This window comes from Cupriavidus sp. C1SS-2L (assembly GCF_057073735.1).
In genome coordinates this window covers 172,294-229,594 of sequence record NZ_CP172710.1, presented here as the reverse complement: position 1 = coordinate 229,594, position 57,301 = coordinate 172,294, and the positions used below count along the sequence as shown (strand labels likewise).

Below are 57,301 nucleotides of genomic sequence, written 5' to 3'. Positions count from 1 at the left end.
ATTGCTCATCAGGAAAGACGCGTCATCCGCCGAACCCGACTTGACGTTGCGCTGCTCGGCGCTGCCGCTGGCCGCGGCCGTCTCCGCACCGCCGAAGCCGCCCAAGATCACGTTGAAGAACGAGCGATTCATCGCCTTGCACATGATGTACGAGAGGATCGCGCCGCTTGAACCCACCAGCGAGCCGGCGATGATCAGCATCGGGTTGTTCAGCGAGAAGCCGATGCCCGCCGCCGCCCAGCCTGAGTACGAGTTCAGCATCGACACCACCACCGGCATGTCGGCGCCGCCGATAGGGATGATGATCAGCACGCCGAGCACGAAGGCGATAGCCAGCATCACCAGGAATGACAGCCATTCCTGCGTCATGAAGAACGCGATGCCGAAGCCGATCATGGCGACGGCCAGCGCCAGGTTTAGCATGTGCTGGCCGGCGAACACCACCGGCGCGCCCTGGAACAGGCGAAACTTGTAGCGCCCGGCCAGCTTGCCGAAGGCGATCACGGAGCCCGAGAACGTGATTGCGCCGACGAAGCAGCCGATAAAGAGCTCGATGCGGTTGCCCAGCGGGATCAGGTGAGAGCCGGCCGGGCTGATGCCGAATGCCGCCGGCTCCGCGACCGCCGCCACCGCGATGAACACCGCCGCCAGGCCTATCAGCGAGTGCATCGCCGCGACCAGTTCCGGCATCTTGGTCATCTGCACCTTCTTCGCCACGTAGGCGCCGATGCCGCCGCCTACCACCAGCGCGCCGAGAATCAGCGCCAGCCCCGTGCCGACCGATGACTGGCCAGCGCCGGCGGAAAGGAATTCCTGCTTGAGCTTGACGATCAGCGCCACGGTGGTCACTGCGGCGATCGCCATGCCGGCCATACCAAAAGCATTGCCCTTGCGGGCCGAGGCCGGGTGCGACAGGCCCTTGAGCGCTTGGATGAAACAGACTGAGGCGGACAGGTAAAACAGCGTTACCGCGTTCATGGACAGAAAGCTCATCGCGCCGCCTCCGCCACAAGGTCATCGGCCACGGACTTGGTACTGGCCTGCGGCGCGGCCTTGGATGCCTTCTTCCGGAACATCTCCAGCATTCGCTGAGTCACCATGAATCCGCCGAACACATTGACCGCAGCCAGTGCCACGGCCAGCGCGCCCATGATGCGGCCGGTGGGGCCATCGGTAAGGCCTGCGGCCAGCATCGCGCCGACGATGATGATGGCCGAGATTGCATTGGTCACGGCCATCAGAGGCGTATGCAGTGCGGGCGTGACCGTCCAGACCACGTGGTAACCCACGTAGATTGCGAGCACGAAGATGATCAGGTTGATCACCGTGTGGTTCACCATTTCCATCGATGTCTCCTTAACTGGCCAACGCCACGGTGTCGCGCCGGGTCATCAGGCACGCCTCGACAATGTCGTCTTCCAGATTGATGCCGGGCTTGCCTTCCTTGTCGATGATGAGCTTCAGGAAGTCGAGCACGTTGCGGGCGTACAGCGCCGAGGCGTCGGCGGCGACCATGCTGGCCAGGTTGGTATGGCCAACCAGCACCACGCCATGCCGCTCAACCACCTGGTCGGCCACCGTCAGCGGGCAGTTCCCGCCTTGCGCGGCGGCCAGGTCGACCACCACTGAGCCGGGTTTCATCGCCATCACGGTCTCTTCCTTTAGCAACACCGGCGCCGGGCGGCCCGGAATGAGCGCGGTCGTGATCACGATGTCGGCCTGGCTGGCACGCTGGTGCACCAGCTCCGCCTGGCGGCGCATCCAGTCGGCCGGCATCGGTCGGGCATAGCCGCCCACGCCCTGCGCGATTTCGCGCTCCTCTTCGGTCTCGAAAGGCACGTCGAGGAACTTGGCGCCGAGCGACTCGATCTGTTCCTTGACCGCCGGGCGCACGTCAGAGGCCTCGATCACCGCGCCAAGGCGCTTGGCCGTGGCGATCGCTTGCAGGCCGGCAACGCCGGCGCCGAGAATCAGCACGCGCGCGGCCTTCACTGTGCCGGCCGCGGTCATCAGCATCGGCATGAAGCGCTGGTAGTGGTGAGCTGCTACGAGCACTGCCTTGTAGCCTGCGATGTTGGCCTGCGACGACAGTACGTCCATGCTCTGCGCCCGCGTAGTGCGGGGTGCCGCTTCCAGCGCGAAGGCGGTGATGCTCGCGGCGGACATGCGCGCGTTGTTTTCGGCGTCGAAGGGACTGAGCATGCCGACCAGCGTGGCACCGGGCTTCATCTGGCCGAGCTCGGCCTCGTCCGGTGCGCGCACCTTCAGCACCAGTTCGGCGCCGAGTGCCTGCGCGGCGGTGCCAATGCAGGCGCCCGCGGCCTCATAGGCAGAGTCTGGCTGGCTTGCCCTAACTCCGGCGCCCGCTTGGACAATGACTTCGTGACCTTGCGCGACGTATTTCTTGACCGTCTCGGGCGTGGCGGCAACACGGGTCTCGCCGGCCCGCGTCTCCTGCGGGATACCGATTTGCATCTCGTCTCCTCATGATGTTTTTTTCCTGGAGTGGTACCCGGCGGGGCCAGCCTTCCATTCTAGATTTTGCTGCCCTGCTTGAGGGCCTTGGTTGTCGCTCAGCGTGCGTGCGCGCCGCCCCCAGCATCTTGAGGCGCCGTGGGCAACGGTTGGCTTACCTTAGTCGTGCTTTCGCGTTCTCAATCTCCTCCTCTAAATCCCGCAACTGATCCTTCCCAAAGAACATCTCGTCGCCGACAAAGAACGTCGGCGAGCCAAACGCACCGCGTTCGAATGAATTCTGGGTATTCGCCAGCAAGATCCGCTTGACTTCGGGATCCGCAATGCGGGCCTCGAAGCCTTCCCCGTCCAAACCGGCGACATCCAGGGCCGCCGAGATGATGGCGGGGTCATCCATCTTCAAACCTTGTTCCCACATGTTTGCGAACACGGAATTTACGTAAGGCATAAAGGTACCGTTCTTCTGGGCAGCCACAGCCCCGCGCATGATTTGCAATGTATTGACGGGCCAAAACGGATTGTCCCGATATGCGGTCAGTCCGTGCTTGGTGATGAAGCGCTGGATCTCCAAACGCCCAAACTCCGCCTTGTTCTTGATACCGGCAAATGCCTCCGCGGGAGAGCGATTCCCCGTTAGCCTGAACAGCCCGCCAAGAAGCACCGGAATATATTCGAACTGAACGTCCTGCCGTGCCTCAATACTCGGAATGACTTTGTGGCTAAGGTAGGAATTCGGGCTGCCGAAATCAAAGTGGAACTGAACTCGTAAGCCGTTCATGGTGTCTCCTAATATAGGACGTGGTGAAATTTGGGTGGAACGTTTAGCAAAGCCCGCTTAAGTGTTGCGGATCTGACGACGGATGCTGCACGATCTCTGTCGAAATCGGCCCACGCTCTGCTAGCACGGTCATACAGCCTGGTCAGGTACGGGACTCACTGACAACAAGTGCTGGTGAGCAGATCGGCCAGTTTCGAATTTTCTTCGCGCATCGTCTGCCGATTCCGCCGCTACCGTGATGACACCTGCCAGTTCGAGTTCAGCGTTTAATACAAAGAGGGAGAATATCTGTAGCGAAACGTCCCCATTTCCACACGCCGTGTCTTTCATTACTATCCCCGGTTGGATCCTCTGTATGGTGGCATCCAATCGCCGCGATACCAATTATTGATCTGAGGTGACCGAATACCGTGTCCCAATGGCGATTTACGCTACCTCGAACAGCCCCGCCGCCCCCATACCACCACCGACACACATCGTGACGACAACGTATTTCTCTCCACGGCGTTTGCCCTCAATCAGGGCGTGAGCCACAAGCCTTGCACCCGTCATGCCATACGGGTGCCCGATGGAAATCCCGCCACCGTTCACATTCAATCGGTCCGGATCGATTCCGAGGCGATCGCGACAGTAAAGAACCTGGCACGCGAAGGCTTCATTCAGTTCCCACAGACCGATATCGCTAACCTTCAACCCATGCCGCTCCAGGAGTTTCGGGACCGCAAAAACTGGGCCAATACCCATTTCCTCGGGCGCACAGCCCGCCACCGCGATGCCGCGGTAGATACCAAGAGGCTGCAATCCGCGCCGCTCGGCCAGGCGGCGATCCATCAGGACCGAGGCCGAGGCACCATCCGAAAGCTGACTTGCGTTTCCTCCGGTGACGACCCCGCGGTCGATGACTGTCCTGAGCTTTGCCAACCCCTCCACCGTTGTGTCGGGACGGTTGCCTTCGTCGCGGTCCAGTAGCACGTCACGGAAACTGATCTCTCCTGTCTCCCTATCCTGGATGGCCATGGAGGTTTGGAAGGGTACTATTTCGGCCGCAAAGCGGCCCATCTCCTGGGCAAGCGCCGTACGGCGCTGTGATTCCGCCGCGTAGACATCCTGCGCCTCTCGGGAAATGCCATACCGGCCTGCGACGAGTTCAGCGGTCTGCAGCATCGGCATATAGGCATGTGGAACCCGCTCAATCAATTCCGTGTCGGCCGCACTCGATATCCATTCGACAAAACGGTCCTGCACCAACGAGATGTTCTCTTGCCCCCCTGCCACCACCACGTCCATCTCGTCCACAATGATTTGCTTTGCTGCGGTGGCCATCGCCATCAAGCCAGAGGCGCATTGCCGGTCAATGCACTGACCCGCGACATTGACCGGAAGTCCGCCGGCTAGCGCGCTAAGACGGCCAATGTTCATGCCAGCCGTTCCTCCCGGCATCGAGGTACCGATCACTACATCCTCAATCTCTTCCGCCGCGATTCCGGCACGCTGAACCGCATGCGATATCACGTGCCCCATGAGGGTCGGCGATTTGGTGTTGTTTAGTGAACCCTTATAGGCGCGACCGATCCCGCTCCGTGCTGTCGAGACAATGACTGCTTCCCTCATGCTGCCCTCTTGGTGATGTGAATACTGGGTAGACGTCCCGCGATGACCGCGTCTCTCTGAGGTGTTCTGTCTAGAGCGGACACGTCTGGTTCATGCTGCAGCTAGTCGATTGAGGTAGCTTGCAGCGACTTCGCCTGGCGTTTGGTACCCCAACTTGGAATGCCGCCGTTGGCGATTGTAAAAAATTTCAATGTACTCACGAACAGAGGCCATGGCTTCCATCCGGGTGGCATACCGATGGTGGTACACCAGCTCTGCTTTCAGACTGCCCCAGAAGCTTTCCATGGGCGCATTGTCGTAGCAATTTCCCTTGCGTGACATCGATGCCTGCATGCCGAACTGCGCCAGCAACCTGCGATAGCCGTGAGCACAGTATTGGCTACCCCTGTCCGAATGATGTATCAGGCCGGGCCGCGGCCGCTTGCTACGCACCGCCCGGAACAGCGCCTCGCCTACCAGTTCCTGTGTCATTCTGGGCCCCATCGCGTAGCCCACGATCTCGCATGTGTACAGGTCCTTGATTCCTGCCAGGTACAACCACCCCTCGTCGGTTGCGATATACGTGATGTCAGTCACCCACGCGGCGTTTGGCCTGTCGGCTTCAAACTTCTGCTCCAGTAGGTTGGGCGCCACTGGCAGATTATGTGCCGAGCGCGTTGTCGCCACGAATCGACGCTTTTGCCGACACCGAATCCCCATCTCATTGCGCAGTCGGGCCAGCCGGTCACGACCGACCATGAATCCATCGCCAGCCAGTTCTCGCTGCAGGCGCCGCGTGCCATACGTCTGACGCGTGCGCTTGTGGGCCGCCCGGATCGCCAGATGCAACCGCTCCTGTTCCGGACTGAGCCCGTGAGGTCTGTGCGTCCAGTCGTAATAACCACTGCGCGAGACTCCCAATACCCGGCACATCATCTTCACCGGATACACTTCTCGCCATTGCCTCACGAACGCGTACCGGGCAGTGATTCCCTGGCGAAGTACGCTGCGGCTTTTTTTACAATATCGCGCTCCAGCTTCGCTTCTGCCAGCTCCTTGCGCAGCCTCGCATTCTCCGCCGCCAGCTCCGCCACTGTCACGCCTCCTGGTGCCGCTGTTGCTCCAGGCGCTTTGGCTCTCAACACCCAATTCGTCAACGTGCCCTTCGGAATCCCAAGACGCTGGGCGGCCGACTGCAGCGTCAGCCCCTGTTCCAGCACCAGTCTCACGGCCTCTGCCTGAAACTCTTCCGTGTACGTCTGTCTTGCCTTGCTCATCTTCGCGCGCTCCTGATCCACGATCTTAATCTAAGGACCAGGCGTGTCTGTCTCGATCAGGCTACCTCACTCTCTGACACATCGCAAAGCTGGGGCCAGCAACAGACAGAATCGGAGATTTCTTCGGTTGGTCACGCATTGCGATCGTGCGGAGCGGTCTCTATCTCATGTGGTTAGACGTTTGGTCTACCAGGTCTCTGACCAGGGACGAAGGTCAAGCTCAAAGGTCCAGGCGTCGCGTGGTTGCGAATGTAGATACCAGTAGTTCTGCGCGATATGCTCCGGATTCAGGATGCCATCCTGGTCTTTCAATGCATAACGATCCGGAAAATTGGTGCGGATAAAGTCAGTGTCGATCGCGCCATCCACCACAATATGAGCCACATGGATGTTCTTCGGGCCAAGTTCACGGGCCATGCTTTGCGCAAGCGCGCGAAGCGCATGCTTGGCACCCGCAAACGCGGCGTAGTTTTCCTTACCTCGAAGACCCGCGGTAGCGCCGGTAAAGAGAATCGTGCCGCGTTGACGCTGTACCATGCGCTTGGCGACTTCCCTTGCATTCAGAAATCCTGCAAAGCAGGCCATCTCCCAGATCTTGAAGTACTTTCGCGCTGTCTCTTCAAGGATGGAAGAAGGCACATTCGCTCCAATGTTAAACACGAGAACGTCAATTGGGCCAATCTCCGATTCGATCTTGTCGATGAGGGCGACCACCTCCTCCTCCTTACGCGCGTCCGTGCCAAACGCGTAGGCGATTCCTCCGGCATCGTGAATGGAGTCAACCAGCGGTTGGAGCTTGTCCGCTGTACGACGCGTCACACAAGCGACCATGCCTTCCGCGGCGAAACGCTTGGCGATTGCACTGCCCGTGGAGTCCCCCGCTCCGATCACGAGCGCGACCCTCTGCTCTTTGACATCCATCACCGTCTCCTTTATTGAAAAACGATCGTTTAGTAAAGAGAGAGTATTTCATCACGGTGCAGGAGTCAAGGGCGACTTACGCTAACGCACCTACAACGAGAAGGCTGAGGAATACGCACTGCGCGGCACGTGTAGTGGCGAGGCCGGTAAGGATGGAAGAAGAATAGGCGCGACGGCGCTTGGATGGATGGCTTCGCGCGCCGGGGCCCGAACCGGAAGCATCGACAGCACGTGCGGTGCGGTCGGGTTCCGCAGTCGAAGCCGTCGCAATGAAAGCGCGGTACCGCGGCATGCACGCACATACCTGCGCATCGAGAAGAATCGTAAGGGCGCAGAACTGCGCCCGGAGAAGGTGGGTGCTACATTGGCACCGCTTAGGTCTTGCTGAGGGGTTCGAGCCGTTCAATAGACCGCCCGAGAAAGCGACGGCTGGAAGCGAGAATCTGCTGCCTGGTCCGGTCGGTTTCAACCACCCGGGCCAGCAAAATGGCACCGACGCACTGCGCAATCAACGCCCAAGCCGCATCCGGATCGTCCAAACGCTGCTTCCAACTGCTCTGCAGCTTTTTCGCGCTTTCCTCCACTGAGGCGCGGACTGCTGGCCCAGACCTCGCGATTTCAGGTCCCAAGGTCGGCAGGACGCAACCTGATTCCGGGTGCAGCGCATGAGAACTGCTGAGATAGCTTCTGATGCGCTTCACGAAATGATCTTCGGCCGTCTCATCCTCGCCTGCGAGCATTTCAGCGCTGTTGGCCAACTCCCGCTGGATGACCTCCGCGAACAGTTCCGCTTTAGAGCCAAAATGACTATAGAAGGCGCCCCCCGTGAGACCGATGGCCCCCATCAGTGCGTCGACTCCCGTTGAATCGAACCCCCCCTTTTTTGCAATCGCTTGACTACTGTTGAGGAGTTTCTCCCGCGTCTCCTGCTTGTGCGTGCTTGAGTAGCGCATTTTCGGCTCACCTCGAACTCATGACATGGCAGGAATTATAGCATGACGATCGTTCAGGAAAGTTCTGCCTCGGTTTGGTGCTGCGGCGCACCGGACTGCCAATTCCCGAAGATTCTAGCCTGTGCTCGCCAGCGGTGGGGCCGCGGATGCCGTCCTGTGCATCGGCCGTCGAAGCCCGTCTAAGCGCTGTCTCTTCGTGTCCCGACTGAGATCCATCCTGCGCACACGAAGGCGCCCAACTCACGTCCCCACTCCTGTGGCGCGGGCGCCCAACGGCATGCGCAGGTCCAAATCACCGAGCGCGAATACTTGTTGACATCACTCAGTGCGTAACCTAGCATCGTTTGACAAACGATCGTTAACTAACGAATCACACGGAGTCTTTTGACCCCAATCCCCGGCACGGGACTTCGGTCGACAGGCCCTTCAGTGAGCTGCCCGTTAGTCACGCTGCTTCTCGCTACACGGACTCGATTTCATTCGGGAAGCCGTGGCGCAGATGGCAACCGAGCGAAACAACCCTGGGTTTTATCCAGGGTATGACAACTGAGAGACATCAATATGGAAACCAGACGCTGGCATAGTTCCTATCCCCCTGGGATACCGCTTGAGATTGATGTGGACGCGACAGCGACACTGGGATCCATGATTGCACGCGCGGTCGCCTCGTTCGTCACGCGTCCTGCGGTAACCTGCCTGGAGGAATCACTTAGTTACGCAGAGCTCAGCATTCTGTCTGAGGCGCTGGCGACTTTTCTGCAGCAGTCGGGATTGAAAAAGGGGGACCGTGTAGCGTTGATGCTGCCAAGTTGCCCCGCTTTCCTAATAGGCTTGGCAGCGGTATTTCAAGCAGGAATGGTGGCGGTTCCAGTCAACCCCCTGTATACACCGCGTGAACTGAAGCATCAGCTACAGGATTCTGGCGCCACCTGCATTATCGTCGCCGACCAACTGCAGCAACCGCTGCAGCAAGTGCTGGAGGAAACCAACATTGTTCAGGTGCTGAGGGCACCGGTTGTTGGAATGAAACCTGTTGTCGGTCAACTCGCGGCCCTGGCAAAAGACGCTGGCGCTGTTCAACAAGCCGGCAGGACCGATGGTCGCACGTGCCAACCTTTAGCCGACGCGATTCTGGAGGGAAGCAGGGGCAGCTTTTCCCCTGTCGCACAGACCGCTCAGGACATCGCCATTCTGCAATACACCGGTGGCACGACGGGTGTCTCCAAGGGGGCAGTCCTCACGCACAAGTCAGTTTGCGCGAGTTTGGCGCAAATTTCGACTTGGGTTGGACCGCTGTTAGCAGGCTCGGCGGCATCGATGGTGACACCGCTGCCGCTGTATCATATCTTCCCGCTTGCAACTGCACTACTAGCGCTATCGCTCGGTTGTGAGAATCGCTTGGTTCCTAATCCGCGTGAGACAGGTTCCATGCTTGCTGAATTGAAGCGGCGTCCGTTTCAGATGCTTGTCGGGGTCAACACCTTGTTCAACAGCTTGGTGAACACACCGGAACTCATTTCCGTAGATTTCAGCGCTACCCGTTTGGTGATTGGCGCCGGGGCGTCAATCCAGGACGCTATTGCGAAGCGATGGCTCGCGGCCGGTGCGCCCCCTGTTACCGAAGCCTATGGTCTTACAGAGACCTCACCGAGCGCCACCTTCAATCCTCCGGGGCGAAGCGGGTCGATCGGTATTCCTGTGCCTTCGACCGACGTTCGGCTAGTAGATGAAAGTGGGCACGACGTGCAACTCGGTGTTGCAGGTGAACTTCTCATCAAGGGACCACAACTCTTCAGCGGCTACTGGAATCAGGAGGTCGAAACACGGAAAGCGTTCCTTGATGGTGGCTGGTTCCGGACGGGCGACATTGTGGTCATGGACGAAAAGGGATTCATGACAATGGTCGACCGCAAGAAGGACATGATTCTCGTCTCAGGCTTCAACGTTTATCCGAACGAGATCGAGGCTGTCGTCGCAATGATGCCCGAGGTCCTCGAGGCCGCCTGTATCGGCGTGCCTGACGACCGTTCCGGCGAGGCCCCGCACCTCTTCATCGTGCCATGCAATATGGCGCTCACCACGGAACAAGTGGAGGCACACTGTCGCTCCCATCTTGCCGCCTATAAAGTGCCACGACACATCACGTTTGTCGATGCCCTGCCCAAATCAACGGTGGGCAAGATCCTGCGCAGAGACTTGCGTTCGCGCTTGGTTGCCGAGCAAAGCAATGCATAGCGCCCCGCTCTGCCCTTCTCGATTTCTCCCTGGCCAGCCATGCGGCTGTCAGCACACCCGGACCTTATGAACTACTATCACGCCCCCCTCCGCGATCTTCAGTTCGTGCTGCATGAGCTGCTCGACGTGTCCACCGGCTCCGCAATTGCCGAAATTGCCGATCCCGACACGATCAATCAGGTAATCGAAGCCGCAGGTCAGTTCGCTACAGAGATTCTGGCGCCCTTGAACGGCATTGGAGACCTCCAAGGCTGCACCATGCCTTCGTCAGGTGTGGTGACGACACCAGATGGATTCAAAAACGCGTACAAGCAATTTTCTGAGGCAGGCTGGACCGCACTGGCATGTCAAGCGGAGCATGGTGGTCAGGGACTGCCGAACGCGGTCAATGCGGCTGTCATGGAGATATTCGCTGGCGCTAACATGGCCTGGGCGGCTTATCCTGGTATGTCGCAGGCGGCTTACACATGCCTGGCGGCTAATGGCTCGGACGCGCAGAGGGCGCTCTACCTGCCGAAGCTGGCTTCCGGCGAATGGGCGGGAACCATGTGTTTAACCGAGCCGCATTGCGGCACCGACCTCGGACTTCTGCGCACCCGTGCAGTACCGAATGCCGATGGCACCTTCGGCATAACCGGTACGAAGATCTTCATTTCGGGAGGGGAACACGACTTCACGGACAATATCGTCCATTTGGTACTCGCCCGGTTACCGGACTCGCCCCCCGGCGTCAGGGGAATCTCCCTCTTCCTTGTTCCAAAGTTCCTGGTGTCGCCTGAAGGAGATCTGGCGGAACGCAACGCAGTCACTTGTGGCTCCCTGGAGCAAAAGATGGGCATCCATGCGAACGCCACCTGCACGATGAACTTCGATGGTGCAACAGGTTACCTGGTGGGCGAGCCGGACAGAGGGCTCGCGGCTATGTTCGTCATGATGAACCACGCGCGCCTCCTTGTCGGGGTCAATGCAATCGGACTGATGGAGGCGGCGTACCAAAAGGCACTGGGCTATGCAAAGGACCGCACACAAGGAAGGTCCCCAACAGCATCGGCCCGTAACAGCCCTGCGGATCCGATTATCCAGCATGCTGATGTGCGCCGTATGCTGCTGACTCAGAAAGCCTATATCGAAGGAACACGAGCATTCGCGCAGTGGGCATGTCAGTTGGCCGACAGCCAACACTTCGGCGATGACTCGGAAATTCGGCATCACGCGGCAGAACTCTCTGCGCTGGTTACACCGATCGTTAAGGCATTCAGCAGCGACCTCGCCGTCGAATGTACAAGCCTGGCAATGCAAGTCCTTGGTGGACACGGCTATATCGTGGATAACCAGGTCGAACAGCATCTTCGTGACGCACGTATCATCCCGCTCTACGAAGGTGCCAACGGCATTCAAGCCATGGACCTCCTTGGACGCAAAGTTCTGCCCGACCAGGGCACCCGGCTGGAGATGTTCCTTGCGATCGTCAACGAGTTCATCGGCGCGAATGCAGATAATCCAGTCCTGCGGGAATTCACCGCCCCGCTTTCGAGCGCGACCGATGTGTTGCGGAATGCGACGCACGAAGTATCGATGCAAGCCAAGGCAGATCCTCATGTCTTGGGAAGCGTTGCTGCATCATACCTTCGACTTGCCGGTCATGTCGGTCTAGCATGGATGTGGGCACGTATGGCTGCGATCGGGCTCGTCAACGCCGCCTCTGCCGACCCGATCTATGCATCGAAAGTCGCGACGGCGCGCTTCTATTTCAAGAAGCTGCTACCGGAAATACAATCTTTGGCAGCAGCTATCGCTGCCGGCTCCGGTCCGATCATGGAGCTTGATTTCGGCTAACGCTTCCACTTTCACTATGGTCTGTTTGGCGGCAGCGGCAGCGGCAGCCGCAGTGGCTGCCACAGCAGAATGCTGCTGCCGCCAATACAAAGTTTGCTTGATGCCGGGCGCCGAAGAAGTTGGTCTCTGCAGCCAAACACAGTATCGGGTAAATATGACAATGCCGAGTTCCAATTCTGGATATACACGGCGCATCGTAACGAAAGTGACTCGGGTAAGCATTGCTGCCAGAGCAGCATTGAGTGTGGAGTTTGCCACCGAAATCTTGAACCATACCGCCGGGTTCTCATAGCGCTTGGGTCTGCCCGGTACGAATACTCCAACCCGTAGGCGCCGTTTGATTTGAGACGGTAGTGGATCGTTCATTCCGTGATACAAATTTAAGGGTACTGACCATGCTCAACCCCTCAAATCCGCGGATCACCATCGCGGGTGCAACAGGACGCGTTGGCGCTACATTGACGGCGCCGCTGACCCGATCGACCTTGTCGCACTGACGCGTCAACCCAGCACAGCGCGACTGCCCGAAGGGGTGGTTACATTCAAGGTCGACTTCAAACGCGCGGACATGCTTGAGGGAGCCCTGCGCGGTATCGACCGGCTCTTCATCGCGCCTGGCACCTCCCTCGAACAAGTCGCCAACGAAATCTCGTTGATCAATGCAGCAGTTGCATCAGGCGTTCGGCACATCGTCAAACTGTCTGCCCTCGGTCCCGCGACCCGACTTTTTCCCATCGCTTGGCACATGCAGATCGAAGCGCATTTGGCGCAGCAGCCGATCGCATCTACCGTCTTGCGGCCTAGCACTTTCAGCCATGTGCTCAAGCGTCTGGGGCCACACATCGCCGCCGGTTCCTGAACCGGCGCAGCAGGCAACGGGCGTGTGAACTTCATCGATACCCGTGACGTTGCTGAAGTAGCCCGCATTGCATTGCTCGAGGAGATCGAGCCCGCGTCGCAACGTGCGTACCACCTGTCTGGTCCACGTGCGTGGACCATGGACCAGGTGGCAGAGGAGTTGGCCCGCCTACTTGGACATCCGGTTACTTACTTACGTCGACCGTCCGCCTGCCGAGCAGAGAGACGCTCTGCTCGGCAGGCGGACTTGCTCCGCTCGTAGCCGATCTTTTGGTTGGTGACTAGCGGGTGCAAAAGGCCCTGTCTGGGGCACTCCATACGTCGCCCTGCGGCCACAGGAAACGAGCTTGGCCTGGATTGGCGGGGCACGACGCCATGTCATGGCACTTCCAAGCAAGTGGTGGCGCCCCGATGCAATCGCAGGTGGTGACGTTCCGAGAGACTGAGGCTTCAGCAGCCCTATCTTCAAGGAGACACAGTAAGGCGCGCTGGCTCCCGAGCTGGCCACCTGGTGTGGACTTCCTGATTCATATCATGAGCAAAGTCATCATCACATGTGCCGTCACCGGTGCGATTCATACGCCCTCAATGTCCCGGTATCTACCGGTCACACCGGAAGAGATCATCGAAGCCTCGGTCGGCGCGGCCGAAGCGGGCGCCGCGATCATTCACCTTCATGCACGCGATCCTGTCACGGGCAAGCCGGACCAGAGCCCCGATGCATTCGGCCGATTCTTGCCGCAAATCAAGGCACGCACCGATGCAGTGTTGAATATCACCAGTGGCGGCTCGCCCTACATGGCGATCGAGGAGCGCATTCAGCCCTCAATGCGCTTTGCGCCCGAGGTGGCTTCACTGAACATGGGCTCCATGAACTTCGCGCTGTTCCCGATGCTGGCGCGTTTCAAGGAGTTCAAACATGCCTGGGAGCGCGAAGCGCTCGAAGCCAGTCGTGACCTGATTTTCCGCAACACCTTCAAGGATATTGAATACGCCCTGGCGCAATGTGCCGCCAATGACACGCGCTTCGAATTCGAGTGCTACGATGTGGGCCACCTCTACAACCTGGCGCACTTCGTCGAGCGCGGTCTGGTCAAGGCGCCGTTCTTTGTTCAAACCGTGTTCGGCATCCTGGGAGGTATAGGCACGCATCCTGAAGACGTGTCGCATATGAAGCGGACGGCCGACCGGCTGTTCGGCAATGACTATCGCTGGTCGGTGTTGGGGGCGGGCAAAGATCAGCTTCGCCTTGCAGGAATGTCTGCCAGTATGGGCGGCAATGTGCGCGTCGGATTGGAAGACAGCCTGTGGCTTGGACGGGGTACTCTGGCCGAGAGCAATGCAGCGCAGGTGCGGCAGGCGCGCCAGATTATTGAGGGACTTGGACTCGAAATCGCCAGCCCGAACGAAGCCCGGGAAATCTTGCAATTGAAGGGCATTGAGAAAGTGAAGTTCTGAGAGAAGGAATTGGGGCGGCGTTTTTTGCCCAAGCGAACCGCGTTGCGAGGTCCATGGGTCAGCGCGCCAAGATCATGCGTGCCCGGTGCGGCCAACGCTGCAATCGGCAGCAGTGCCCTTCACCGAGATGTGGCGACGCCGTGGCTAGACCTAAGTCGCCGGTCTACTGTGCTTGATGCGGGGCCCCTCGCAGGCCCGTTGTCTTGGCTTATCGCATCGCCGTCGCTTCTGACCGGCAGGAGTCGAGCCAAAGTGTACGATGCGCGGGGACAAAGCGAACGCGGTTGACGTCCATGCGTCAGCGACCGTTCCCATAAGGGATATTCACCAGCGACTGATTCGCTTGCGAGGTCACGCGTCCGCGCGCACAATGAGGCCGGATGCAAGGTCGAAGCGGAGGTAAGCAATGCACCCAGACTCACAAGCTGAATACCGCGAGGTTGGGGGCGAACTCATATCCGGCACCATTGTTGACTCGCGCACCACCCATGTTGAAGTCCTCGCGCGTCGGGCGACGGGGCCCATCTCTTGGCGTTTTCGTCAACCGCGGCTCGCGCTGTTCTGGTTTCGGAAAGGCCTCAAAGAGTTGCATCTGGAACTCGACGGCCGCCGCATCCACTCGGGAATAAAACAAGGAACAAATCTTGCGCTGCTCCCGGCCTCGATTTCCGTCGAAGGCGAGTTTGACGTAGCGCCGAGCTTCGACTACACGGTGGTCTTCCTTGACGCGGCCATTGGCTCCGAAGCCGGCTGGCACTTCAATCGGCCGTTGATCGCCTTTGGCAACGAAGATCTGCAACGTGGCCTTTCAGTCCTATGCCGTGAGGCGCGCAACGCAGACAGCCTTTACGGGTTGTTCGCCGAGGGCTGGGCGATGCAAGCACTCGCCCTGCTGGCGCGGGTCGACGGCAGCCAGGCGGCCGCCATTCGGCCGTGCGGTGGCCTCCCACCGAGCAGCTTGCGGCGCGTTATCGACTACATTGAGGCCGACCTGTCGCGGCCGTTCACAATCAGCGGCTTGGCGCAAGTTGCCGGAGTCAGTCCCCGGCATTTCATGCGGGCTTTTCGCGAAAGTACCGGGCAGACGCCCTTGCGCTTTGTGTACGGTCTGCGTCTCGAACGGGCCAAAGAGTTCCTCTTGGATCCTCGTCGCTCCGCAACTGAAGTCGCGCTGGATTGCGGCTTCAGCCACGCTCAGCACTTCAGCACTGCATTCAAGAAGGCGACCGGCGTCACACCGTCCGATTTCCGCAGGGCTGCGACGCGCTAATGCGTTACGCGGCCGTTGGTGCCGTAGTGGCGTTGGTCATCGTGATTTACTTCAAGGTCAAAGTTCGGCGGATCGCATTGAACTAATCCAGACTTCACGATGGCCCCTCCCGAAGGGAGTGGCCGCCGCGCGGCAAGCCGCTTCTTGCTACGCCCTGCACGCTTTGTCGCGCAGCCTGTGGCACAGGACTTACCCCACTCCTTGGACGCCACCCGATGGAGAGCTCACGCTCGAAATACGTCAAGGTTGTCGGTCAACCATTCGGTCAACGAACGTGGGGCCTTTCCGGTCAGTTCCTCGACCGTCGACGTCGTTTCGGCGATAACAGACTCGCGGGACATTTGGTCGAGTCCAATCTCGCGCAATTTCGTCGACGGGCCGCCAGATTGTGCCAACGCGGCTGTCAGCCGCTCCTTTATGTCGGTTGCTCGCTGACCACGGGATAGGTGCGTAAGTGGGCCACGACGTGCACGTCCCCCTACAGCACAGTTCACGAGTTCTCCTCGTTGGCTACGTGCCGCTCCATGGCGCCTCGCCATCGCCGCAACAAGCACTTAGCGAAATCGTGGTGTCGTCCCGCACACGGGCGACCAGAAACGGCTGACTCGCCCACCCACGACCGGAAGGCCGGAATTAGCTGACTGTAGTGCAATTCTCGCTGACGCGGAGCCAGGATCTTGTCGTACTGACGGGGCATGCTAAAGAAATCGGCGAGGCGGCTTGCCCGCAACCGCGATGCCGCTGGGAACGTGAAGGTATCGACCTCCCGGAATCGACGCTGGGCGACTTGGGTCGGCGGTTGTGCTGCATTGCTCTGCTCCCTGGTGGCGGCCGTGCAGCGCTATGTGATGGGGGGCAGCAAGGTGCATGGCGACGATACGCCAATCCCGGTACTGGCGCCGGGCAATGGCAAGACGAAGACGGGACGGTTGTGGAGACCGCGCCAAAACGGGGGCCGACTAAGCGGCAAGGCGGTGGTTTTCGTCCCGGGCGATGGACGGATACCATCGTTCAACGTAAGACCGGAACTGGTTATTGAGTACGGCCATCCGGATTTGCAGCAGGTTGTGCGCGTGTCGAGGCCGCCAGGCCATCTGCTGCCGTTTGACGAACCGCTTGCTGATCACCTGATTGACGGCCGACTCGACGAATCCTGAGGCAATGGGCTCTCCATGCCGGTAGCGGTCACCGTAGTTCACGATGAAGTGCCGGTTGCTTTCGAGGTAGACAATGAACTCCTCGAGCTTGCCGAGGAGTTTGGCTTCCGCGGGGCTGGCCTCAGCTTCCAGATCCCAGCCCAAGCTTTCCAGTCGGCGCAACGCCGGATAGGGGCAGCCGTGCCAAAGGTGCCACTTGGCGCCATGCAGCGCCTTAATCAATGCCGCGTTGCTGGGGCTGTCCCAGTGTGCCGGCCGGCCCTTGATCATCTGTTCGAGATTCTGTATCCGCATGGCAATGTGGAACCAGTCGAGGACGTATCCACCGCGGTCGCCAAAGCCGAGCTGGGCAAACCGTACGGTATCGCCGCCGTCCGACAAGAAGGTCACCGGCTGAGGTTGCACACCTTCACGTAGCAGGAAGTTCCACATACGATCAGCCGGTCGGCGTTCCAGTTTGTGCAGTAGGCAAAGCTATGGCCGGCATCCTGATCCCGAAGGGACTTCCCGACGATTACTTCAAACCAGCCGTCCTGGCGGCGTCGGTGGCCGGCTCGGAGCGAAGGAAGCCACCGTCAATGCCGACCGCGCGGATCGGACTGGGCTCCGGGATATGGGGCGAGCCCAAGCTCGCCGCCACCTCGGCCTGCCGCCGGGCGTCGGTGAACTGTGCGGCTTCCAGCCGGCGACCGAGCGTGCTGACCTGGCGCCGGATCGAGCTGGCTGCCAGCACATGATCGAGCGGCAATACCTCTTGCAGGACGTTGACGGTCAACCCATACGACATCAAGGCTGCAAACTTGACCTCGAGATACTGCAGTTCTGGGCTGACCCGCTCAGGCAGGCAGCGGGCGACCGGGCTGAAGGTGGGGGCGTCGCCTTGGCTCCGCCGGCAGGGGTACAGCCTGGGACTATCAATCGACAATCGCCCGAACGCGCTACGGAAGACCAAGTGATGGTGGCCCTTGCAAGCCAGGTGCGCTCCGCACGTGGAACACACGCTGGTCCGGGCAACGGCCTCGGCAACCTGTGCCGCGACCATCGTGCGCTGCAGCCGACCCAGCAATGATTTCGCCTCCTCCAGATGCAGGCCCAGCGAGCCCACATCAAGGCCGTCTCTCTCGAACTGGGCGATTTCGGTGACGGTGGCTGGCACGCCGCCCTCGCCCTGCACTACGAGTTGCAAGCTGATACGCATGGCCGCCCTCCTCCCGTGGAAGCTGCGGCGACCAGTCTACCCCTCGAGCTCTCCCAACCGATCATTGACGGTCTGACGGTTAAAGCGACGATCCAGCCAAGTCAGCCACCGGTGGACCTCGTCGCGTAGGTCTTCCAACACGATAGGCCGCTCGCGTAGCGACTCGATCCAATCGAGGAATTCGTATTCACTGTGTTCGTCCCTGGCCTCCAGATACCTCTGAGGTGTTCTGTCTAGAGCGGACACGTCTGGTTCATGCTGCAGCTAGTCGATTGAGGTAGCTTGCAGCGACTTCGCCTGGCGTTTGGTACCCCAACTTGGAATGCCGCCGTTGGCGATTGTAAAAAATTTCAATGTACTCACGAACAGAGGCCATGGCTTCCATCCGGGTGGCATACCGATGGTGGTACACCAGCTCTGCTTTCAGACTGCCCCAGAAGCTTTCCATGGGCGCATTGTCGTAGCAATTTCCCTTGCGTGACATCGATGCCTGCATGCCGAACTGCGCCAGCAACCTGCGATAGCCGTGAGCACAGTATTGGCTACCCCTGTCCGAATGATGTATCAGGCCGGGCCGCGGCCGCTTGCTACGCACCGCCCGGAACAGCGCCTCGCCTACCAGTTCCTGTGTCATTCTGGGCCCCATCGCGTAGCCCACGATCTCGCATGTGTACAGGTCCTTGATTCCTGCCAGGTACAACCACCCCTCGTCGGTTGCGATATACGTGATGTCAGTCACCCACGCGGCGTTTGGCCTGTCGGCTTCAAACTTCTGCTCCAGTAGGTTGGGCGCCACTGGCAGATTATGTGCCGAGCGCGTTGTCGCCACGAATCGACGCTTTTGCCGACACCGAATCCCCATCTCATTGCGCAGTCGGGCCAGCCGGTCACGACCGACCATGAATCCATCGCCAGCCAGTTCTCGCTGCAGGCGCCGCGTGCCATACGTCTGACGCGTGCGCTTGTGGGCCGCCCGGATCGCCAGATGCAACCGCTCCTGTTCCGGACTGAGCCCGTGAGGTCTGTGCGTCCAGTCGTAATAACCACTGCGCGAGACTCCCAATACCCGGCACATCATCTTCACCGGATACACTTCTCGCCATTGCCTCACGAACGCGTACCGGGCAGTGATTCCCTGGCGAAGTACGCTGCGGCTTTTTTTACAATATCGCGCTCCAGCTTCGCTTCTGCCAGCTCCTTGCGCAGCCTCGCATTCTCCGCCGCCAGCTCCGCCACTGTCACGCCTCCTGGTGCCGCTGTTGCTCCAGGCGCTTTGGCTCTCAACACCCAATTCGTCAACGTGCCCTTCGGAATCCCAAGACGCTGGGCGGCCGACTGCAGCGTCAGCCCCTGTTCCAGCACCAGTCTCACGGCCTCTGCCTGAAACTCTTCCGTGTACGTCTGTCTTGCCTTGCTCATCTTCGCGCGCTCCTGATCCACGATCTTAATCTAAGGACCAGGCGTGTCTGTCTCGATCAGGCTACCTCACTCTCGATCCCGCCAATGTCCTCTGGCGGGCAAGGCCCGCACCCCGCCACGCACCGTGGCAGCAGGCCAGGATGTTGCCGCAACATACGCCGCTCCATCCGTATCTCGTGGCGCCACCACGCGTTGAAGTCATACACGTAGACGAAGCCTTCGTGTTCGCGGAGATGAAACGCGGTCAGCGGCAGTTCGTTTGCCACGGTGCAGAACTGCAGGACGCCCTCATGAGCGTCGCCGTAACGCCGGCCACGAATGCTGAACGTGTGCAGGTGTTCGTCGGCCCAGCCCATGACGACCTGGATGACATGGTGCAATTGTCCGAGCGTCAAGTGCTCGGGAACGAGGACGCGTCGCCAAACCAGCGAGCTCAGGCCACGCAGCGCAATGCGAAGTTGAAGGACCGAGATCGCTGGCCCAGGATCAGAAGCCATGCGCGCATTGTAGGTGCCTCATTGGCCGCTCGCAGCGGTCCGGTCGCCTGCCCTCGCTTTGGCGCGGTCTCCATTGCCGCGCCGCGAGCCAGGACGCGCGGCTCAGACAGCTTCGTCGAGCAACGGATAGTCGTTGTAGCCCGTCTCGTCCTCCGAGTAGATCGTTTCCGGATTGATGCTGTTGAGCGACGCGCCGCGTCGAAAGCGCTCGACCAGATCAGGGTTCGCGATAAACGGACGGCCAAATGCCGCGGCGTCGGCCTCGCCGCGTTCGATGGCCACTTCGGCGCTCTCCCTCGTCAGCCCTTCGTTGAGGATGTAGGCCCCTTTGAAGATGCGCCGCACGTCACGGCCGATGCGATCGTCGCCGCGATCCAGCGCCTCGCGCGCAAAGATGAAAGCGATGTTGCGTGCGTTGAGCTGCTCGGCGACATACGTAAAGAGCGCGCGCGGATTCGAATCATTCATCGAGTATGAGCTCGACATCAGGTTCAGGTGCACGCCGACGCGGTCGGCCGGCCAAACCGTGAGCAACGCGTCGACTGCCTCCAACAGGAAACGTGCGCGATTTTCGATAGAACCACCATAGCGGTCGGTCCGGTGATTGGATCCGTCGTGCATGAACTGGTCAAAGAGGTAGCCATTTGCCGCGTGAAGTTCGACGCCGTCAAACCCTGCGCGCTTTGCATTCTCGGCGCCAATTCGAAAATCCTCGACGATCGCGGGAATTTCGTCGGTCTCCAGCGCGCGCGGTACAGTGTACGGGCGCTGAGGGCGCACGCGAGTGACATGGCCTTCCGGCGCAATGGCGCTCGGTGCGACCGGCAGTTCGCCATGGTGATAGATGGGATCGGAAACTCGCCCGACGTGCCACAACTGGGAGACGATCAGGCCGCCCGCATCGTGGACTGCGGCGATGACCTCGCTCCAGCCAGCGATCTGCTTCTCGCTCCAGAGGCCCGGCGTGTTGGGATAGCCAACGCCCTGAGGGGTGACTGACGTGGCTTCGGTAATGACGAGGCCTGCACTCGCACGCAACGCGTAGTGCTGCACGTTGATGGCACCCGGGCTGCGTTCATCGAACGCACGCATGCGCGTGAGCGGTGCCATGACAATGCGGTTCTTCAGCTTCAGGGCGCCAATCTGGACGGGATCGAAAAGTGTGGACATTTGCGGGCTGCTCGTTGCGGTATCGAAGATCAAGGGGACGACGCCTGCCTTTCTGCCTGACGACAGAAACGCCGTAACGCCTCCGCGTATCTCAAGGGACACGGTGTAACACTATCAGTTACACCGTAAACCATCCGCGTCATCAATACAAGCCTTTCATCATGAAAGGGCGCATGCATCGCCCCATGCCGAGTTGACAAGGCCTGGCTGTAACGAATATTTTTACAACTAAATCGACTCATACAGGCTTCCGATGAGCGCCAACAGCCGCTTGACCGTGGCGACTCACATCCTCGCGTGGATGGCCCTCGTCGCGCGTGACAATCCCGACCCGGTGACGTCCGATCGGATCGCGGCCAGCGTCAACACCAATCCGGTGGTGATTCGCCGTACGCTAGGGTTGCTGGCAAAAGGCGGGCTTGTCGAGAGTTTTCGCGGCATCAATGCGGGATGGCGCCTGACCAGAAGCCCAGACGCCATCAGCCTGCTCGACGTCTTTGATGCGCTGGAAGAAGGCGCGCACTTTGCGCTGCACGCCTCGGAGCCCAGCCAGGCCTGCCCCATCGGCCGGGGCATCGGGCCGACGCTGAGCCACGTCTATGATTCGATCGAAGACGGCGTCAGAAAGACTCTTGCCGCCACCACGATCGAAGCGGTGCTTGCAGACACCCTGTCATCATGATCATCGAAACGGCGCCGCTGACGCTGCGCGCTCTGCAACTGACTAGGCCCTCCATTGACTGAGCAGGGGTAATTTATATGAACGCGTCCCGTTTGCGCTAGGTTTTCGCTTGTTCAGACACTGACAGGATGGGCTGCAGCTCTATACATGGCCCTCTTGCAGCCGGTATCGCCGCTGCTGGCCCCTATGAAATACGCTGACCCACGCCTCATTCGTACTGCGAGCTCAAGGCTCGTATTACCCCACAGGCTTAGCAGGTCCCGGTCCTACCTGACTTGTCATCACACTCGATTACCAACGCAACCTTCGACGTTTCACCCTGTAAGAACGCTAATCTCCAATGTGGTGGTTACCGCTCAAGCCGGCTTCACGCTGATGTAATCCTTCTGATACAGCCGGTCATGGGCCAGCAGCGCCCAGATCATGCGCGCCATCTTGTTGGCCAGCGCAACGACCACCACGTCCTGAGGCCGCCGCTTTGTCATTTGCTCAACCCAGGGACCGGGATCCTTAGCACGCGTCACGACGCTGCGAGCACCGTGGATCAAGAGGGTACGGAGATACGTATCACCTCTTTTGCTGATTCCGTGCAGATTCACCTTTCCGCCCGATCCGGTTTGCTTTGGCACAAGGCCTGCCCACGCGGCAAACTCCCGTCCTGACCGGAATGTCTTCGCATCGCCCATCATCGCGACCGTTGCTGTCGCCGTCAGCAGTCCAACGCCAGGGATCTCGCTGATCGCCTTCACGGCTTTGTCCTCTTTGACCCAGTCGCGCATTCGTCGCTCAATGCCGGCTATCCGCTCGTCCACCTTCGTGAGGCCACTCCACTGCTCGCGCAATGTCTCTACCAGCGCCGCCGGCAAGCGCTCGGCAATCCGGGCGAGCACTTCCGGTATCGCCTTATCCAAGGCTGTCCGGCCTTTGCCCATCACTTCACCACATTCCGTTAGCAGACCGCGCAATGCGTTGATCTGCATGGTGCGGAACTTCACCAGTTGCTCACGCTTACGGTGCAGGGCCAGCATTGCCTGCTGCATCTCGGTCTTCACCGCAACCGCCTAGCTGGGCTGCTGGACGGCCAGCCAGATTGCCCGGGCATCGGCCGCATCAGATTGATACGGTGGCCATCCGGAAAGCCGCTTGCAGCAAGGCTTTACGATTTTGCTTCAGTCGAAACAGCACCTCTTTCGCAGCTATGTGTCATTTCCGGCTTTATCCCGGCACGCCGCCAGGTAGGACCGGCACCTGCTGAGCCTGTGGAAATCGGCTCAAGTCTCTGAGCAGATTGTGAGTATCTGCCCAATCCGATAGAATTTGCTCAATCGCATGAGCATATTTGAGCGGATTTGAGCAGATTCGTGCTAAAAATAAATAAAACGACACCTGAAAGCGTTCTTAAGGCCATTCGGCAGCTCGCAGTTGCTGGCCGCGAGCAGGTTTCGTCGACGGAAGTGATCTCTGCCACACGCGGGAGTTCTGCGACCGTTCGTCGCCATCTCGATGCGCTTTGCGCCAGCGGACAGCTGATTCGCACAGGCCAGGCTCGCGCGACGCGCTACAGCGTGGCGAACCAAACCGCGGTGACCACAGAGCCTACCGTGGCGCCAGCTCCCGTCGCGCCATCCGCGGCCCACCCGGATTGGACGCAAGCGTCCCTTGCGCTGCGGGAGTACCTGCTGTTGCCGCTCGGCGCTCGCGATCCAGTCTCCTACCAACGTGGCTTCGTCGACGACTATGTGCCGAACGAATCGGCGCTGATGCCCCCCAATCTGGCGGAGGAGCTTTATCGAACCGGGCGTCTTGCGGGCCAACAGCCCGCGGCGACCTTTGCCCGCAAGGTTCTCGAGCAGCTGTTGTTGGACCTATCCTGGTCGTCGTCACGCCTCGAGGGCAACCGGTACAGCCTATTGGCAACGCGAGAGTTGTTCGAACGAGGCTCGGACGGTGATGACATGGATGCCGTCATGCTCCTGAACCACAAGGCGGCTATCGAATTCCTCGTCGACGCGGTACCCACCCAAGGGATGTCAATGTCCTTGGTGCGGAACCTCCAAGCCATTCTTATGCAAGACTTGCTTGCGGATGTCGATAGCCTGGGTGCGATCCGAAACAAGGTGGTCAACATCGCGGATACGGTGTACGTGCCCACCCAGGTGCCGGCGATCCTTGAGGAGATGCTGCGGAACATCATCGACAAGGCTCGGCACATCAAGAATCCGGTGGAAGCTGCCTTCTTCCTGTGGGTGAACATCGCTTACCTGCAGCCGTTTGAGGACGGCAACAAACGCACCAGTCGACTGTCCGCCAACGTCCCCTTGATGCTGTACAACTGCGCGCCGCTTTCCTTTCTCGATGTCGAGGAAAGCGACTACGCGAATGCGATGCTTGGCGTCTATGAGCGCCGCGATGTCTCCATGGCCATCGATCTTTTTGCCTGGACGTATCGGCGCTCGATGAAGAAGTACGCGGTGGTCATGGAATCCCTCGGGGCGCCAGACCCGTTGCGGGTCCGGTATCGGCGGGTATTGACCGATGCCGTCGGCCGGGTCGTCCGCGAAGGCAAGACCGTCACTACCGTGCTGCTCGAGCTGGAGCTCACCGAGGACATCGCGCCTGGCTTGAAAGAAATGCTGATCGAGGATCTGCGCAAGCTCGAGGTCTTCAACTGCGCGCGGTACCGGCTGAGCATGCCGGCCACGCAATCCTGGATCGACGCGGGTCGGCCCATGTAGGTCTCACTTTGTTTTCGCTGCAGTTTGCCGGGCCAGCCACCCCAAGCAGTCATGCGGGTTTCCGGGCCGGCACCGTGTTGCGGCTGACTGGAAGCCGCCCGCACTTACTTCAGCGTCTTCAACCGATTGTTCGCCGCACGCGCGCCTTCGGTACCGGGATACTTGGCCACGACCTGTTCCAGCGTTTTGCGCGCGGCATCTTTCTGGCCGGACTCGAGCTGATTGTTGGCCACCGCGATCATGGCGTCCGGCACCTTGGGATGCGTCGGGTTGGCGTCCATCATTTTGTGCAGCACCCAGGTGGACCCCTTATAGTCGCGCTGCGCGTAGAGCGAGTTGCCGAGCCAGTACTGCGCCAGCGGCAGGTAGGGGCTTTGCGGATATTTTTTGATGAACGACGAGAATGAATTCCCAGCGCTCTTAAAGTCGCCCGCCTGGAAATGCTTGAGCGCGGCGTCGTATTCGGGCTTCTCGCCCGGCTGCGATGTGCCTTGGCGGTCTTCGACCGAGGTGTGCTGCGGCTCGAACTTCTTCAGGCGCGCATCCAGGTCGGCGTAATAGCCCTTCTGCTGCTTCTGCAGCGTCGCCACCGTGTTCTGCAGCACTTCGTTCTGGCCGCGTAGCCGCGCCACTTCCTGGCGAAGGCCTTCGAGCTGGTTCTGCAGGTCGAGCGTGGTGCGGCTGTTCTGCTCAATGCGCTGGGTCGCAGTCGTCTGGAAACTGTTGAACTGGTCGCGCAGGGTGATGACCGTTTTGCGCGCCTGCTCATCGTCGAACACGCCGGCATGTGCCGGCGTGGGTGGCAGCATGCCGCCGCTCGCCACGGCGGCGAGCCACAACAGGGTGGAAACGTGTACTTTCATAAATGGGTCGTCGTAGGTTGTGTCGGTGAGCCCTCGTCGGATCGCTGTTGGTCTGCGGGTCGAATGCCTCGGCGGCCCTATCCCACCCGGAAAAACTCCATACTCTGCCCCGCATTGACCGCTCGCTTGAGCCACGAGGGCATCTCGCCCCGCCCGTCCCAGGTGAGCCCTTCCGCGTTGCGATAGCAGACCACCGGCGGCGGCGGTGCGGGCGGTCGAGGTGGCTCGGGTGGGGGAGGCGGCGCGAAGCACCCCGCCGCGTCGAGCTCTTCGAGGGTGAGCCCGTAGTCGTCCATCTGCGCCTGGATCCAGCGGATCGCGTCCGCCCGCTCAGTCTTTACTGTCATCGCTGCCGTCACTGCTGTCGTTGCCTTCGTCCTGATTGTTAGGCAGCGGCGCCGCCCCGGGGCTCGTTGCCCGGCTCTTCTCCTCGGGCTTCCTGCGCAGTGGCCGCCGAACTTCCGCCCTGCCAAGATTGCTAGATCAGAATGGGGGCGGACCGGCCGCGCCCGCCGACCTGTCGTTCAGTGCAAGAGATCGATGAGGAAACGCTCGCGCTTCTTGCCAATCCATGCGGGAGCCCGACCGCGCCCCGACCAGGTCTGGCCCGTCTTGGGGTTGCGGTACCTCGGAGGCGGCGCGGCCTTCGTCTTGGTCGGAACAGCGCGGGCAGCGGGCTTAACACTGGGCTTGCCCGCAATGTCCTCCATGCTGAGGTCGTACTCCTGCATCCACTGTCGAATCTTCTCCACGACCTTTGGCACCGCCGCTCGCAACTGCTCAAGTTGCGCATTGACAGATGCCAGTTGAGCGAGCAGTGAGGACTGCGACGGGCTTTGGGTTGCAGTAGGCGCTTTTTGCTCCTGTCGCGGTTTCCGGGTTTTCGTCTTCTGAGTCGGCGCTTCCGGGGCAGCCTCCACGCCAGGCAGTGTTCTCTGCTTCGGCCCGCGCTTCCGGGTTGGGGTCTCGCGAGTCGTGACGTCCGGCGCGGCAACTTCAGCGAGGGTTTTCGGCTTCCGACCGCGCTTCGGGGTCCGCTTCTCTTCCGGCGCGGCTTCCGGCGCGGCAGTTTCGGCGAGCGCTTTCGGCTTCCGGGCCCGCGTCGCTTCCGGCGCAGCTTCCGGAGCGGCAGATTCGGTGAGCGCGTTCGGCTTCCGACCGCGCTTCGAGGTCCGTGTCTCTTCCGGCGCAGCTTCCGGCGTGGCAGTTGCGGCGAGCGCTTTCGGTTTCCGACCGCGCTGCGGGGCCCGCACCTCTTCCGGCGCCGCTTCCGGAGCGGCAGTTTCGGTGAGCGCTTTCGGCTTCCGACCGCGCTTCGGGGCCCGCACCTCTTCCGGAGCTGGGACGTCAAGCGGTGCGACCGGGGCGGCCGTTTCGGTCAGTTCGTCCTGGACGGCAGCTTCCGTCGGTTCGTCCGTGGCCCGGACTTCAACCGGAGCTTCGGCCACGGCTTCAGGGGTCGCTGCCGAGGGCATGGCTTCCATGGGCGCTTGCGGCGCGTCAGATTCCGTCAACGCCTCCGAGGCGACGGCTTCCCGCGATGCTTCCGGTGCCACGGCTTCCGTTGCAGCGGCCGGGGCGGCGTAAGCCCGCCGGCGCCGATAGGACACGGTCGCCGTCGGGCCGCTATCCCGGCTGGTCGACCAGAAGTCCATGCGTGGGGCCTGCGTGTCAACGCTGCCACGACCGACGCCCGCACCACTGGCTTCGCCACTGACGGGATCCGCGTCGCGCATTGCCTCAGCGATGGGAAGCTCCATCTGACCCAATCCGTCCGTCGCCTGGCTCGCGACCAAGGGTTCCACTACTGGTTTTGGGGCCAATTTGTTCTCCTTCATTGCCGTCACTGCTGGTGCAGACGCTTCCTTATCCCATGGACGGTGAGACCTTGTCTCTGGCGTGTCGTTCGCTTCTCGCCTACGCCCCTCTACACCGGGATCCCGCGGAATCGCGTCCGCCCGCTCAATCTTTGCTGTCATCCCTGCCGTCACTGCTGTCGTTGCCTTCGTCCTGATGGTCGGGGTACACCGCCCCCGGCGCGTCGCCCCGCTCTTCACGCTGCGCTTCGCCCAGCTCATCCTGCTGAGCGTTCCCCTGCCCGTCGCCCTGCGCTTCCGGCGCGGTCGCCGCCGAACGGCCGCCCTTGCGCCGCCTGCCCCCACCACCGTCGCGTTCACGCGGCGCGACGCGCAGGGTGGCCAGCCACTGGCGCGCGAGCGCGGCTTGGGGATCTACGCCGGAACCCCAGAAAATTCCGTCGTTCCACATTGTGAACATTAATCGGCTTATTCCAGCCGAAGAATGTTGGAGCGACGTCCGGTGAGTGACATGACGGTCTCGGTCACACGGACCATCAGGACCGTTACGCGGGGCCCAGTTCGATTACATTGTGGGACAGGTCGAGACAATCTTCGCAGTCCCGGCAAACCCAGTGCAGCATCGGCCCGACCGGATCTGGATGGTCGCTGAACGTTGTCAGCGCCGCGTCGTACTGAGCATCGGACGTGCTCGAGCGCAGTATCCGCTCGAGATTAGACTCGATGCTGTCCAGGCTGCATTCACCGATGCCGGACTTGAACACCGTCACACCGCCTGACGGGTTGACCGCGAAGAAGAAAAACGCCTTCGTGTCGACCATGTGCGACAGGATTGTCCTGGCGATGAAGTTGCTCGGATTGATCAGCGCATTGAAGATGCGGTAGCCGTAAAACTCTAAGCCGAAGTGTACGACCTCGAAGTCGTCGGTGCCGCGTATCGAGTGGCCAAAGTTGAAACCGCTGCGTGTTACGTCGTTCGGAATGTCATCCACCGGCCGCAGTGCCAGGCAAGCATAGTGCGTCTGGCCCTCGGCCACGAGTCCCATCGCAAAGCAGGGCGCGCGCTCGGCCAGCAAGGCCTCGACAAAATTCCGGTTCATGCGGAGCGTTGGCAGCATCGGGCATCCTTCATCGTGAATCAAATCAACATTTGCCGACCTGGCTGTGCGGTGCGTCGACGTCGAACATCAAAGGCTATACATCGTCGAGCTCGAACAGCGCGCGATCGGCGGGCCGCGACAGATAATCGTCCATCATCGCGCGGAAATCGGCTTCATCCCACTCGCCGCGATCGACACGCCGCAGCAACGCCTCGCCGGCCAGCATGATCTTTCGCTCGCGATCCGCGCGCGTTTGCTTGACCTGCTGGCGCTGCGCCTTAGCTGCCGCTTTGCGGGCTGTTTTCAGCTCCTGCAGCTTTTCGTCTGTCGCATCGAGACGACGTTTCAGCATGTTCATTCTGGCGTCCTGTTCGAAGAAGCGGTTTGCGCGGGAAACCGGCGCGCCGGCGTGCGCCGGTTCGTTACATTCGCGCCGTACTGTCGCGCCCAGGTGCGTACCGAGGGAGCGATATCGACTAACGTCGGCGGCATGTTCGGCAACACATCCATCGTCCAGCCACCCAGCCGCTTTGGCGCAATATACGCCGGTCGCCAGCTGCCGTCGGCCAGGATATCGATCACGAACAGCGACGTGCCGACGCTCAGTCGCCAGGTGTTGACCACGGCTGGGGGTAAAGGATTACCTGGTTGTGGCATCGTATTCCACCGTAACAGGAATAAGGGATTCCAAGCCAGAACCGCCGAAAATTCGATCACTCCAATTCGAGCCCTGCAATGAGCGCGTCCAGGTCGATTTTGTTGTCGCTTTGAAAAGTGTAGTGCCCGTTCAAAAGGATATGCCGCCAGGCTGCCGGTGATATCTGCGTAAGCCGCGCCAGCGCCTTGGCGTTGCCACTGGCCTCCCATTTCGTCAGTAGATGCGACAGAATCGCCGAGTTGTAAAAAATGATGACGTTGGCGATCAGCCGGGCGCACTGGTTGCTGATCTCGATTTCGATGTCGGTGCGGCCGGTCAATTCCTTCTTGCCGCCGACCTGGGCGATGGTCGAACGAAGCTGATGGTAAGACTCGAGGCGGTTTTGGGAGCGATGCACGTTTCGCTCGAGCTGCGGGTCGCGCAGGTAACGCAACGTGTAGATGGTACGAATGAGCTTATCGAACTCAAAAATCGCGCGACGTGTCGGGTTTTCCTGCGAGTACGTACATAGTTTGCGGATCAGCGAGCCCTGCGTGATCTCTTTGAGGCCCAGCGTGGCGACGATCTGATCGATATTTGTCTTCTCACTGGTGATGAGCTGCCGATCGATTTGTCCGATCGGCTGAATCAGGCATTTCTCGTACAGCGCCGGGTCGTCGATACAATACAATTCCTGCAACTGGTCATCGAGGTTTGTGAAGCGAGGCTCGAAGCGCAACCCGAACCAATACAGGATAGCGAAGTTGGCTTTGTTGATGCTGTGCATGTCGCCGGTGATCGCAGTCGGCACTATATCCGACGTGTTGCGATACCAGATGTCGAACACGTGATGCGCCTCGTACTCGTGCGCGCCGATTAGGTAGCCGTTCAACGGGACATGATTGCACAGCAGCGTGTAGGCGACGACGCCTTTGCCTCGTCCGAAGTATTTGCGCGAGTAACGCGCCTTCACGGTCGGTCGCTCGACGCCGAATTTCTGCCCATCGACGGCGCTGTACAGCGCATCGAGATCGAACGAGTAGTACGGGAAGATCGGCAGCGCGGCGATGGCGTTGCTGATGCAGTCGTTGGCCGCATGCAGCGTCGCCTGACGCAGATACTGCTGGTAGGTGCTATCCAGAACGTGGTACGGAATGTCGCTGGTGCGCGCCATGACATGGTTGCCATGGTTCATTGCCTGAGCGATGATAACCGCCATCAGGCTATCGGCGTCCGCTACCTTCTTCGCGTAGCGCGGCTGCAATGGCGTCAGCGCCGACAGGAACTGGCACTGGCCGTTGACGAAGCGGAACACGTCGGCAACATCGCAGAATGGCAGTTGCTCGTAGAATGCCTGCTCACGCACCTTCTGGTTCTCGGTTTTCGGTTTGCGCCAAATCAGCTTCTGCGTATCCTTGTCGTATTCCAGGTGCGTAAGCTTGCCCTGTTTCAGCTCTCGGTTGAAGGCCAGCCATTGTGCATGCAACTCGGCCGCTAACGCATCGAGTTGGGCATCGATTGGCTGCTGCAGGAACGGGATCTCCATCTGCGCCAGCGCGTCGGCCTTCTCGTTCATCGAAACAAGCTCGTCGGAGAAGTGACGATGTTGCAGACTGTCGTCGAGATAGATCTCTCCCGACTGGAAGCGCTTCCGGATCTGGCGGTACAACCAGAATTCGTAGCGATCGGCGTGCAAACCGGTCGGCTGACCATCAGCGCCGAAGATCAGCAGGTACGGTCGCAGGCGCTTCGGCAGCGTGGCCGCGGGACATTCGGCGAGCGGTCGTTGTGACAGGCGCTGCTGTTTGGCGAAGGCCCCCTTGACCCAAGCCAGCGCCGCGAGCCACGGGTTGTCTGGGGAGGTGCCGACGAAGTCGAGCTCGACGTACAAGGGGCGCAGGTGACGGCGAATACGTTTGGCTAGGCCGTCCACCGCCAACCAGTGTAGTGCCAGTTGACTCAGCGGCTTGACCGTCATGCGTTGCGCCGTGTTTTGTAGCACATCTTTGGCCATGATTTTATAGGCGCGCTGACGCACCTCGCCGAACGGCGTCGGATCGGCTACGCTGTCGTCCACATAGAGCGACAACAGGCGGCCGATCTGCGGCGTTTCCCGATGGCGTTTTACTTGCTCGGCGATGAGTGACTGTTTCGCGCCCGCGCTGCTTTCTTCCTCGAGCTGCTTCATGTGGAAGGCCATCGCATCGACCAGGTTGTCGGTGAGCTGTCGGAAGCGCACCCAGGCGTAACACAGCAGGTAGAGCTGCGCCTGATCCGCCTTCAGGTTGCGCAGGTCGTGGACGGTATAGAAGTTCGCCAGGCTTGCGTAGTACAGCACGTTCTGCTGCGAGATATCCAGCCGGGGCAGCAGCGTCCTGGCGATTTCGTGCAACGGCTGCAGCGTGCCGCGCTTTTCGCGTTCGCGGACCATCTGACGCCAGCCGAAATTCTTGGCATCCTGTTTCAGCGCCGCCAGTTTCGACAGAGTATCATCGCGCACCAGAAGTTGGTCTAGCGCGGTTTGGGTCAATTCGTCCAATACGCCGGTGAGCAGGTCGCCCAGCCGCCGACGTTCGACGGACAGGGCTTCGCTGACTAGCTCTTGCAAGGTCGTGTAGCCGGGCCGGATCATCTTGTGCTCATTGAGCCACACGATGAGCTCGGCGGCGACGAATCCCGGTGTCACGTCGCGACGTACGATCTGCGCGGCCTGCTGCATGAGTTGCGGCAGGAAGGCGGCCACCCACGGTCGATAGCCGTACAGTTCAGCGATCTGTTCGCGCTGGGCGTAGTACTCGTGCCGGGTGATCGGCTTGCGTTCGAACGGCTCGCCGTGGAAATAGCGGCTCAACACGAAATCGTAATCGTCCTCAACCTCGTCCCAATCGAAGCGGAAGAAGGCGTGCTTGGACTTGAAGTAGCCAATCTGCAAGATGCAATAGACCTGCGCGGGTATGGAGGGCCGGCTACTGGCGAGCGCCAGTTCGGATTCGGTCAATGCCAGGTATTCCAGCCGCTGCGCATCGTCGAAATCAGGCAGGCCATACAGGGCTTCCTGTTCGGCGTCGGAAAAGACGCTGAGCAGCTTATTCTTGTTGATCATCGACCATCCTCTCCACGCAACGTCAGATCCTTCAATTTTGTGATATCACGACATGGGGTACGACAGAAATATTGAACTCCCGCATTCTACAGAGATAAGCTTTATTATCTCTGTGGCATTGTTTCCATATTAAACTCGATGACATGAAAACGCGCCCCACGAGCCCGTCCGCCGCCGACATCCCGACCGACTTTCCTGATGCTGATGCACTGGCAGCGCTGCGTGCCTGGTACGAGGGCGCATCCTCGCGTGAGGCGGCACACCGGTACATGCAAGATCGGCTCAGCCACAGCCAGTCAGCCCGCGGCGTCATCGGCCAGATCCGCCGGCAACTGGCACTTTATGCCCGTAACCGACAGCGGGCAGATCTGGCCACGCTGTTCGAATGCCCGGCCCAAAAGCGTATGCATCATGCGCGCGCCACCACGCAGGCTGTCGAGCTACTGCGCATCATGCCTGCGCCAGCTCCGCAGATCGGCGACGACATTGCGCACTGGCTGCCGAATCGCGCTGCCCGCACCCTGCACGCGGCCGGCATCCGGACCCTGGCCGATCTCACGGTACGGATTCCGCGTCGCCGGCAGTGGTGGACCGTCATTCCGGGTCTCGGGCCGGCCAGTGCAAGAAGGATCGAGGCCTTCTTTGCCGCGTACCCGGCGCTCACGGAGCGGGCCCGCGCACTGATCATCGCGGATCGGCAGTCAGTCGTGACGCCTTGGGAGCAACTACGGCTACCGCACGAGATCGACGGATCCGCCGGCGCCTTCCGCGCACCGGTGTCGGCCTGCATCCTCGGCGTCGACAACGATTACGACGCTATCCAGGCATGGCTCGCGTTGCACGAATCCCCGGCCACGCAGCGGGCCTACCGCAAGGAAGCCGAACGGCTGATTCTCTGGGGCATCGTTGCTCGCGGCAAGGCGCTGTCTTCGCTGACCACCCGGGATGCCACCGACTACAGGGCGTTTCTGCGCAGACCTACACCGCGAGAACGCTGGGTCGGGCCACCGCGGCCGCGCACATCAACGGACTGGCGCCCGTTTGTCGACAACCTCTCGGCCCGTTCGATTGCGCATGCGCTTGCCGTGCTCAGCGCCATGTTCCGCTGGCTGGTCGAGCAGCGCTACGTCGTGGCCAACCCATTCTCCGGCATCAAGGTACGCGGCAGCAAGCGCGCCATGGCTCTTGAAACCTCGCACGCTTTCACCGAAGGAGAATGGATGCTGACGCGCACCATCGCCAACGGGCTCGAGTGGTCGTACGGCTGGCAGGCGCCCGCTGCGCAACGGTTGCGGTTCATGCTGGATTTCGGCTACGCAACGGGACTGCGGATCAGCGAACTGGCTGACGCCACACTGCGCAGCATCGAAGTCGACGCAGCCGGTGATCACTGGCTGCACGTGGTCGGCAAGGGCGGCAAGCCAGCCCGCGTTACCCTGACACCCCTAGCGCGCACAGCGCTGGACCGATATCTGCAGGAGCGGGGGCTTCCTGTCAGCCGTGCTCACTGGAATCCGACCACGTCCCTGATTGGCAGCCTTGACGACGCCGATGCCGGCATCAAGCCCTTGCGGCTGTGGGAAGTCATGCGCCGGTTTTTTCGGCTCGTCGCGCAGATTATCAAGAACGACCATCCGGTGCTGGCTGAAAAGCTGCATCGGGCCTCTCCGCACTGGATGCGGCACACCCATGCGACCCACGCGATCGCCAGAGGGGTTGAGCTGAGCGCCGTACGAGATAACCTGCGTCACGCGTCGATTTCGACCACGTCGATTTACTTGCATACCGACGATGTAAAGCGGGCACGGCAGTTCGGGCAGGCATTTACCGACTGAGTTACTCGCTCGGCACGTCAGGCAACAAACCGATTGACGTTCACAATGTGGAATGACGGAATTTTCTGGGGTTCCGGCGTAGAACCCCGGCTTCCGCTTCGGCCCGCTCGGCCCGGCGCTGCGCCGCGGCAAGCTCCGTTTGCACGGTGTCCAGGTCGCCCGCGGCCTTGCGCTGCGCCTGCTCGGTGGCCGCGAGCCGCTCGGCCAGCGCCGCGGTCTGGGCTTCCAGCTTCGCGCGGCCCTCCGCCTGCGCCACCGCGGCATCGCGCGCTTCGCTGCGGGCCGCCGCCAGTTCCGCGCGCAGCTCATCGGCCGTGCGCTCGCTCTTCTGGCGCGCCGTGCGCTCCTGGTCGAGTTCGCGCAGGCTGCGCCGCTCGCTGGCTTCGGCGCGTTCCTGCGCGAGCGTCACCGCCTCGCGCGCACGCTCGAGCTCGGTCGAGAATTGGGTGCGCAGTTCCGCCAGCTGGCGCCCCGCCGCCTCCAGTTCCCCCCGCCCTGCTTCCCAACGCGCCCGCGTCGCGGCGTGCGCCTGGCGCTCGGCCGCCAGTTCGGCCTGCACGGCGTCGTGCGCCTGGCGCGCTTCGCCCAGCTGGGCGGACAGCGCCAGCGCGTCCTCGCGCGCGACCGCCGTCTCGGCGCGCGCGGCATCGCGCTCGGCCTCGGCCGCATGCGCCGCGTCGCGGGCTTCCGCACGGAGCGCAGCCAGTTCGCTGCTCGCCGCCTCGTTAGCCGACTGCCAGATGGTCTGGACCGCCTCGGCGGCGATCTGCTTGAGCGCATCCGGCAGGTCCGGATGGTCGATCGTGACGCGCGTGCGCCCGCGCAACTCCTGCCAGAACTGCTGCAGCACCTCGGCGGGCGTGCCCATGCTGCCCTTGCGCACGAGGCTGTAGAGCTTGTTGGCGGTGGGCGTCACGCCATAGCGGAAGAACAGCAGGCCGCAGACCTCGCGGTACAGCGCGCGGGTGTCGGGGAAACGGCTGCGCAGTTCCGCCAGATCGGCCTGCAAGGTGGTGTCGGTCAGATCGAGATCGGCGGCGGCCATCGGCAAAAAAGCGTCGTTGAATTTTTATATATTACGACGTAATACGTTTAATAACCAATAAAATCTGCCGTAGTTTAGACATAAGTGTTCTTATGTCTATAAGTGTGAGCGGATCACATGGATGATCCCTGCCTCACCTGGACTTCCCTTCGGAGGTCAGTCAACCCGCTATGCCGCAGACGACCTTGCCGCGGTCGCCGGCCTGTCTCGCCCGCTATGCCAATAGCCCGACCACGCCACCGCGCGGCAAGCCGCTACCCCATGAGGACCTGCTCGCCTACGAGCACTTCCTGGCCGATTCGCATCCCGCCGCGCCGCTGGGTGCTGGCCGGATTCGACCTCCTCGAACCGAGCAAAGCCCAGGCAATGCTTGACAGCCATCAGCCATTGCGGCGGAGTACGGGAAAGCTGGCGTCCGTCGCCACTACGTGCGCGGCGCGCAGTTGTTAATGCGCACGGTCCGGCATGACTTGGGGTGGAGGGCTGGCCATGGCGTTGCTGCTGCTGTTCGCGCTGTTCACCAAACATCTCATCTGCGACTACCTGTGGCAGCCGAGCTGGATGCTGGCCGGCAAGGGCGACTTCCGGAGCCCGGGCGGTTATGCCCACGCGGGCTTGCATGGCCTGTGTACCGCGGTACTGCTCGTCGGCTTCGGTATGGCCCACTGGCTCTGGCTGGGGCTCTTCGACGCTGTCGTTCACTACCTGATCGATCGCTGGAAGGTGCGCCTCGGCCGACGCGCCAAGTTGACCCCGAATCAGCCGCAGTTCTGGTGGGCATTTGGCCTGGACCAGTACGCGCACGTGCTGACCTACCTTGCCATCGTCTGGCTGGTTGGGAGGCTAGACTGATCCATTCGTAAAGCGCTGTGCGCCACTGCCAGCGACGCCACAGGAGACCAAGCACTGATGGCTGGAAGTCGTCGGTAGCGGGCAACAAGCCTCCGATGGGTGCCCGCTACTCGCGCGTGCGTGGGCTGAGAGTACGCCGTCCTGGTGGAGCCTGTGTTGCAGGCGCAAGCCCAAGCACATATGGCGCCGGCGAAGCCGGTCCGGTCTGCTGAAGAATCTGCAGGCGGCGGCAGCTAGCCATGCCGACCCACGCCCTGGCGCACGCTGCCGCGACTGCGGCCGGCCAAGGGGCGCCCCCGTTGTGCGCTTAGCCGGCCGCCGGGCTGGCCGCTTCGACCGTTGGCACCGCTTGCAAATTCGGCCGTGAGGACCAAGAAGCCCGATGCGACAACCCGTGATCTGGCGCTCGTCGTTTAACCCGGAGATCTGCGTAATTTCACGAGCGTGAAACTGCATGGCTGGGTGAAACGATCTTCTCCGCCTGCCGTTTGGATGAAAACTCCAGGGATTGAAGGTGCTCACACCTGCCTCCCCGTTCCAAGGGCAACCAGTGCCCCTTCCGCTAACGCCGTGTCCGCAATTCTGTCGTCGCCAGCCGTCGCAGCGACGACAGGATAAAGGTCAGGGGAACGCCCCTCTTAGTGTTTCCCCGAGATTGTATTGACATTCAATACACTGAATAATCGCGCCCTCAGCCACCAACGCACGATGCAAAAAGGGGTTGTTGTCCAGTGAATGAAAGGAGTTCACATGTTTTGCTTCGAGTATGGAAAAGGTAATGTCTACGCGCAGCTTGGCTTCGCAGACGCCGAAGAGATCCCGCTGAAAGCGAACATCGTGAAAGACATCACCGCCCGCATCCGAGTCAGCGGGCTGAGGTTGTCGGAAGCCGCCACTCTGCTTGATACCCCGCAATCGGATCTGCTCCTGGCGCTTGCCGGGAAGTTCCAGTCCTTCCGCACAGCCGAATTGCGCAACTGGCGGGATCGGCTAAGCATTCCCCTGCGTTGATCGCCGCCGCGGATCGGACGGTCCATTGATCCCCCCGATTTGGCGTTTCCTGCTGACCGATCTGATCTTGCGGGCTAGCCGCCTTCATCGAGCCAGGCGATTTTTGGTTGGAGAATTCTCTTGGCGATTAATTGCATTATGAAGCGACTATCGTGAAGTGTGATCGGAGCCTTGCCTGGCTGCCGGCAGCGCGATGTCGACCGCCTCGGAGTAGGCACCCGCCCGATCCCTGGCGACGATCTCGATTGATCGGTGTGCACGCAGCCAAGCGGTCACCGCAGTGGCTTCCCTGCCGGCAAACACTTCGATCGGCTCACGTCGCTCCAGGTCGACGATGATCGTTCCGTATTGGTGACCGCGCGCGATCGCCCAGTCCTCGTAAGCACGCCAAACCAAGATCGTGGCACTCCAACTATGACGATTCACCACGGATCGTCATCCTTGCCGCCGATAGCGATTCTCGATCATCCGGGCCGTGGCGATCAACCGTGGGCGAACGTCCGCGAGAAATTTTTCTGCCGAGACGGTCCGTGAGGGCGCCGCCGCATTGACGACGACGGGCGGCAGTTCGGACCCAAGCCTGAGGGGCACCGCGATACCGTTGATCTCCTTGTTCCATTCTCCAAACGACGTGACGCAGCCGATCTCGGACAGTTCCGTGACCGCCCGTGCGATGCCCTGCTCGATGACCGGCCACTGCGTTTCGCCCAGCGCCCCCAACCGCTGCATGACGGCGCGCCGTTCCGCCGCGCTCATCACGGCGATATGCGCGCGCCCGATGGCGGTTGTCCCGAGCGCCAGCCGGCTGCCGACGTCGAGGTTCAGTGTGACGGCGGTCGACTGGCTACGGCGGCAGTCGATATAGAGCACCGACAGATCGTCGCGGATCCCGAGCGAGATCATCGTACGCGTACTGTCCGCGAGTTCCTGCAGCGCGGCGTCGCTGGCCACCCGAAGATCCAGCCGGGCATGCGCCACGTGGGCCAGCGTCAGGGTGGCAAGGCCGATGCGATAGCGGCCGAGGTCGGCAATATGATGCAGAAAGCCGAGCGTCGTCAGCGTATAGGTCAGGCGCGTGACGGTGGATTTCGGCAGGCCGCAGCGGTGCGCGATCTCGAGATTGCTCAGCCGTTCTTCGCTCGAATGAAACGCCTGAAGGATGCGCAGTCCCCGTGCCAACGCCTCGACAAAATTCCGATCCGACCCTTCGGCGATGATCGACGCCACGTCCTTTGCATGGTCCAGCGTTTCCGCTGCCGGCTCGGACGCTGCCTTGGACGCCGGCAGCATGCGCACCGTCCCCACCTTGTCCCGCGTTCTTTTCACGGCGTCTCCCCCCTTTGCTGGTAGCGTTCCCGCATCGCGCGCTTGTCATACTTGCCCACGCTGGTGCGTGGCAGCGCATCAACGAAGTGTATCGTCTCGGGGATTGCGTACTTCGGGATGCGCCCGTCTGCCGCGTGAAGCGCCAGGTGACTGCGCAGCGCGTTGGCGTCGATGCGGTCTGCGCAGCCGGTGTGCGCCACGACTATCGCCATAGGCCGCTCGCCCCACTTTTCGTCGGGCACGGCAATGACGGCAGCCTCGCGGATGTCCGGGTGCCGGCAGATCAAGTCCTCGACCGTGCCGGACGCAATCCATTCACCGCCGGTCTTGATGACGTCCTTGAGCCGGTCCGTGATCTGCAGGTAGCCGCCATCGGTGAGCATGCCAATATCGCCGGTGTGCAGATATCCGCCGCGCCAGAGTTCCTCGGACGCGGCGGCGTTACCCAGGTAAGCCTGCGTCAGCCATGGCGCGCGAAGCACCACCTCGCCCTGCTGCCCGCTGCCGGGCGGCAACGGTTGCATGGAGGCATCGACGATGCGGATTTCCACCAGCGGCAATGCACGGCCGGGCAGGATTCGCGTCGACAGCGTTTCGTCATCGTCTTCCGCCGGCGACGGATCGATGTGCGACGCCGTGATGAACGGGCAGGTTTCCGACATGCCGTAGCCGGCGAACGCGTCGATGCCATGCGCAAGCGCGCGTCTGGCCAGGGCAGCGGAACATCGCGCGCCGCCCACCACGATCTTCCAGCCCGCCAGGCGCGCTGCATTGGCGCCATCCGCCTCCGCGCGGTCCAGCACCATCTGCAGGATTGTCGGCACGCAATGGGAAAACGTCACCCCCTCGCGATCCTTCAGCGCCAGCAGCATGTCCGGCGCGTAGCGACCGGGATAGACCTGCTTCACGCCCAGCATCGTCGCCACGTAGGGCATGCCCCACGCGTGCACGTGGAACATGGGCGTCATCGGCATGTAGACGTCGCCATTGTGGAAGCGGCCCTGGGTCCGGCTACTGCCGAATGCGGCGCATGTGGCCAGCGTGTGCAGCACCAGTTGCCGATGCGTGAACGCGACGCCCTTCGGCATTCCTGTCGTACCGCTCGTATAGAACTGCGTGGCCCGGGTGTTTTCATCGAAATCGGGAAACGCGAAGCCGGGATCGCCGGTAGCGAGCAGCGCCTCGTAACCGCTGGCGTCGGAAGCATCGTCGTGGTCGTCGAGCACCACCACGCGCCGGGCAGCGGCCAGCACGTCGGGCATCAGTCGAACCGTCTCTAGGAAATCGCGATGGACGAGCAGCACGCGGGGCGCGGCATGCTGCAGCGTGTACTGCAGTTGGTCGAAGCCGAGACGGATGTTGGCCGTCATCAGCACCGCCCCCATCATCGGCACGGCGAAGAAGCACTCCAGGTAACGATGGCTGTCCCAGTCGAGCACTGCCACCGTGTCGCCGTGGCCCACGCCCAGTCCCTGCAGCCCCGATGCCAGCCTGCCGATGCGGTCGCGCAGCGTGCGATAGGTATAGCGGCTCACGTCGCGATAGACGATGGTCTGTTCGGGGGCCTGGGCCAGCGGTGTGATCAGCAGTTGCTTGATCAGCAGCGAGTAGTCGGCTTGCATCCGTTGTCTCCTTGTTGGCTTGTGTATGACGGATTGCCCGGTGCTAGGCGCGCGACGGTGGCGGCAGCGCGGCGATGAAGCGTCGCAGCACGTCCGCCAGCGCGGCCGGCTGCTCGAGTTGCGGCCAGTGTCCCGCGCGCGGCACCTTCTTGATGCGCGCGTCGCTGAAGCGCATGGCCGTGGCAGCGACCAGATCCTCGGTAATGAACGTGTCGTCGGTCGATACGCACAGAACCGGGCACCGCAGCGCGGACGGCGCCCGACCTGCGGGGTGGCCGCCCGTCCAGGCGCGCAGTTGCGCCAGCGCGTCTTGCCGGGGTGTCGCCAGCGTGCCATCGATGAGGATCTCCAGTGCCCCGGCATCGAGCGCCACGGCCAGCGCACGCTTGCCCGCAACGATGGCCTCGCGGTCGGTCATGCCCGCCCTGTCCACGAAGCGCGCCATGACAGCCTGCGGCAGCGCATAGCCGGCCAGCGGCGCGGCGGTGATCAGGACAAGCCCGGCCAGCCGCTCGCGCAGGTTCAGTGCGGCCAGTTCGGCGACCTGGGCACCCATACTATGGCCAACCATGACCACGGGCGCCTGTGCCACGGCCGCGACCTGTTCGACCTGGCGCACCACATCGGCGGCGTAGCCTTCCAGCCGGCGGTCCGATCCGGCATCGGCCATGCCCGGGGGCAGGGCCACCGAAACGATGTCCCACCCGTGCGGGGCCAGTTCGTCGATCAGGCGGCGCCAGACTTGGGGACCGTCCAGATAGCCATGCACGAGCACGACGATGCCCTGCGTCATGCAACCACCTCTTGCATCAGGTGTTCCCGGTACCACTGCAGCGCCGCCGAGCTGGAAGCCTCGAACGACTTGCGGTAGGCATCGAAGTGGCCGCCGCCGATGATGCGCAGCCGCTTGGGTTCCACCGCGCGCTCATAGGCGGCAAGCGCCAGGTCGGTGGGCGTGACGACGTCGTTTTCGGCAACGATCATCAGCAGGGGCTTCGGCCCGATGCGCGGAATCCAGTTGCCCGGCTCGTAGAGCTGCGACAGCCGCGTGGAGCGCAACGTCACGTATTCGCTGGGCTCCACGCCGTCTGGAATCGTGTAGGCGTTGTGGTAGTCCATCATCTCCTTCGAGCGATAGACCGCGCGCACCGCGGGGTCCAGGCTGACCACGCGCTGCACCATCGGCGACTCGCCGCGCAACTGCGCCCGTTCGTCATCATTGAACAGCGCTTGCTGTGCCGCGCGCGCGTCGGGCGCCACGCGGCGCAGGCTTTGCTCGTAGCCGCTGACGATCGGCACTTGCGCCACCACCACGCGGATCCGCGCATCGGTGGCGCCCAGCACCATGGCGTGACCGCCGGCATAGCTGGTGCCCCAGATGCCGATCCGCGCGGCATCGATGCCATTGAGCGATTCCAGGTACGCGATGGTGCGTCGCCAGTCCGCAATCTGCTGCCACGGATCGATATCGCCGCGCACCGCTCCGCCGCTCAGGCCAAAGTTGCGATGATCGTGCACAATGACCGCAAAGCCGGCGGCGGCAAAGCGCTCGGCATACTCGCGCAGCCCACGATACTTGAGGCCGGAAAAGCCATGCGCCATCGTGATGGCCGGGACCAGCCCATCCTGTTTGGCCGGGCGGAAGACCCAGGCATGCAGTTCGATGCCGGCTTCCACCGGAATGTAATGTTCTTCGGGTTGCATCATTTCCTTCCCTTTCATTGGCCGTGGAACGGCACGTCCGGCCTGGGCTGGCCAGCCTCGATCGCCGTGATGGCCGATTGCACGCCGCGCTGTACATCGTCGGTCGCCAGCAGGACGGAAACCTGTTCGATCATGACCTCGTCGGCAGACCGCACGCCGCCGGCGGACCATGCGCCGAGCACGGACTTGGTTACCGCGTGGGCGCGCGTGGGACCGGAGGCCAGTTGCACGGCGTGGCGCATGGCGGTTTCGGCAAGCGAAGCGTCAGGCACAACTTTGGCAAGGATGTTCATCGACAGCGCCTCGGCTGCGGTGATCTCCTCTGACAGCATCACCAGCCGCGCGGCTACCGCGCGCCCGCAGCGCTCGGCGATACGCTGGACGCCGCCGGCCAGGGGCGATACGCCCAGCGTGGCCTCGGTGAAACGGAAGCGGGCCGATTCGCCCGCAAGAATCAGGTCGGTATGCAGTGCAAGCTCGAAGCCGCCGCCATAGGCGCGGCCGTTCACCTCGCAGATCGTGGGGATCGGCAGCGACTCGATGGCATTGAGAATGCCATTCGAATAGCCGAAGCGCTCGCGCCTGGCACTGTGCGTCTCGAGGTGGGGCCATTCGCGGAAGTCCCCGCCGAGGCAAAAGTCGGCAAGTTCGCTTCGGAACAGCATGGCGCGCGCACCGGCACGGACGCCATGGCGGATGGCTGCCTCCAGTTCCGCGTACAGCGGGCGTGTCAGGCGATTCTGCGGCGGGCGATTGAGCGTGACAATCGCGACGCCATCGCGGATGGTGTGGCGGATCAGAGGTTCGCCGGAGACTTGCGTGGATTCGGTCATGGTTCGGCTCCGTTAGACGGTTTCCCAGATTTCGTCGAGCGACGTGCGGTCGGTCAGCGCGCTGGCAACGGTCACCACGCGCCAGCCCTTGTCCGTGCGATGGATGCCGAAATGCACGGCGCGGCGTTCGATCTCGCTCTCGTCCGCGCGGCGGCGCGACCAGATCACATCGATCGATCCTGCGTTGTGGTTGTAGCCCTTGACGCTACGATCCAGCACTACCGTATGGGTGTACTGCTCGGCCTGCAGCGGCGCCTGGTTGGCGCGCAGCAGGCTAATCACCTGGTCTCCGGTGTGCAGGCAGCGGGTCATGTTGACCGAGGCCGCGTGCAACGGCGCGCCCCAGTATTCGAGGATGGCCTCGGGCGCCTGGTCGGTATTCGCGCCCATCCGCACCCAGTCGGGCAGGTAGGTGTCGAAGAACCAGTTGTTCATCTCGCGGACGGCGGTGCGTTCTGTGCTCATGGCGTCAATGTTCCTCTCGGTGAATCAGTTCGGTCAGTCGAGTTTTGCGCCGGATTCGCGCACCACCTGTTTCCAGATCGGCGCCTCGCGCTTGTACGTGGCCGCGATGTCCGCCGGACCCTGGAAGCTGGGCGTCCAGCCCAGGTCGCGGATGCGCTTCTGCACATCGGATTTACGCAGCGCCTTGTCGAGTTCGCTGGCCAGGCGGTCCACCACTGGCGCCGGCGTGCCGGCTGGCGCCGCCACCCCCACCCAGCCGACCGAGCGCAGCAGCACGTCGTCGACGCCTGCCTCGGCCAGCGTGGGCACATCGGGCAACGTGGCGAGCCGCACCGGCCCAGTCACCGCAATCGGCTTCAGCCGGCCCGTGGCGATGAACTGCGGCGCCTGCGCGCCAGTGACAAAGGACAGCTGGATATTGCCGGCCACTAGATCGTTGATCATGGGTGATTCGCCGCGATAGGCCACGTGCGCCATGTCGCCGCCGAGCAGGTCGTTGAGGCGGCTGGCACTGAGGTGGGAAATGGTGCCGACGCCCCAGGATCCATACGACATCTTGCCCTTGTGCGACTGCACGTACTTGCGCAAATCCGCCAGGCTGCCGACGTTGATACCGGAAGTCACCGCCAGCACCAGCGGCGCCTCGGCGACCTTGGCAACCAGCTTCAGATCCTTCTCCGGCTGGTAGGGCAGCTTCGTGTACAGAAACTGGTTGATCATCAGGTTCGAACTCAGCGCCACCGTGAGCGTGTAGCCGTCGGGCGGCGCCTTGGCAACGGCATCGACACCGAGATTGCCCGCCGCCCCCGTCTTGTTGTCGACCACGAAGGGCTGTCCGAGCGCCTGCCCCAGCGGCTGGGCCAGCGTGCGTGCGACGATGTCGATGGCGCCGCCGGCCGCGTATGGCGCGACGACCTTTACCGGTTTCGAGGGATATTCCTGCGCGGCGATGCAAAGCGGCGCGAGCGCAAGCAAAGCGCTGCCCACCACGCCGGCCAGCGCCGTGCGCGTCTTGTCATACATGGTTGTCTCCTTGTCGTTTTGGTGTACTGTGAATACTGCGAAAAGCGTTGCTACATCCAGCTGAGTACCTGGCCGCCGTCGACCGGTATGACGGTTCCGGTCATGTACCGGCCCGCATCAGACGCCAGCAGCAGCATGGCGCCGTCGAGATCGGAAGGCTTGCCGAACCGTCGCATGGGAATCCGCTTCAGGATGCCTTGCTCGATGCCGGCGAATTCGGCGTGCATGTCAGTCTCGATATTGCCCGGGGCAATCGCGTTGACGCGTACCCCCTTGCCGGCCAGTTCCAACGCCATGATTTGCGTGAGGTGAATCAGCGCGGCCTTGGACGCGCCGTAGCTCGACATCTGGCCGCCGGCGCGCAGCCCCGACGACGACGCGATATTGACGATGCTTCCCTCGCCGCGCTGCACCATGCGGCGCGCCGCTTCCTGGGCCATCAGGTAGGCCCCCTTCAGGTTGGTATCGAAGACGCGCGAGACGGCCTCGGGCGATTGCTCGACGAAGCGCTCCACGTGAATGACGCCGGCATTGTTGACAAGGATGCCGATGGGCTGGCCAAGCGCCGCTTCGGCCGCTTGCCATGCCGGCGCGATCGCCGCGGCGTCGGTCACGTCCAGCGTCACGGCGCATGCCCGATGTCCCGCCGCGCGCATGTCGGCGACGACGGCTTCGAGCCGGTCGGCGCGTCGTGCCGCCAGCGCCACGGCTGCGCCGGCGTCCGCGAGCATGCGTGCCGTATGCAGCCCGATGCCGCTGGAAGCGCCGGAGATGAAGGCGGCGCGGCCTTGAAGATCGAATAGGGATGCCTGAGCGTTCATGGAGACGACTTCCGGGCCGTCGCCTCTGTTGTTCCGGAAATCGGACCACGCCGGCGACGGTGAGGAGAGTCTAGGGCGCACCGCACCGCATGCCAACGCTGCGTTCCGCTGTGCGGTCCTGCGTTGCGGTTCGCGCCTGGTGGCGCAACGCCATCTTGACGGGCGAAGTCCAAGGGCAAGGCTACGTTGGCCAAGATCTCGATATCGCTGACGTGCTGGCCGGTAGCGTATGTCGGTGTCATGAAGGCATTATCACGTTGGCGTAGCGCTGTCGTAAGATGCGTGGATGAAGACGATGAGATCGCTCTATCACGGCCACCGGTTTCCAGCGGTGGTCATCAGTCAGGCAGTGCGCTGGTATTTCCGGTTCAACCTGAGCCTGCGCGACATCGAGGAGCTGCTGTTCGAGCGCGGCGTGGTCGTGAGCTACGAGACGATTCGCCGATGGTGCGACAAGTTCGGCGCCGGCTTTGCCTCTCGCGTCAAGGCAACGCGGCGCAAGCCGGGCAGCACCTGGCATCTGGACGGGATGTTCGTCACTTTGCGCGGCGAGCCCTATCTGCTGTGGCGCGCGGTCGACGAGCACGGCGCCGAACTGGATGTACTGCTGCAGAAGCGGCGCGACAACGCTGCTGCCAAACGCTTCTTCAGCGGGTGCTGCGTTCATGTCCGGCGCCGTGCAAGATCGTCACTGACCAGTTACGCAGCTACCCGGCGGCCAAGGCCGATATCCCGGAACTGGCGAACGTCAAGCACGTGTTCGTCAAAGCCAGCGCTCGCGTGAAGAACCGAGCCGAGAACAGCCACCAGCCCACACGAGAACGCGAGCGGCGCATGCGCGGATCCCGTGATCGTCAGCGTGCTCAGGCGTTCCTGTCGAGCTTCGGTCCGATCCGGCAGCACTTCGCCCTGAAACGGCACCTGTTGCGTGCTTCTCTCTATCGCAGGCATCTCGCCGCCCGATTCACGGCCTGGCGCGAATTCACTGAAGTCGCCCAAGATCCGTCATTGGCTCTCTGAGCAGTGGTCGCGCCGGCCACTGCTTTGTCTCGGCACCGCCAAGTTGACAGCGCCCTCTTCACGCCTTCGTTAGTTTTCGCCACATCATCTCGGCGGCTGCGATGATGAAGGCGTCACGCGTCAAGTCAGAACAGTCAACGCTATTACGAGCCGGAATGCTTCTTCAGCACCTATTGAGCAAGAAACTCGAGGGATCTGGGCACAAAGTCGGCGTGGTTTTGGAAGATGCCCCCGTGGCCGGAATCGGGATAGATGATTAGGCTGCTGTTCGGGAGGCGCTGCGCCAGGTCTTGCGAGTTCTTGCTTGGCACCATCCGATCATTGTCGCCATTGACAACGAACACCGGGATCTTCACGACCCACAGATCCGCTGGCTCTTTCCGTCCCCAAATGCGCAGTGCCTTTAACTGAGCCAGAAACGCGGTTGCGCTGATTTCCTTGTCGCGGTTCTCCGAGCGCTCCCTCAGACGCTCCAGGAATGCCTTGCCAGCCTCGATGCCATTTGGCGTGCGGGTGAAGAACAAATACTGCTTCGGATCTTGGCCGGTGAAGAAGCCGCGCGCCATGTCGTAGAACGTCACGCCGGAAACCGAGCTGATGCCTTCACCGCCAGCTGGCCCAGTGCCCGCGAGAATCATCTTGCGAACGAGCTGCGGCTCCTTCAGGGCGATTTCCTGGGCGATCATCCCGCCCATCGAGAAGCCGAAGAGGTCTACTTGCTTGAACCCCATAGCTTTGATGAAGGCAATGGCGTCATCGGCCATCTCCTCAATCGAGCTCGACGGTGCACCGCTGGAAGCTCCCACGCCGCGATTATCGAAAGTGACAACGTGATGCGCAGCCGCAAAGCCGTCTACGACCCGAGGATCCCAGTTGTCAAGCACAGCGGCCAGATGGGTAAGAAACACCACCGGCGTGCCATCATGCTGCTTGCCGAGTTCCCGGTATGCAAAGTCCACTCCGTCTACCGTGATGGTTTGCGTTGGCACGGTTTTCCAGTTGACCTCCTGTGCCTGATTTGCTGGCGGCGGGCTCATCTGCGCTCCGTCTGCCGGGGTATTAGCGGCCCCCGCTGTCGGTGACATGAGTGTTGCTGCCAGAGCGAGTCCGAGCAGGCTTGTTTTCAGTAGATGACGCATTGCGTTGATCTCCAAGACTTGGGCGTTCTGAACAGGGCGATTGGCCCAATCGCACCTCGAGCAAATAAGAAGTGAGCGCCTTTGTGCGAGAACGCGGTAGGGTGTCCAGGGCACTTGTGGCGAGGTAACCCAGCGGTGGAAGAAATGAAGAAGGAGGTGGCGACAATCAGGCCCGCATCCGCTTGGTGCGATAGTTGCCCCAACTGCTGTTCACCAGGCTCTTGAGAAAGGCCACCAGACCGCTTTCGTTGGGGCGAGGGTTACCGCCCTCGGCAATGCGCTTGAGTTGGCGGGTGTACCAAAGGACCTCCATAATTCCCATGCGATCCACCGGTTTGATACCTGTGGTGATCGGCCGCACGCGCTGCCTGCTATCACGACCTTGCAGCAACGAGCGATGCGGCGGCAGGTGTCGCGCCGCGCCCAGATCGTCCGACAGAGGACGCGCCTCAAGAATGAGGTTCACGCTGTCCTTGCCGCGCATCTCATCGAGCGGTGTCCCGCGACAGACCTGTTTGGCAAGAAAGGGCGGGCGTGGCTGAGTCTGCAGCCGCTACCCACGGACGAACGTATCGGGATCGACCAGCGGTTGCATGAGCTGGACCGGCTGGCAGAGAATCTGCAGGAGATTGACCGCGTCCTGGCCCAATCCGCTATTCAGGACGACAGGCTACGCAAGCTCCTGACTATCACCGGCGTCAACACCACAGTGGCGATCGGGTTGCTCTCCGCCATCGGCGATATCGCCCGCTTTCGCTCGCCGGAGAAATTGGTCAGCTACTTTGGCCTCAATCCGTCGGTCTACCAATCCGGCTTGCAACCAGCAAAACACGGACACATCAGCAAGCGCGGACGTTCCTATGCGCGTGCCATGCTGGTCGAGGCTGCTTGGGCCGCAGCGCAAACGGCCGGCCCCGTCCGAGCCTTCTTCCTACGTATCCGCGATCATCGCGGTCAGCAGATCGCCGCTGTTGCCACGGCACGCAAGTTGGCGATCATCGTCTGGCACGTCCTCACGCGTAACCAATGCTTCGCCTGGGATCGCCCGGCGCTGACTGCGCGAAAGACCCGTGAGCTGGAACTGCAGGCGGGCATGCCTTCTGCGCGTCGCGGTAGCCGCAAGGGAGCAGCCGCCGCCTGCAATCTGAAGTCCGTCCGGGATCTGGAGCGTGCAGTCGGAGAGCAAGCCGAGCAGGCTTACCAACGCCTGTTCTCACGCTGGAAACAAGCGCGACCGCAGACAGGTGCGGTACGCGCTCCGTGGCCACCAATACGGACGCCATGAACGAGTGAGAGAGCACCGCGGGCTTGTCAACTTCATCCGTCGTGTAGATGATCTTGCGGATTGCCGGCGGGAACGCAAAGAACGGAATCACCTGATCCCAGGCGCGCCGCCAGGATGCGCCGATGGGTGCGTACCGTTGACCCCATTCCCCTTGCTCGAAGGCTGACAACTCGGATAGCGCAGCTTCGACAGTAGGTGCCGTGTACACGGGCTTGAGCGCTGCCGCCACGGCCCGGCGTTTCTTCCAGCTGGCGTACTCGAGGCTGTTGCGGATCAGATGCACGATGCAGGTCTGCAGCGTCGTATTCGGGAACACCGCATTCAATGCCTGCTCCATGCCCTTGAGCCCATCGGTGACCGCGATCAGGATGTCCTGCGTGCCGCGGGTCTTCAGGTCGTTGAACACCTTCATCCAGAACTTGGCGCCTTGGGTAGTCTCGATCCACAGGCCCAGGATGTCGCGCGTGCCATCCGGCAGCACGCCCAAGGCCAGGTAGACGGCCTTGTTGCGCACCACGCCGTCCTCGCGCATCTTGACCCGCAGCGCGTCGAAGAACACCACTGGGTACATCACTTCCAGCGGGCGCGACTGCCAGGTGATGACCTCATCCATGACTGCGTCGGTCGCCGAACTGATGAACTCGGGCGACACTTCGGTGCCGTACTGCTCGGCCAGAAACGCTTGGATCTCGCGCACGGTCATGCCGCGGGCGTACATGGCGATGATCTTGTCGTCGAACCCGGTAAAGCGCCGCTCGTGTTTGGGAATCAGGATCGGATCGAAGCTGCCATCGCGGTCGCGTGGGATATCCACCCGCAGTGGGCCGTCATCGGTCAAGACCGTCTTGGCGCTCTTGCCATTGCGCTGATTGGCCGTGCCGGCTGGGCGCTCAGCACCAGCCGGGTAGCCTAGATGATGGCCCAGTTCAGCGCCCAGGGCGCGCTCGATCAGGGCCTTCTTGAACGCCATCGAGGCGTCCTGGACCGCCTCAGCGGTCATCGGACCCTTGACGAAATGCGCGATCAGGTCCTCGGGAATGGTCGGCAGCTCGCGGTCAGCGGCTTGGCTCGTCTTGGTTTTGCGTGGCATACATGCTCCTTGGTGACATGTTATGCCCTAAACACAAAATTTCTGACAGGCCCGTTTACTCAAGATAGGCACTGTCCGAAAAAGAGGGTCACCTCCACCTACTCGAACCATTGGTCTTGACCGGTAACCTATTTTTCGAAGCGCTTCTTGACCGGCCACAGTCCCGACGGGCGAGACATTGCCACGGTGATGCCGTTCAGGTTCACTCAACCCAAATCATAGTTCGAGTGTGCCCCATCAAGAAATCCTTGTTCACTTCCGCTACGTCGCGAAGGTAATCCCACAGTGCCTTGACTCGTGCGACTTCGCGCCGCTCCGGAGGTGCAACCAACCAGAACGTTCTTGTAATATGAATTTCGTCGAGCATTACTGGCACGAGCCCATCGATCAGACTTCCTAAGAAGCACGGTAACACCGCAATTCCCAGGCCTGCCTTAACTGCCTGCGCTTGTGCCACCGCGCTGGTGCTACGGAGAAATGGACGACATGAAGGTATCCACTTTTGCAGCATGAACTGTTGCGGGGAGAACACCAGATCGTCGACGTAGTCGATCCAGCGATGACCGGCGAGGTCGTCCAACTTACGGATGGGCGGATGCTTGTCTAAATACTCCGCTGTCGCATAGGGGACCAACCGGTAGTCCGAAAGCTTGCAGGTCACGAAGCTATTTGCGCTTGGCCTATCAATCGCTACTGACGCATCAGCTTCGCGCTTCGATAAATTCAGTGAGCGCGGCATCGGAAGAACGTCGACAGTGATGGCTGGGTGTCTAGAACAGAACTGAGCGGAATGCGGCGCAAGAAAAAATGTGCCAAAGGCTTCTGTCGAACCTAGTCTAATTTCTCCAGTCAGTGCCAAGGTGTCGCTAAACACTGCGGTCTCGACAGCGGAGAGCGTGCTCTCCAACTTCTCGACGTGCTCCAACAGTCGATGACCGGCGCTCGTCAGGCTGAGGCCCTGCGAGCTTCTTTCAAACAGTTTCGAACCTGTATCTCTCTCGAGCCTCTGGATACGTCGGGAAATGGTCGACTGGCTCATCTTGAGCGTATGGGATGCTTCGAGCGTTGACTGTGACCGCGCAGCGGCGAGAAATACACGAAGGTTGTCCCAGTCAAAGTGATTCATAGTCGTCTCGTTATGCAAAAGTGGATAACCGTGTCCCGATTTATCTTATACCAAATGCAGAAACGGCGACGTAACATGGTTCTCACCTGATGGGGAACCAGACTGCTCTGGCTTGCGCCCCCTCGGAACAAACACTCTAGGAGGCAATGCAACCATGTCCCGCTTGATCGAGCACTTCATCGCTGGTGCGTCGTATGCCGACCCCAACACCCGCACCGGTCCGGTCTTCAACCCATCTACCGGCGAAGAAGCCGCACGTTGCGCTTACGGCTCTTTTGCAACGGTCGACCATGCAGTTACGATAGCCGCGGAAGCCGGGCGGCGCTGGGGCCGGCTGTCTCATGCCGCTCGGCAAGCCGTCATCTTCAAGATGCGGGAACTGGTAATTGCCAACATGGATGTCCTCGCGGACGCCATTGGCCGCGAACACGGCAAAACAATTTCGGACGCCAAGGGAGAACTCGGGCGCGCCGTTGAAGGAATTGAATTTGCATGCAACGCGCCTCACGTCACCAAGGGGGAATACGCCTTCAACGTCGGTGGGGACATCGATGTGTTCTCAGTGCGCCGTCCAATTGGAGTGGTTGGCTGTATCACGCCGTTCAACTTCCCCATCATGGTCCCGGCCGTCATGATGACAATGGCCATCTCGGTAGGTAACGCTATTGTCTGGAAGCCATCGGAGAAAGTCCCCACCGCAGCATTGGAATTTGCGCGACTGTGGAAGGAAGCGGGTCTGCCGGACGGAGTGCTCAACATCGTTCAGGGTGACAAGGAAGTCGTCGATGCGATTCTCGAGCATCCTGAGGTCGCTGGCGTCAGCTTCGTCGGCTCCACCGCTGTAGGCGAATACGTGTATCAAAAAGGTACATCGCACAACAAGCGCGTTGCTTCGTTCACTGGCGGCAAGAACCATATGGTTGTGCTGCCCGATGCAGATCTGGATGCCGCCGCAACGGCATTCGTCGCCGCTGGATATGGCTCCGCTAGCCAGCGCTGCATGGCCATCTCCCTACTGCTGCCGGTAGGACAGGAAACAGCAGATCGGCTGCGCGACCTCATCATCCCGAAAATTGAAGCCCTGAAAGTTGGCGCATACGACGACGCGAGCGCGGACTTCGGCGCAGTCGTCTCCAAGGAGTCGAAGCAGTTTGTAGAACAGTCGATTTCCCGGTGCCTGGAAGAAGGCGGTGAGCTCGTTCTTGATGGTCGAAAATTGCAGGTTGCTGGCCATCCGCACGGTTACTACCTGGGGCCGACCCTCTTCGATCGTGTGACCACCGATATGCACCTTTACAAGGAAGAGGTCTTCGGTCCGGTGCGTGCAATTATGAGGCCTACCACATTCGACGAAGCGATCGAAATCACGAACAAGCACGAGTACGGAAACGGCTCCGTTCTGTTCACGCGAGATGGCAAGTCGGCACATCGCTTCATGCTGGAGATCGAATCCGGCATGGTTGGTATCAACGTTCCGGTCCCTCTCCCGTCCGCCTACTTTAACTTCGGCGGCTTGCGACGCTCGAAGTTTGGCGAAAGTCATCTGTATGGACCGGACGCGGCCCGCTTCTACACCAAATTGAAGACGGTATCGCAACGCTGGCCAGAACCGGACGAACGCGCTCTTCCGGTCTCCCTCGCGTTTAACCCCAGCGCCTAATGTACTTCCTCTAACGACCGCGCCCTCCACCCCGGTCGTTAGAGTCACTCCGCAGGACGAACAAAACATGAAAGCAGTAGTAATCGTAAAGAGGGCTGGGCAAGAGCGTCCAGATCTTGAATATCAAACAGTACCGGACCCGAAACCTGAGCCTAATGAACTGCTCGTTTCAGTGAGGGCAGCCGGCATCAACCGAATTGATCTGCATCGCTCGACGGCCCACGGTGCACCAGCGGCGGGAAAGCCTTTGGTGGCGGGCCTGGAAATGTCTGGCGAAGTGGTCGCAGTCGGGGAAAACGTTCACGATTTCCGCACCGGCGACAAGGTGTATGGGATGACGACGGGCTCGTACGCCGAACTCGCGACGATAGATCATCGATATGCGTTGCCGGTTCCCCCTGCGTTCTCGTTTGACCAGGCGACTGCGGTGGCAACGGTCTATCCCACCGCACACAACGCTCTGGTGACCAACGGGCAATTTGCAGCAGGGAAAACCGTCCTCATTCAAGGGGTCTCCTCGGCCGTCGGCATCGCGACCCTTCAGATCGCGAAGGCTATGGGTGCGAAGTGCGTCATCGGGACTGGTCGGCCGAATGCAAACGTTGGAAAGCTCGCCGAGGCAGGTTTGGACCGATTCCTTCTCAACGGCACAGATAACATCCCCGCCGAAATCATGGCTATGACTGACGGCCGCGGTGTCGACACCATTGTAGATATGGTTGGTGGTCCCACGATCGCAGATAACTTGGAGTCCGTGGCGTTGGCCGGCCGAATTGTAAGTGTCGGATGGGTTGGCGGAACAAAGGGGGAGATCGACTTGGACACCCTTGCACGCAAACGCGTGACGTTGGTCGGTGTTTCGTTCCGTACCCGAACTGTTGAAGAAAAGACGGAGTTATTCGCCCAGTTCAGGCGCGACGTCTACCCGCTTTTCGTCAATGGCACCCTGGTGCCATACATCGCCGCAACCTATCACTTGTCTGAAGCTGCTGCAGCTCAGGACGCCATGGCGGAAGACAAACATTTCGGGAAGATCCTACTCCACCCCTAACCCCCGAGAAAACGGACAAGTTACACAGGAGACAACAAATGAACATCGGTTTCGTAGGACTGGGCCACATGGGTCTGCCCATGGTGAGGAATTTGCTGAAAAGCGAAATGCAGGTCCGAGTTTTCGACACTTCAGCACATGCGGTGAGTCTCGCTGTCGAACTCGGCGCGATTGCTGAAAAAACTCTCGCCGACCTCGCCGCAACTGCCGATGTGGTCATCACGATGCTGCCAACACCAGCGATCGTTCGGAGTGTTCTTGGTGGTCCCGACGGGATCATTGTCCACACCAAGCCGGGCTCGCTCATCATCGATTGCAGCACAAGCGATCCCCAAATGGCTCGCGAGCTCGAATCGATTGCGCAAGCGCATGGAAATTCAATGATCGATGCCCCGGTTTCCGGAGGCGTTCCCGGAGCACAGGCAGCAACGCTCACGTTCATGGTCGGCGGCACGGAAGAGGCGTTCGTCGCAGCTCAGCCAATTCTTGCCGCGATGGGAAAGAACATTGTCCGCTGTGGTAGCGCGGGGAGCGGACAGGCAGCCAAAATCTGCAACAACCTGCTGCTTGGCGTATCCACCGTTGCCGTATCCGAATCGATGTGCCTGGGTGTGAGCCTCGGCCTCTCACCAGATGTCTTGGCTGCGATTATCAATACATCGTCAGGGCACTGCTGGGTATCCGAGGTGTACAACCCCTATCCGGGAGTCGTGAAGACTGCGCCGGCATCGAACGATTTTGAAGGGGGTTTCGCTTGCGATCTCATGATTAAGGATCTTTCGCTGGCGCTGGATGCCGCCAACGGCATGAAACAGCCACTGCCAATGACCGCCCTCTCCAACCAGATGTTCCGGCTAGCAAGCCTGCAGGGGCACGGAGCGAAAGACATTTCGTCAATCGTGCGGATGTTCCAAAAATAGCGATACTCAAAACCATAAGGTAGGAGACAAAAAATGAAACATCGAATCGCATTCGGCGCTGCGGCGGTACTGAGTACCGCAATGGTGGCAAATTTTGGCTACGCCCAATCTGGCAAGATTTCGGACGATGTCGTGAAGCTTGGCGTGCTCACTGACCTTTCCGGAAATTACTCAGAATTCTCAGGACCGGGGACCGTCACCGCAGTGAAGATGGCAATTGAGGATTTTGGTGGAAAGGTTCTCGGCAAGCCAATCGAAGTGGTAGTGGCAGATCATCTCAATAAGACGGATACAGCGTCCACTAAGGCACGCGAGTGGTTTGACACACAGAAAGTCGATGCTGTAATTGATCTAACGAACTCGGCAATCGCCATCGCGGTAAGCAAACTCGCCTACGAAAAAAATCGCATCGCCATTGTCAATGCGGCGATGACCGAGAAGGTCACCAACGAAGAGTGCACACCAAACACTGTGCACTATGTCGCCGACACCTATGCTTTCGCGAACGGCACAGCGAAAGCTATGCTGGACCAGGGCGGCGACACATGGTTCATTCTCGCTGCAGACTATGCGTTCGGAACACTGATGTTGGATCGCCTCACTGGCACTGTCAATGCAGCGCATGGCAAGGTCGTTGGTAGCGCGAAGCATCCCCTCGGCGCAGCCGATTTCTCCTCCTTCATGATGCAGGCACAGGCATCCAAGGCAAAGGTGATTGGCTTGGCAAATGCCGGTGTTGATACAGTCAACGCAATGAAGTCGGCCCAGGAGTTCGGCATTACGAAGTCTGGGAGACAGAGTCTCGTTGGTCTTGCAACGACCATCACCGATGTCCACAGCATGGGGCTGAAGACGGCACAGGGCCTGATTCTTACGACCCCGTTCTACTGGGACATGAATGATGAGACAAGGAAATGGTCCAAGCGCTACTACGACAAGATGAAGAAGATGCCGAACATGGTACATGCCGGCAACTATTCATCGGCCATGCACTACCTGCAAGCTGTCCAGGCCGCCGGAACGGACAACGCCAAAGACGTCATGGCAAAAATGCGAGAGCTGCCCATCAATGACTTCTTCGCAAAGAATGGCCGAATTCGCGAGGACGGTCGCATGGTCCATGACATGTACTTAATGCAGGTTAAGAAGCCTGAGGAGTCGAAGTATCCATGGGACTACTACAAGCTCATCAAGACCTTGCCTGCAAGTACGGTAACCATTCCAGTTGAGCAGAGCAAGTGCCCTCTGCTCAAGAAGAGCTAGATAGGACGCTTCGCCACCACTTGACGCCTATAAACACGCGGCTGGTGTGTGGCCTCGCCCAGCGCTGCACGGGGGACTGACACGTGCGGCGCCAGCTCAGGCCTTGAGCCTTCTCTTCCAACACGCATGAGTCGGTGATGTGAGCGTTCCGCTTGCGTCAAGGGCTCCCTTTCGCCTCAAACAATGTGGGACCGAAAGGCACTACGACGATCGGAGCCAACGATGACAGACGTCATCCTAGAGACTCGCGGGCTTACAAAGCAGTTCAAGGGATTCACTGCCGTAGCCGCCGTCAACATGAAGATTCAACGCGGCCATATTCACGCACTGATCGGCCCAAACGGCGCAGGAAAGACAACCTGCTTCAATCTGCTTACCAAGTTCCTTGTGCCGACGAGTGGGTCCATCTTGTACAACGGTCGTGACGTGACCGGTTCCCGACCGGCCCAGCTTGCAAAGGACGGGATTATCCGCTCCTTCCAGATATCCGCAGTATTTCCTCATATGACGGTGTTGGAGAACGTGCGGATAGGACTCCAGCGAGCATTGGGGACGTCATTCCACTTCTGGAGGAGTAGCCGCCTGCTGCAGCAGCTTGACGCTCGCGCCATGGAACTGCTTGATGAGGTCGACTTGCGCGAGTTCGCCGATATGGTCACCGTAGATCTCCCCTATGGCCGCAAGCGTGCGCTGGAAATCGCAACAACGCTTGCCATGGAGCCCGAGCTGATGCTGCTTGACGAGCCCACCCAGGGGATGGGACACGAGGACGTGTCTCGAGTAGCGGATCTTATCAAGCGGATCTCCGCAGGCCGAACAATCCTGATGGTCGAGCACAACATGGGCGTGGTTTCGCGAATCTGCGACCGGATTTCCGTGCTGCAACGAGGGGCTCTTCTCGCGGAGGGAACCTACGAAGAGGTATCTTGCCTCCCCTCCGTTGTCGAGGCATACATGGGCACCCCAACCGCACCTCTCACAGGTGCACATTGACGACAGCACTGACGGCTGCTGAGGAACGCGACATGGAAATGGCACTTGAAGTCGAGAATCTCCACGCCTGGTATGGGGAATCCCATATCTTGCACGGTATCAACTTCTCTGTCGGACAAGGAGAAGTTGTTACGCTTCTCGGCCGCAACGGATCAGGAAGAACCACCACGCTGAGGGCGATCTTGGGCCTGGTGAGCACAAGACAAGGCTCAGTCAAGATCAATGGCATTGAATCCACTGGGCTCGCAACACACAAAATTGCACATCTCGGAGTCGGATATTGCCCGGAGGAAAGGGGAATTTTCTCCGGGCTCACCACACAAGAGAACCTGTTGCTGCCTCCGACCTTGGCAAAAACCAAAGGTGGCATGTCAGTGGCGGAGATTTACGACATGTTCCCAAACTTGGCGGAACGTCGCAACAGTCCGGGAACTCGCCTATCCGGGGGGGAGCAACAAATGCTCGCCGTGGCTCGCATTCTCCGCACGGGTGCACGCCTTCTGCTTCTGGACGAGATTTCAGAGGGACTAGCGCCGGTAATCGTGCAAGCGTTGGCTCGCATGATCTCCATGCTCAAGCAGAAGGGATACACCATCGTGATGGTTGAGCAGAACTTCAACTTTGCAGCACCGCTTGCCGACCGCTTCTATGTGGTGGAACACGGTCAGACTATCGAGCATTTCGACGCCGCCGAGCTGCCTACGAAGGCCTCCATCCTTACCGATCTGCTGGGAGTTTGAACCATGGATCAACTATTCGGCATTCCGCTGCCGGCGCTCATGAGCCAACTACTAATTGGCTTGGTCAACGGCTCGTTCTACGCAATGCTATCGCTTGGTCTAGCTGTGATATTCGGCCTGCTCAACGTCATCAATTTTGCGCACGGCACTCTCTACATGGTGGGTGCCTTTCTTGCATGGATGGGAATGAACTACCTCGGGCTTAGTTACTGGACGATGTTGCTTTTGGCTCCGGTCATCGTCGGTGCACTAGGCTATTTCATCGAAAGGACGATGCTACGCTGGCTCTACAAGGTTGACCACGTGTATGGTCTGCTACTGACCCTAGGAATCACGCTCGTCCTCGAAGGGGTCTTCCGCACTGCATATGGCGTCTCTGGACAACCATATGGCGCACCGAGTGAACTCACCGGTGCCGTAGATCTAGGCTTCATGATGCTGCCCACCT

The 57,301-nt window shown here is 60.8% G+C and carries 46 protein-coding genes and 9 pseudogenes (2 of these 55 running past the window's edge); 20 read left to right on the top strand and 35 right to left on the bottom strand.

The genetic code is table 11. From position 1 onward, the window contains the following. The 8 genes from ACIGJG_RS31765 to ACIGJG_RS31730 form a co-directional block, all read right to left on the bottom strand. A protein-coding gene (locus ACIGJG_RS31765) for an NAD(P)(+) transhydrogenase (Re/Si-specific) subunit beta (RefSeq protein WP_483674347.1) crosses the window boundary here: on the bottom strand, positions 1-993 show its 5' portion. Its footprint begins 477 nt before the window's first position; 993 of the gene's 1,470 nt are visible here — the first part of the coding sequence; its start codon is at positions 991-993; the stop codon falls past the left edge of the window. Beyond that, positions 990-1,346 (bottom strand): NAD(P) transhydrogenase subunit alpha part 2, encoded by a 357-nt coding sequence (locus ACIGJG_RS31760; RefSeq protein WP_483674345.1) that lies wholly within the window; start codon positions 1,344-1,346, stop codon positions 990-992. Before ACIGJG_RS31760 ends, ACIGJG_RS31765 begins: the two co-directional genes overlap by 4 nt. Before the next feature lie 10 nt (positions 1,347-1,356). Then, positions 1,357-2,475 (bottom strand): Re/Si-specific NAD(P)(+) transhydrogenase subunit alpha, encoded by a 1,119-nt coding sequence (locus tag ACIGJG_RS31755; protein WP_483674344.1) that lies wholly within the window; start codon positions 2,473-2,475, stop codon positions 1,357-1,359. 154 nt (positions 2,476-2,629) lie between these two features. Beyond that, on the bottom strand, positions 2,630-3,253 hold the full coding sequence (locus ACIGJG_RS31750; protein WP_483674343.1) for a DsbA family protein: 624 nt from the start codon (positions 3,251-3,253) through the stop codon (positions 2,630-2,632). A 426-nt stretch (positions 3,254-3,679) separates the two neighbouring features. Beyond that, on the bottom strand, positions 3,680-4,864 hold the full coding sequence (locus tag ACIGJG_RS31745) for an acetyl-CoA C-acyltransferase (protein ID WP_483674342.1): 1,185 nt from the start codon (positions 4,862-4,864) through the stop codon (positions 3,680-3,682). 90 nt (positions 4,865-4,954) lie between these two features. Next, a protein-coding gene (locus ACIGJG_RS31740; protein ID WP_483673311.1) for an IS3 family transposase occupies positions 4,955-6,120 on the bottom strand; the annotation gives its coding sequence in 2 pieces (ribosomal slippage) (positions 4,955-5,856 and positions 5,856-6,120; 1,167 coding nt in all). A gap of 186 nt (positions 6,121-6,306) precedes the next feature. Next, positions 6,307-7,041 carry an SDR family oxidoreductase gene (locus tag ACIGJG_RS31735; RefSeq protein WP_483674340.1) on the bottom strand — a complete coding sequence of 245 codons (735 nt, stop codon included), beginning with the start codon at positions 7,039-7,041 and terminating at the stop codon, positions 6,307-6,309. Between the two features lie 374 nt (positions 7,042-7,415). After that, positions 7,416-7,994 (bottom strand): TetR/AcrR family transcriptional regulator, encoded by a 579-nt coding sequence (locus ACIGJG_RS31730; protein WP_483674339.1) that lies wholly within the window; start codon positions 7,992-7,994, stop codon positions 7,416-7,418. Positions 7,995-8,555: 561 nt separating this feature from the next. On the opposite strand from ACIGJG_RS31730, the gene ACIGJG_RS31725 reads away from it, so the two are divergent. The 6 genes and pseudogenes from ACIGJG_RS31725 to ACIGJG_RS31700 form a co-directional block, all read left to right on the top strand. Next, on the top strand, positions 8,556-10,229 hold the full coding sequence (locus ACIGJG_RS31725; protein WP_483674338.1) for an AMP-binding protein: 1,674 nt from the start codon (positions 8,556-8,558) through the stop codon (positions 10,227-10,229). Between the two features lie 66 nt (positions 10,230-10,295). Then, the gene (locus tag ACIGJG_RS31720) at positions 10,296-12,065 is read left to right on the top strand and encodes an acyl-CoA dehydrogenase C-terminal domain-containing protein (RefSeq protein WP_483674337.1); all 1,770 of its coding nucleotides are present in this window, start codon (positions 10,296-10,298) and stop codon (positions 12,063-12,065) included. A 532-nt stretch (positions 12,066-12,597) separates the two neighbouring features. After that, positions 12,598-12,924 carry a Rossmann-fold NAD(P)-binding domain-containing protein gene (locus tag ACIGJG_RS31715; protein ID WP_483674335.1) on the top strand — a complete coding sequence of 109 codons (327 nt, stop codon included), beginning with the start codon at positions 12,598-12,600 and terminating at the stop codon, positions 12,922-12,924. Between the two features lie 533 nt (positions 12,925-13,457). Next, positions 13,458-14,381, top strand: coding sequence for a 3,5-dioxohexanoate:acetyl-CoA acetone transferase (gene kce / locus ACIGJG_RS31710; RefSeq protein ID WP_483674334.1), 924 nt, complete (start codon positions 13,458-13,460; stop codon positions 14,379-14,381). Positions 14,382-14,787: 406 nt separating this feature from the next. Beyond that, entirely contained in the window at positions 14,788-15,651 is an 864-nt protein-coding gene (locus ACIGJG_RS31705; protein WP_483674332.1) for an AraC family transcriptional regulator, read from the top strand. Between the two features lie 742 nt (positions 15,652-16,393). Beyond that, positions 16,394-16,634 (top strand): annotated as a pseudogene (locus ACIGJG_RS31700) (IS66 family transposase); the annotation flags it as partial. On the opposite strand, the pseudogene ACIGJG_RS31695 reads toward ACIGJG_RS31700, so the two are convergent. The 4 genes and pseudogenes from ACIGJG_RS31695 to ACIGJG_RS31680 all read right to left on the bottom strand — a co-directional run bounded on the left by ACIGJG_RS31695 (position 16,611) and on the right by ACIGJG_RS31680 (position 21,092). Beyond that, positions 16,611-18,006, bottom strand: a pseudogene (locus ACIGJG_RS31695) (ISKra4 family transposase). The pseudogenes ACIGJG_RS31700 and ACIGJG_RS31695 sit on opposite strands and share 24 nt — an antisense overlap. A gap of 253 nt (positions 18,007-18,259) precedes the next feature. Then, a protein-coding gene (locus tag ACIGJG_RS31690; protein ID WP_483673311.1) for an IS3 family transposase occupies positions 18,260-19,425 on the bottom strand; the annotation gives its coding sequence in 2 pieces (ribosomal slippage) (positions 18,260-19,161 and positions 19,161-19,425; 1,167 coding nt in all). A 56-nt stretch (positions 19,426-19,481) separates the two neighbouring features. After that, positions 19,482-19,922, bottom strand: coding sequence for a plasmid pRiA4b ORF-3 family protein (locus ACIGJG_RS31685; RefSeq protein ID WP_483674330.1), 441 nt, complete (start codon positions 19,920-19,922; stop codon positions 19,482-19,484). A gap of 102 nt (positions 19,923-20,024) precedes the next feature. Then, positions 20,025-21,092 carry an alkene reductase gene (locus ACIGJG_RS31680; protein ID WP_483674328.1) on the bottom strand — a complete coding sequence of 356 codons (1,068 nt, stop codon included), beginning with the start codon at positions 21,090-21,092 and terminating at the stop codon, positions 20,025-20,027. Between the two features lie 253 nt (positions 21,093-21,345). Between ACIGJG_RS31680 and ACIGJG_RS31675 the strand changes: the two genes are divergently transcribed. After that, positions 21,346-21,774, top strand: a complete 429-nt coding sequence (locus ACIGJG_RS31675) for an Rrf2 family transcriptional regulator (protein WP_483674326.1) — start codon at positions 21,346-21,348, stop codon at positions 21,772-21,774. Positions 21,775-22,130: 356 nt separating this feature from the next. On the opposite strand, the pseudogene ACIGJG_RS31670 reads toward ACIGJG_RS31675, so the two are convergent. After that, positions 22,131-22,892, bottom strand: a pseudogene (locus tag ACIGJG_RS31670) (IS110 family RNA-guided transposase); the annotation flags it as partial. A 231-nt stretch (positions 22,893-23,123) separates the two neighbouring features. Here ACIGJG_RS31670 and ACIGJG_RS31665 point away from each other — a divergent pair. Then, positions 23,124-24,509 carry a Fic family protein gene (locus ACIGJG_RS31665; protein WP_483674325.1) on the top strand — a complete coding sequence of 462 codons (1,386 nt, stop codon included), beginning with the start codon at positions 23,124-23,126 and terminating at the stop codon, positions 24,507-24,509. A gap of 104 nt (positions 24,510-24,613) precedes the next feature. Here ACIGJG_RS31665 and ybgF read toward each other — a convergent pair whose 3' ends face one another. The 8 genes from ybgF to ACIGJG_RS31625 form a co-directional block, all read right to left on the bottom strand. Further along, on the bottom strand, positions 24,614-25,372 hold the full coding sequence (gene ybgF, locus ACIGJG_RS31660; protein WP_483674323.1) for a tol-pal system protein YbgF: 759 nt from the start codon (positions 25,370-25,372) through the stop codon (positions 24,614-24,616). A 77-nt stretch (positions 25,373-25,449) separates the two neighbouring features. After that, the gene (locus tag ACIGJG_RS31655) at positions 25,450-25,719 is read right to left on the bottom strand and encodes an H-NS histone family protein (protein WP_483674322.1); all 270 of its coding nucleotides are present in this window, start codon (positions 25,717-25,719) and stop codon (positions 25,450-25,452) included. Positions 25,720-25,896: 177 nt separating this feature from the next. After that, positions 25,897-27,210, bottom strand: coding sequence for an H-NS histone family protein (locus ACIGJG_RS31650; RefSeq protein WP_483674321.1), 1,314 nt, complete (start codon positions 27,208-27,210; stop codon positions 25,897-25,899). A 124-nt stretch (positions 27,211-27,334) separates the two neighbouring features. Beyond that, positions 27,335-27,640, bottom strand: a complete 306-nt coding sequence (locus ACIGJG_RS31645) for a hypothetical protein (RefSeq protein WP_483674320.1) — start codon at positions 27,638-27,640, stop codon at positions 27,335-27,337. A gap of 94 nt (positions 27,641-27,734) precedes the next feature. Continuing rightward, positions 27,735-28,307 (bottom strand): hypothetical protein, encoded by a 573-nt coding sequence (locus tag ACIGJG_RS31640; RefSeq protein ID WP_007180433.1) that lies wholly within the window; start codon positions 28,305-28,307, stop codon positions 27,735-27,737. A gap of 76 nt (positions 28,308-28,383) precedes the next feature. Continuing rightward, the gene (locus tag ACIGJG_RS31635) at positions 28,384-28,647 is read right to left on the bottom strand and encodes a hypothetical protein (protein WP_007180432.1); all 264 of its coding nucleotides are present in this window, start codon (positions 28,645-28,647) and stop codon (positions 28,384-28,386) included. Continuing rightward, complete coding sequence (locus tag ACIGJG_RS31630; protein WP_156903410.1) at positions 28,644-29,006, bottom strand: hypothetical protein; 363 nt, start codon at positions 29,004-29,006, stop codon at positions 28,644-28,646. Before ACIGJG_RS31630 ends, ACIGJG_RS31635 begins: the two co-directional genes overlap by 4 nt. Then, the gene (locus ACIGJG_RS31625; RefSeq protein WP_007181927.1) at positions 29,003-32,029 is read right to left on the bottom strand and encodes a Tn3 family transposase; all 3,027 of its coding nucleotides are present in this window, start codon (positions 32,027-32,029) and stop codon (positions 29,003-29,005) included. Before ACIGJG_RS31625 ends, ACIGJG_RS31630 begins: the two co-directional genes overlap by 4 nt. 143 nt (positions 32,030-32,172) lie before the next feature. Between ACIGJG_RS31625 and ACIGJG_RS31620 the strand changes: the two genes are divergently transcribed. Beyond that, positions 32,173-33,864, top strand: a complete 1,692-nt coding sequence (locus ACIGJG_RS31620; protein WP_007180429.1) for a site-specific integrase — start codon at positions 32,173-32,175, stop codon at positions 33,862-33,864. Between the two features lie 40 nt (positions 33,865-33,904). Here the strand turns inward: ACIGJG_RS31620 and ACIGJG_RS31615 are convergent, their stop codons facing one another. Continuing rightward, positions 33,905-34,909 carry a DNA-binding protein gene (locus ACIGJG_RS31615; protein ID WP_483674316.1) on the bottom strand — a complete coding sequence of 335 codons (1,005 nt, stop codon included), beginning with the start codon at positions 34,907-34,909 and terminating at the stop codon, positions 33,905-33,907. Positions 34,910-35,398: 489 nt separating this feature from the next. On the opposite strand from ACIGJG_RS31615, the gene ACIGJG_RS31610 reads away from it, so the two are divergent. Together ACIGJG_RS31610 and ACIGJG_RS31605 are read left to right on the top strand one after the other, a co-directional pair. Next, complete coding sequence (locus tag ACIGJG_RS31610; RefSeq protein WP_483674314.1) at positions 35,399-35,761, top strand: DUF3307 domain-containing protein; 363 nt, start codon at positions 35,399-35,401, stop codon at positions 35,759-35,761. A gap of 750 nt (positions 35,762-36,511) precedes the next feature. Then, a complete protein-coding gene (locus tag ACIGJG_RS31605; protein ID WP_483674313.1) occupies positions 36,512-36,772 on the top strand; it encodes an XRE family transcriptional regulator in 261 nt (86 codons plus the stop codon). 162 nt (positions 36,773-36,934) lie between these two features. Here the strand turns inward: ACIGJG_RS31605 and ACIGJG_RS31600 are convergent. The 9 genes and pseudogenes from ACIGJG_RS31600 to ACIGJG_RS31560 form a co-directional block, all read right to left on the bottom strand. Further along, a pseudogene (locus ACIGJG_RS31600) lies at positions 36,935-37,150 on the bottom strand (transposase); the annotation flags it as partial. 57 nt (positions 37,151-37,207) lie between these two features. Beyond that, positions 37,208-38,062, bottom strand: a complete 855-nt coding sequence (locus tag ACIGJG_RS31595; protein ID WP_483674311.1) for an IclR family transcriptional regulator — start codon at positions 38,060-38,062, stop codon at positions 37,208-37,210. Positions 38,063-38,094: 32 nt separating this feature from the next. Then, the gene (locus ACIGJG_RS31590) at positions 38,095-39,720 is read right to left on the bottom strand and encodes a fatty acid--CoA ligase (protein ID WP_483674310.1); all 1,626 of its coding nucleotides are present in this window, start codon (positions 39,718-39,720) and stop codon (positions 38,095-38,097) included. Positions 39,721-39,763: 43 nt separating this feature from the next. After that, positions 39,764-40,513: an alpha/beta fold hydrolase gene (locus tag ACIGJG_RS31585; RefSeq protein ID WP_483674309.1), complete on the bottom strand. Its 750-nt coding sequence runs from the start codon at positions 40,511-40,513 to the stop codon at positions 39,764-39,766. Next, positions 40,510-41,427, bottom strand: coding sequence for an alpha/beta hydrolase (locus ACIGJG_RS31580; RefSeq protein WP_483674307.1), 918 nt, complete (start codon positions 41,425-41,427; stop codon positions 40,510-40,512). The genes ACIGJG_RS31585 and ACIGJG_RS31580 overlap by 4 nt, the downstream gene beginning before the upstream one ends. Before the next feature lie 11 nt (positions 41,428-41,438). Beyond that, the gene (locus tag ACIGJG_RS31575) at positions 41,439-42,257 is read right to left on the bottom strand and encodes an enoyl-CoA hydratase/isomerase family protein (protein WP_483674305.1); all 819 of its coding nucleotides are present in this window, start codon (positions 42,255-42,257) and stop codon (positions 41,439-41,441) included. 12 nt (positions 42,258-42,269) lie between these two features. Then, positions 42,270-42,722, bottom strand: coding sequence for a DUF6841 family protein (locus ACIGJG_RS31570; RefSeq protein ID WP_483674303.1), 453 nt, complete (start codon positions 42,720-42,722; stop codon positions 42,270-42,272). A gap of 33 nt (positions 42,723-42,755) precedes the next feature. Continuing rightward, a complete protein-coding gene (locus ACIGJG_RS31565; RefSeq protein WP_483674301.1) occupies positions 42,756-43,745 on the bottom strand; it encodes a Bug family tripartite tricarboxylate transporter substrate binding protein in 990 nt (329 codons plus the stop codon). A gap of 50 nt (positions 43,746-43,795) precedes the next feature. After that, positions 43,796-44,566 (bottom strand): SDR family NAD(P)-dependent oxidoreductase, encoded by a 771-nt coding sequence (locus tag ACIGJG_RS31560; protein WP_483674299.1) that lies wholly within the window; start codon positions 44,564-44,566, stop codon positions 43,796-43,798. Positions 44,567-44,852: 286 nt separating this feature from the next. Here ACIGJG_RS31560 and ACIGJG_RS31555 point away from each other — a divergent pair. Then, positions 44,853-45,409: pseudogene (locus tag ACIGJG_RS31555) on the top strand (IS6 family transposase); the annotation flags it as partial. A gap of 347 nt (positions 45,410-45,756) precedes the next feature. Here the strand turns inward: ACIGJG_RS31555 and ACIGJG_RS31550 are convergent. Further along, a complete protein-coding gene (locus ACIGJG_RS31550) occupies positions 45,757-46,623 on the bottom strand; it encodes an alpha/beta fold hydrolase (RefSeq protein WP_483674298.1) in 867 nt (288 codons plus the stop codon). A 268-nt stretch (positions 46,624-46,891) separates the two neighbouring features. Beyond that, positions 46,892-47,119: pseudogene (locus tag ACIGJG_RS31545) on the bottom strand (NADH oxidase); the annotation flags it as partial. Here ACIGJG_RS31545 and ACIGJG_RS31540 point away from each other — a divergent pair. Continuing rightward, positions 47,117-48,010: pseudogene (locus ACIGJG_RS31540) on the top strand (IS110 family RNA-guided transposase); the annotation flags it as partial. The pseudogenes ACIGJG_RS31545 and ACIGJG_RS31540 sit on opposite strands and share 3 nt — an antisense overlap. A 25-nt stretch (positions 48,011-48,035) precedes the next feature. Here the strand turns inward: ACIGJG_RS31540 and ACIGJG_RS31535 are convergent. Together ACIGJG_RS31535 and ACIGJG_RS31530 are read right to left on the bottom strand one after the other, a co-directional pair. Continuing rightward, positions 48,036-49,100: pseudogene (locus ACIGJG_RS31535) on the bottom strand (IS256 family transposase); the annotation flags it as partial. 202 nt (positions 49,101-49,302) lie between these two features. Next, entirely contained in the window at positions 49,303-50,226 is a 924-nt protein-coding gene (locus ACIGJG_RS31530; protein WP_483674296.1) for a LysR family transcriptional regulator, read from the bottom strand. A gap of 154 nt (positions 50,227-50,380) precedes the next feature. Between ACIGJG_RS31530 and ACIGJG_RS31525 the strand changes: the two genes are divergently transcribed. From ACIGJG_RS31525 to ACIGJG_RS31495, 7 genes and pseudogenes are all read left to right on the top strand, one after another. Further along, on the top strand, positions 50,381-51,886 hold the full coding sequence (locus ACIGJG_RS31525; RefSeq protein WP_483674294.1) for a CoA-acylating methylmalonate-semialdehyde dehydrogenase: 1,506 nt from the start codon (positions 50,381-50,383) through the stop codon (positions 51,884-51,886). 67 nt (positions 51,887-51,953) lie between these two features. Then, positions 51,954-52,937 carry a zinc-binding dehydrogenase gene (locus ACIGJG_RS31520; RefSeq protein ID WP_483674293.1) on the top strand — a complete coding sequence of 328 codons (984 nt, stop codon included), beginning with the start codon at positions 51,954-51,956 and terminating at the stop codon, positions 52,935-52,937. Between the two features lie 26 nt (positions 52,938-52,963). Beyond that, positions 52,964-53,857: pseudogene (mmsB, locus tag ACIGJG_RS31515) on the top strand (3-hydroxyisobutyrate dehydrogenase); the annotation flags it as partial. Between the two features lie 33 nt (positions 53,858-53,890). After that, positions 53,891-55,120, top strand: a complete 1,230-nt coding sequence (locus ACIGJG_RS31510; protein WP_483674291.1) for an ABC transporter substrate-binding protein — start codon at positions 53,891-53,893, stop codon at positions 55,118-55,120. 222 nt (positions 55,121-55,342) lie between these two features. Continuing rightward, the gene (locus ACIGJG_RS31505) at positions 55,343-56,113 is read left to right on the top strand and encodes an ABC transporter ATP-binding protein (RefSeq protein WP_483674289.1); all 771 of its coding nucleotides are present in this window, start codon (positions 55,343-55,345) and stop codon (positions 56,111-56,113) included. A gap of 32 nt (positions 56,114-56,145) precedes the next feature. Next, positions 56,146-56,853: an ABC transporter ATP-binding protein gene (locus tag ACIGJG_RS31500; protein ID WP_483674287.1), complete on the top strand. Its 708-nt coding sequence runs from the start codon at positions 56,146-56,148 to the stop codon at positions 56,851-56,853. A gap of 3 nt (positions 56,854-56,856) precedes the next feature. Further along, a protein-coding gene (locus ACIGJG_RS31495; protein WP_483674286.1) for a branched-chain amino acid ABC transporter permease crosses the window boundary here: on the top strand, positions 56,857-57,301 show its 5' portion. Its footprint extends 443 nt past the window's final position; the window shows 445 of its 888 coding nt (coding positions 1-445); the start codon lies at positions 56,857-56,859; its stop codon lies beyond the right edge, outside the window.

Excerpts from the sequence above, each read along its gene's own strand:
- ACIGJG_RS31760 (WP_483674345.1), bottom strand. The coding sequence starts at position 1,346 with ATGGAAATGGTGAACCACACGGTGATCAACCTGATCATCTTCGTGCTC.
- ACIGJG_RS31755 (WP_483674344.1), bottom strand. The coding sequence starts at position 2,475 with ATGCAAATCGGTATCCCGCAGGAGACGCGGGCCGGCGAGACCCGTGTT.
- ACIGJG_RS31750 (WP_483674343.1), bottom strand. The coding sequence starts at position 3,253 with ATGAACGGCTTACGAGTTCAGTTCCACTTTGATTTCGGCAGCCCGAAT.
- ACIGJG_RS31745 (WP_483674342.1), bottom strand. The coding sequence starts at position 4,864 with ATGAGGGAAGCAGTCATTGTCTCGACAGCACGGAGCGGGATCGGTCGC.
- ACIGJG_RS31735 (WP_483674340.1), bottom strand. The coding sequence starts at position 7,041 with ATGGATGTCAAAGAGCAGAGGGTCGCGCTCGTGATCGGAGCGGGGGAC.
- ACIGJG_RS31730 (WP_483674339.1), bottom strand. The coding sequence starts at position 7,994 with ATGCGCTACTCAAGCACGCACAAGCAGGAGACGCGGGAGAAACTCCTC.
- ACIGJG_RS31725 (WP_483674338.1), top strand. The coding sequence starts at position 8,556 with ATGGAAACCAGACGCTGGCATAGTTCCTATCCCCCTGGGATACCGCTT.
- ACIGJG_RS31720 (WP_483674337.1), top strand. The coding sequence starts at position 10,296 with ATGAACTACTATCACGCCCCCCTCCGCGATCTTCAGTTCGTGCTGCAT.
- kce (WP_483674334.1), top strand. The coding sequence starts at position 13,458 with ATGAGCAAAGTCATCATCACATGTGCCGTCACCGGTGCGATTCATACG.
- ACIGJG_RS31705 (WP_483674332.1), top strand. The coding sequence starts at position 14,788 with ATGCACCCAGACTCACAAGCTGAATACCGCGAGGTTGGGGGCGAACTC.
- ACIGJG_RS31685 (WP_483674330.1), bottom strand. The coding sequence starts at position 19,922 with ATGGCTTCTGATCCTGGGCCAGCGATCTCGGTCCTTCAACTTCGCATT.
- ACIGJG_RS31680 (WP_483674328.1), bottom strand. The coding sequence starts at position 21,092 with ATGTCCACACTTTTCGATCCCGTCCAGATTGGCGCCCTGAAGCTGAAG.
- ACIGJG_RS31675 (WP_483674326.1), top strand. The coding sequence starts at position 21,346 with ATGAGCGCCAACAGCCGCTTGACCGTGGCGACTCACATCCTCGCGTGG.
- ybgF (WP_483674323.1), bottom strand. The coding sequence starts at position 25,372 with ATGAAAGTACACGTTTCCACCCTGTTGTGGCTCGCCGCCGTGGCGAGC.
- ACIGJG_RS31655 (WP_483674322.1), bottom strand. The coding sequence starts at position 25,719 with ATGACAGTAAAGACTGAGCGGGCGGACGCGATCCGCTGGATCCAGGCG.
- ACIGJG_RS31650 (WP_483674321.1), bottom strand. The coding sequence starts at position 27,210 with ATGAAGGAGAACAAATTGGCCCCAAAACCAGTAGTGGAACCCTTGGTC.
- ACIGJG_RS31645 (WP_483674320.1), bottom strand. The coding sequence starts at position 27,640 with ATGTGGAACGACGGAATTTTCTGGGGTTCCGGCGTAGATCCCCAAGCC.
- ACIGJG_RS31640 (WP_007180433.1), bottom strand. The coding sequence starts at position 28,307 with ATGCTGCCAACGCTCCGCATGAACCGGAATTTTGTCGAGGCCTTGCTG.
- ACIGJG_RS31635 (WP_007180432.1), bottom strand. The coding sequence starts at position 28,647 with ATGAACATGCTGAAACGTCGTCTCGATGCGACAGACGAAAAGCTGCAG.
- ACIGJG_RS31625 (WP_007181927.1), bottom strand. The coding sequence starts at position 32,029 with ATGATCAACAAGAATAAGCTGCTCAGCGTCTTTTCCGACGCCGAACAG.
- ACIGJG_RS31620 (WP_007180429.1), top strand. The coding sequence starts at position 32,173 with ATGAAAACGCGCCCCACGAGCCCGTCCGCCGCCGACATCCCGACCGAC.
- ACIGJG_RS31615 (WP_483674316.1), bottom strand. The coding sequence starts at position 34,909 with ATGGCCGCCGCCGATCTCGATCTGACCGACACCACCTTGCAGGCCGAT.
- ACIGJG_RS31610 (WP_483674314.1), top strand. The coding sequence starts at position 35,399 with ATGGCGTTGCTGCTGCTGTTCGCGCTGTTCACCAAACATCTCATCTGC.
- ACIGJG_RS31605 (WP_483674313.1), top strand. The coding sequence starts at position 36,512 with ATGTTTTGCTTCGAGTATGGAAAAGGTAATGTCTACGCGCAGCTTGGC.
- ACIGJG_RS31595 (WP_483674311.1), bottom strand. The coding sequence starts at position 38,062 with ATGCTGCCGGCGTCCAAGGCAGCGTCCGAGCCGGCAGCGGAAACGCTG.
- ACIGJG_RS31590 (WP_483674310.1), bottom strand. The coding sequence starts at position 39,720 with ATGCAAGCCGACTACTCGCTGCTGATCAAGCAACTGCTGATCACACCG.
- ACIGJG_RS31585 (WP_483674309.1), bottom strand. The coding sequence starts at position 40,513 with ATGACGCAGGGCATCGTCGTGCTCGTGCATGGCTATCTGGACGGTCCC.
- ACIGJG_RS31580 (WP_483674307.1), bottom strand. The coding sequence starts at position 41,427 with ATGATGCAACCCGAAGAACATTACATTCCGGTGGAAGCCGGCATCGAA.
- ACIGJG_RS31575 (WP_483674305.1), bottom strand. The coding sequence starts at position 42,257 with ATGACCGAATCCACGCAAGTCTCCGGCGAACCTCTGATCCGCCACACC.
- ACIGJG_RS31570 (WP_483674303.1), bottom strand. The coding sequence starts at position 42,722 with ATGAGCACAGAACGCACCGCCGTCCGCGAGATGAACAACTGGTTCTTC.
- ACIGJG_RS31565 (WP_483674301.1), bottom strand. The coding sequence starts at position 43,745 with ATGTATGACAAGACGCGCACGGCGCTGGCCGGCGTGGTGGGCAGCGCT.
- ACIGJG_RS31560 (WP_483674299.1), bottom strand. The coding sequence starts at position 44,566 with ATGAACGCTCAGGCATCCCTATTCGATCTTCAAGGCCGCGCCGCCTTC.
- ACIGJG_RS31550 (WP_483674298.1), bottom strand. The coding sequence starts at position 46,623 with ATGAGCCCGCCGCCAGCAAATCAGGCACAGGAGGTCAACTGGAAAACC.
- ACIGJG_RS31530 (WP_483674296.1), bottom strand. The coding sequence starts at position 50,226 with ATGAATCACTTTGACTGGGACAACCTTCGTGTATTTCTCGCCGCTGCG.
- ACIGJG_RS31525 (WP_483674294.1), top strand. The coding sequence starts at position 50,381 with ATGTCCCGCTTGATCGAGCACTTCATCGCTGGTGCGTCGTATGCCGAC.
- ACIGJG_RS31520 (WP_483674293.1), top strand. The coding sequence starts at position 51,954 with ATGAAAGCAGTAGTAATCGTAAAGAGGGCTGGGCAAGAGCGTCCAGAT.
- ACIGJG_RS31510 (WP_483674291.1), top strand. The coding sequence starts at position 53,891 with ATGAAACATCGAATCGCATTCGGCGCTGCGGCGGTACTGAGTACCGCA.
- ACIGJG_RS31505 (WP_483674289.1), top strand. The coding sequence starts at position 55,343 with ATGACAGACGTCATCCTAGAGACTCGCGGGCTTACAAAGCAGTTCAAG.
- ACIGJG_RS31500 (WP_483674287.1), top strand. The coding sequence starts at position 56,146 with ATGGAAATGGCACTTGAAGTCGAGAATCTCCACGCCTGGTATGGGGAA.